This is a genomic window from Chlorogloeopsis sp. ULAP02 (assembly GCF_038404745.2).
In the GTDB taxonomy this organism is placed as follows: Bacteria; Cyanobacteriota; Cyanobacteriia; order Cyanobacteriales; family Nostocaceae; genus Chlorogloeopsis.
In genome coordinates, this window is sequence record NZ_JAYKTT020000016.1 from 1 (window position 1) to 48,191 (window position 48,191).

Below are 48,191 nucleotides of genomic sequence, written 5' to 3' on the forward strand. Positions count from 1 at the left end.
ATAGTGCTGGTTGTTGTTTCTCTAGAAGCTAATTGTTGTTTTTCTGGCAGTTGAGTATATTCAGAAACAATTTGGCGGAATTTCTCCCCTTCAATTGTCTCTTGTTCTACCAACAAGTCAACAAGCCGATCTACCAGCGATCTATTTTCACGGATGATGCGACGAGCTTCTTGGTAGCATTCAACAGCAAGCTCTCGCACTTGTCTGTCAATTTTAGTTGCCATTTCTTCGGAATACTCATTGCGACTCACCCAGTCTCTGCCTAGAAACACATCATTATTTTGAGTTTCTAAAGCCACTAAACCTAACTCAGACATTCCATACATTGTTACCATCTTTCGGGCTAGGTTAGTTACCATTTTTAAATCGTTACTAGCTCCACCTGTAACTTCAGCTTCTCCAAATACCTCAGTTTCTGAGGCTTTTCCTCCTAAAGTCATGGTGATATTGTCTTTGAGCCAAGCACGAGTGTAAAGACCGCTATCAATCATTTCTTCATTTAGAATTTGTTGGGAGAAACCACCAACTCCACCAGAACGAGGAATGATTGTCACTTTATTTAAGGGATCTGCCTGTGGTAAAAGTGTAGCCAACAGAGCATGCCCCACCTCATGATAAGCAATCAAACGCTTTTTCTTACTATCTAACAGTGGATTGAGAGTAAACCCAATTGTGAGGCGATCAATCGCATCATCAATTTCTATCTGGGTAATGGCTTCTTTACGTCTGCGTGCTGTCAGAATTGCCGCTTCGTTGAGCAGGTTAGCTAAATCTGCTCCTGTAAAGCCTGGTGTACGACGAGCAACAACTTCTAGAGAAACTGCTGGATCAATTCTTTTATTTCGGGAATGAACTTTTAAAATTTCCAAACGTCCTTTGCGATCGGGTGCATCAACAATCACTTGCCGATCAAATCGTCCAGGACGTAATAATGCTGTATCCAAAACATCTGGGCGGTTGGTAGCAGCAATAATAATGATGCCTGTGTTGCCTTCAAAACCATCCATCTCAGTCAATAACTGATTGAGGGTTTGCTCCCTCTCATCGTTACCACCACCAATTCCCGCACCCCGTTGTCTTCCTACAGCATCAATTTCATCTATAAATATTAAACAAGGAGCATTTTCTTTTGCTTTCTTAAATAGATCACGCACACGAGAAGCGCCAACACCTACAAACATTTCCACAAATTCTGAACCGGAAATGCTGAAGAAAGGTACACCAGCTTCCCCAGCAATAGCTTTTGCTAAAAGAGTCTTACCTGTTCCGGGAGGCCCTACTAATAATACTCCTTTAGGAATGCGTGCGCCGACAGCAGTAAATTTTTCTGGTTGTTTGAGGAAGGTAACAACTTCTTGTAGTTCTTCTTTAGCTTCTTCAATACCTGCTACATCGCTAAATGTGATTCCGGTTTTTGCCTCCATTTGAAAACGAGCTTTAGATTTACCGAAGTTCATTGCTTGACTGGAAGCATTGGTAGAACGCCTTAGAAATAACAACATCAAAGCAATCAGTGGCAAAATCCACATGAGATTGATCAAAAGACCAACCGCAGCCCTACTATTAGCAGAGGAAACCTCCTCAAACTGAACTTCTCTATTTGCTTTCAGTGTGGAAATTAACTCTGGGTTTTGCTCTAGAAGCTTTACCTGTAGCGGTTGCGCATCAGGCTGTTGTCCTTTTAGATATATCCTCGCGATCTGTTCACTTTCGTCTAGTTCTACTCTTTTAACTTCTCCGCGATCAATTTTTTGAAACAACTCGCCATAAGTAAGGGAGTCACGCTCTGCTTTTTGTGCCAAGGCAGGAGTACCCCCAACAAATCCTGGCAACATCATCAAACCGGCTGCCAGCGCCCCTGTCAAAGCTATGCGCTTTGTTGGTTGCTGTTTCATAGGTGTCTTTTTCTCAAAACTTCTCATAAACAATTACCTTTTGTCGGCTGCCATAAGTTGAGCGCTGGTTTTTATGGCTTTTATCTAGAAAGAGTTGAAATAACTTTTTCTCACTCTAGTGTAACTTCCACAAAATCTCATTCCCAATTTTGCATAAGCGCACTCCTGGATCTTCTTAGCGATACCTTGAAGAGTGACAAAAAATTAATATAATATAAATATACATAGTCATAATGAATCCGACTTGCAAAAATCCTCCTTAGGATAGTGGAAATACCTATTAAAGCTAATTACTAGTTTATTGACGTTGATTTAGTTATGGTCAAAATTGTTGGTATTGGTGGTAGTTTAAGATCTGGCTCCCATAGCCAGATGGCTTTACGTCTAGCAGCGCAACGTACAGAAGCCTTAGGCGCAGAAGTGGAAATTCTCGATTTGCGAGAAATGCAGTTACCGTTTTGTACTGGAGGACAAGAGTATCCAGATTACCCAGATGTGCAACGGTTACAAGATGCTGTTAGTAGCGCCGATGGGTTGATTTTGGCGACACCAGAGTATCACGGTAGCGTGAGTGGCGTCCTTAAAAATGCTTTAGATTTGATGAGTTTCGATCAGTTGTCTGACAAGGTTGTCGGGCTGATTAGCGTCTTGGGCGGACAGTCTAACAGCAACGCCTTAAATGACTTGCGAGTCATTATGCGGTGGGTACACGCTTGGGTAATTCCCGAACAAATTGCTGTTGGGCAAGCATGGAACGCTTTCAATTCAGAAGGCAAGCTGCTAGATGAGAAGCTTTCCCAAAGATTTGACCAATTTGCCCAGAGTTTAGTTGATAATACCCGCAAGTTGCGAGGCGTGAATTAGGGGATAGGGGGACAGGTGACAGGTGACAGGGTACAGGGGACAGGGGAAAAGAGAGGAATTGTACCAGACGCGAGGAACCGAAGCGTCTCTACCCAATCCCCAATACCCAGTACCCAGTACCCCATTCCCACTCCTCTTAATGATGATGGTGATGGTGGTGATGATTGCTTGCTAACTGTGAGTTAACTGTTATGGCTTGTTCTGTTAACAACTCTTCAATGTGAGAATTTGTCCATTGGGCTGCCATAGCTAAAAACTCGGAGCGATCGTTGACGCAAGGCATCTGCACGTAGTTAACGCTCTTATGCTTTTTCTCTAATGCATGAATAATATGGTGTACATCCAATAGAGTCTCGTGGTTTTCTGTCGCAAAACCAATGGGCATAAAAACCACAACTTTTGCACCCAGTTGAATGAGGTTTTTCGCAGCTTGTTCGGCACTTGGTTGTGTCCATTCAATTAGGGGTGTATCGTGGTTCAACCAACCCACAGAAATTAAAGGATAGCGGTTGATTAATTTATCGCGCACCAAGTCGTATAGTGCCTGACTCTCGGTAATCCCAGAGGTGAAACCTTTGGCTCTATGGGGACAACCGTGATTCATCAACACAATACCAATTTCTGCTGGTAGGTAAGTTGTGGCTAAGTCACTGGCAATTTTCTCTTCAACAAGATGAACCATCAAATCGATATAAGCTGGTTCATTGTAAAAAGAAGGAATATAACGTAGCCCTTTTACCCAGTGTTCGTTACCATCAGCCAATTCTGATAAAGCTTTGTTAACTTGCTCGATCGCTATACCACTGGTAAAGATGGAATCAACTACCAGCAATGGGTAAATCAGGAGTTTGTCAAAGCCTTGGTTTTTAATTTCTGCTAGGACTTGTTTAGGAAGGAAGGGAGCGCAAAAGTTAAATGCTTTGAAGACTTGAACGCGATCGCCCCATCTTTGTTGTAAATTCTTTTCAATACCTTCTCGTTGCTTTTCAAATATAGCATTGTGGGGAGAAATAAAATCATTGTGCTGGTGTCCCCATTCATGGCGATCAAATAAAGCCAAAATTCTTGCTAAGGGGGGATAAATCCAAGTAGGTACTGGTGCGAATTTAGCTGTTAGTAGGTTTAATGCCTGTTCGTTATAGTTGGCGAAATCTTCATAGCTTTCGACTTCGCCATAGCCCATCAACAATACGGCTACCCGCTGTTGACTTGGTAAATGCTCGTGGGTATGTTCTAGTTTTTCCGGCGTGGCAACCACAATCTATTCCTCAATGTAATTAGAAGAGGTTGTTTTTCTTACTACTTCATTACTATCCTATCCCCCTGGAGAGGATAAATACACTTAAAAGAACAAAGCTTAAAATTCATGCCTGGGACGGGGAATAAGGACGCGGGGACAAGGGGAGGAATAGATAAGCAACCTACTAACTACTAACCACTGTACAGGCGGGTTTTAACAACAATCTCTCTAGGATGACGAAATATCTAAATCAACCCGCACGGCAGTCGCTACAACCGGGGGAACCCGACGCCAGGTGACGCCAGGTGCTACAACGCGGGAAACCCGCAAGGGCGCACTGGCTCCGCAACGCGCTGCCTCCCCTACTAACCAATGACAAATGACTAACTAGCCTTTTTGCGTCAGATTTAATAGATCAAAATTAAATCTTTAAGCTATTAATAGTATTTAGTGTTAACGAATACCTTTTTGCTGCTTGGCAAGACTAAATTGTTCCGAGTTTTTCTGAACGCAAAGTAATTGTGGAGACTGCTAGCATCAAAAACGGATGAGCATAATTATTTGCCCTGGAATCCACGAACCAAACTTAACCGAGACTTTTGTTGCCAGGTTGAGAGAAAAAAATTATGATACCTCAACTAGCAAAAGTCTGGTAAATATACTAGTTCTGCCAACGGATGGTTATTCGTCTTTATCGGCATTTCATATTTTGCAGTTTTTATTTGATCGCTTGGGAAATCAGCAAAAATCGCCTGTGATGTTCATAAGTTTTAGTGCTGGCGTCGTTGGAGCGATCGCAGCCGCATCCTTGTGGCAAATTTCCGGAGGTGATGTTAAAGCTTTTATTGCTATAGATGGATGGGGAGTTCCATTACTGGGAAATTTCCCTATCCATCGAATGAGTCATGATTATTTCACCCACTGGAGTTCCAAAATACTTGGTTGTGGGCAGAATAATTTTTATGCAGACCCACCTGTCGAGCATTTAGATATGTGGCGATCGCCCCATACTGTGCAAGGTTGGTGGGTAGACTTGTCTATTGGAGAATCGCAGCTACAAAAACGTCTAAGCGCGGTTGAATTTTTGTATATGCTTTTTATGCGTTATGAAGAAAATTAATCCGGAAAGCATAGGGATGAAGCAGGAGTGACAATGTGATGGGGTGATAGGTTAAAAATTAACTTTAAACCTCCCCAAATCTCCCCGCATTCCGCTGTTTCCCCTATTTCCCCAACCTTGATTCTGATGTTTCCAACTGAACCTGCTGCCGTAAATAATGGATTTGGTGTTCTGCTTAAAAACCGTGGCTTTATGCTGCTGTGGATAGGACAGTTATTATCCCAGATGGCCGATAAAGTCTTCTTTGTTTTGATGGTAGCCCTACTAGAAAACTACCCACCTCCTGTCGGTTTAGCACAAAACTCCATGTACTCAACTTTAATGATGGCGTTTACAATACCAGCCATTCTGTTTGGTTCTGCTGGGGGTGTATTTGTTGACCGCTTTCCGAAAAAGATTATCATGGTTGGCTCTGATTTTGTACGCGGTCTGTTAACATTGCTAATTCCCTTTTTGCCACGGGAGTTCCTGGTTCTGTTGCTAATGACTTTTGCGATCTCCACAATCACGCAGTTTTTTGCACCCGCAGAGCAAGCAGCCATTCCGTTGATAGTACGAAAAGAAAATTTAATGGCAGCTAATGCGCTGTTTAGCAGCACAATGATGGGCGCTTTAATAGTTGGGTTTGCGATCGGTGAACCAATATTGAGTTGGTCGAAAGATGTGCTAGGTCCAAATTACGGTCAAGAGCTTGTTGTCACGCTCCTATACTTATCTTCTGCGGGCATGATGCAGTTTATTAACTTTAAAGACAACAGAACTCTTGATAATAGTGAACCCGTCATCCATCCTTGGACAGACTTTAAACAGGGCTTGCGCTATCTCAAAAGCAATCGTTTAGTATTAAATGCCATGCTGCAACTTATAACTTTGTATTGTGTCTTTGCAGCATTAACGGTATTAGCTATTCGATTGGCAGAGGAGTTTGGCTTAAAAGAGAAGCAATTCGGCTTTTTCTTAGCAGCAGCAGGGGTAGGCATGGTGTTAGGAGCAGCAATTTTGGGGCATTGGGCTGATAAAGTGCATCACAAACCTTTACCCTTATTAGGATTTTTAATGATGGCTATAGTTTTGGGAGTATTCACCTTTACCCACAATTTGTTGTTAGCGTTGGGACTTTGTGCCGTATTGGGAATTGGTGCAGCTTTAGTTGGTGTGCCAATGCAAACTTTAATTCAACAGCAAACACCACCTTCAATGCATGGTAAAGTGTTTGGATTTCAAAATCATGCCGTTAACATTGCTCTGTCAGCTCCACTGGTAATTACTGGCCCTGTCACTGATGCTTTGGGTTTGCGAAGTGTGCTTGTCGGAATGAGTGTAATAGTTGCTGTAGTTGGTGTTTGGGCTTGGCAAAATACCCGCAAAGTTTTGGAAGATGTGATTTAGAAGGCAGGAGGCAGACGGCAGAAGGTTTTTTCTCCTACACCCCTGTACCCTTACACCCCCACACCCATTTTCAATTCATAAACCAGTCTTTTATGTCAAGGATAGGGGACAATCTCAATTAATTATGAGAGTTTTAAATTAAAATGAAATTTTAAATACAGAATTTCAGCTTTATCTTAGCTATCACGTGAGGTTTGACTGTGCGATCGCTCTCCCAAATAGGTGCCACACAAATTGAGAATCACACCCAGTCTAATGTCTCCTTGTCGCCAGTCGCAATGCCCAGACGTGCTTCTGGTGGTTTTGCATTGCTTGACAGTCTCAAACGCCACGGCGTTGAATATATTTTTGGTTATCCTGGCGGCGCGATTCTGCCAATTTATGATGAACTTTATTTTGAACAAGCCAGTGGCGGTATCAAGCATATCCTAGTTAGACACGAACAAGGCGCAGCCCATGCCGCAGATGGCTACGCTCGCGCTACAGGCAAGGTAGGAGTGTGCTTTGGTACTTCAGGCCCAGGAGCGACTAATTTAGTCACAGGTATTGCCACTGCCTATATGGACTCGATTCCGATGGTGATTGTCACAGGACAGGTGCCACGGAAAATGATTGGTACAGATGCGTTTCAAGAAACTGATATTTACGGAATTACGCTACCCATCGTCAAGCACTCTTACGTAGTGCGCGATCCCAGAGATATGGGACGAATTGTGGCTGAGGCATTTCATATTGCTAGTACGGGAAGACCTGGCCCTGTTTTGGTTGATGTCCCCAAAGATGTGGCATTTGAAGAATTTGACTATGTGCCAGTAGAACCGGGTTCAGTAAAATTACCTGGATATCGCCCGACTGTAAAAGGAAATCCACGCCAAATTAACGCCGCAATTCAACTGATTCGCGAAAGCCGTCGTCCTTTACTGTACGTGGGTGGAGGTGCGATCGCCTCTGGTGCTTACGAAGAACTTCAAGAACTAGCTGAACTCTTCAATATTCCCGTCACCACTACATTGATGGGTTTGGGTGCCTTTGACGAACATCATCCCTTGTCTTTAAAGATGTTGGGGATGCACGGCACTGCTTATGCCAACTTTGCTGTCACTGACTGCGACTTGCTGATTTGTGTTGGTGCCAGATTTGACGATCGCGTCACTGGCAAGCTCGATGAATTTGCTTCCCGCGCTAAAGTTATCCACATTGACATTGATCCCGCAGAAGTAGGCAAGAACCGCGTTCCCGATGTACCCATCGTTGGAGATGTGAAAAACGTCCTCACTGATATTTTGCGGCGATGTCGAGAATTGGATATCAAGAGTACACCCAACCAAACCCAAGAATGGTTGAGATTAATCAACCGCTGGAAGGAAGAATATCCGCTAGTAGTTCCCCACCATCCAGATAGTATGTCACCGCAAGAGGTGATTGTGGAAGTAGCTCGACAAGCGCCCAATGCCATCTACACCACTGATGTCGGACAACATCAAATGTGGTCAGCGCAATTTCTCAAAACAGGGCCGCGACGCTGGATTTCTAGTGGTGGATTGGGAACGATGGGCTTTGGCTTGCCTGCCGCAATGGGTGCCAAAGTTGCTTTCCCCGAACAAGAAGTTATCTGTATTAGCGGTGATGCCAGCTTCCAGATGTGCTTGCAAGAGCTTGGCACTTTAGCACAGTATGGCATTAATGTCAAGACTGTAATTGTCAATAATGGCTGGCAAGGCATGGTGCGTCAGTGGCAGCAAGCTTTCCACGGTGAGCGTTACTCATGCTCGAATATGGAAGTAGGAATGCCAGATGTTGAGTTACTGTGCAAAGCTTATGGGATCAAGGGCATAGTCATCAACAGCCGTGATGAATTGCCAAATGCGATCGCCGAAATGTTAGCTCATAACGGCCCGGTAATTATCGATGCTCATGTCACCAAAGACGAAAACTGCTACCCAATGGTAGCTCCCGGTAAGAGCAACGCTCAAATGGTTGGCTTGCCCAAGCAAGCACCAAAAACTGATGTAGAACCTGTGTATTGTGGTAACTGCGGTGCAAAAAATGCTCACAATAATAACTTCTGTCCTGAGTGTGGGACTAAGTTGTAAGAGCAAATCATAGCAAGACAAAATTAAATAGGGTGGGCATTACCCACCCTATTTTTTGGTTTATGTCTTCAGGTGCGATCACACCTCAAGCAGGTGAAAATATCTATCAGTCCAAACTATGTATTTCCCGCCATACAATCCGCCACTATTTGTGCAAAACGGAGTGGCAATGACTGTCTATGCTTCTTTGTGGGGATCTATTAACTGGGAAAAGTCTACAAAATTCCCAGAGCCACCTTACAAGGAGCAAATTTTTACAGGTGGGCAAGGTGTACCAATTTTTGGCTGGGTGGCTATACCTAAAAATGCTCACAGCACAATTATTGGCACCTATGGTATTACAGGAGATTTAGAGAACCAATGGTTTCTTCGGCTTCTTGGACGTAAGGCATACGCACAAGGATATGCAGTAGTCTTATTTGATTGGCGCGCTCATGGCAAAACAGCTAAGTTATCACCGACACTAACTAGTGATGGTTTGTACGAGGGAGAAGATTTTGTCCGCATTGCCGCAACTGCTGCAAAAATGGGATGTCCAAGCAAATTTTGGTTTACAGGCTATTCTTTAGGGGGGCAGTTAGCGCTGTGGGGAGTCAAAGCAGCGATGGAACTGACTCACAGCAACCAAATTTTAGACATTACAGTAAGTGATATTGGTGGTGCAGCAGTAATTTGTCCCAACTTAGATTCACGACGCTCTCTTACTTATTTAGTCAGCTACCCAGCAGGTAAATATTTTGAAGCCAGGATTGCCCAGAGTCTGAAAAATTTAGCATGGCAACTTCACCAAGTCCATCCTGGAAGTTTCGATCCAGAAGCGATTGAAAAAGCAAATAGCATCTGGGGTTTTGACCGGGAACTAGTAATTGGAAGATTGGGTTTTTCTTCGCCTGAGGCTTACTATGACGCTAGCAGTGCTTTGCCATTACTAAAAAGTCTTTCCAAACCAACTTTAATTATCTACGCACAAGATGATCCCTTCTTTGCTCCGGCAATCATCCCTGATTTACAAGCAATCTGTGCTAAGAATCCAGCTATAGATTTGTTACTGACTCATCGTGGTGGTCATGTTGGCTATATAAGTAGTAAGCAGTGCCAGCGTCAAGCACAAGACTTAGATGTTTGGTGGGCGTGGAACCGGATTTTACAGTGGCTTGAGCAACAACCAAAACAAATATCAACCTAAGTGACAATTAGTTGACTGCTATGACTTCTTTGCTAATATTTTCAGCGATCGCTTGCTTACTTACCTTGGATTACACAGTTGAGTGTACTACCTATCTTGTATCTATCAAAACAGGAAGAACAGTAAAAAATAAGTGTAATGAGAAAGATTTACATTAACATTACTACAGTAAAGCAAGTAGCGTGATAATACTTATTTTTTTCATTTCAAGGAAGTTTTTACACAATAGCGTGCAATAATGTACAAGTAGAATAAAATAAGAGCTAACACTCAGTTACGAGTACAAAATACTTCCTATCAAAAACCATGTAAGACTTATAAAGCACTTTTTAAAAGTATGCCGCAAGTCTGGAACTATGCTTTATGTATAAGTTAAGTGTTGGTTGAGAGATTGGAACTATACAGTTAACTCTTGCTTTATTACCTGTAAGTACATCATCTCTGCGGACGAACCATACCCAAATTATAGTAGGCAGGCTAGGTCACTAACTGAGGCAAGAAAACTTATTTCTGGGTTGATTGTTATCAACATTCAATTCCTGCAACAGTTATTCACAAAATTTGAGTTGTAGACATTTAAGATACAACATTCAGATTTACAATTTGCCAACTTTCAAAAAAGTTTGGTGAAATGAAAATATTTCGTGTTTCCTCAGTTTTCAACAAAACCAATCCAAACTGTTTGGATGGTACAGATTATTGCTTGCCATCCTATTCCAAAAGGGTTTAACTCAAAGCAAATGTGACTATTAAAAAAGATAGCCATCTGCTTTGCCATGCCGTCTTTGCAGCGTGATGTACAAATACCAAATGGAAGTTAAGTCTAAGTTATTTGTCATTACCGCAGGAGGTCATGGTGATCAAGTTTTCGCCACTAAAATCTTTATTTTTCATAGGAATTAGTCTTTGCTTGGCGCTAGTCTGGGGATTTGTGTTCGGGCAGCCGAGTATGTCGCAGACTCTGTCACAAGCACAAGTCCAGATTGCGGGTGAGGAAATTAGTGGCACCCTAAACCTCACTCAGCGTCAAGATGGTGTGGTAGAAATTCAAGGACAAGTTCGAGGCAATACAGCAAGGCTGGCTCCTGGTTTACATGGTTTCCATATTCATTCTGTGGGAGTGTGTGATTCAAATGCCAGTCCTGCTTTTAGCAGTGCAGGTGGACACTTTGATCCTGGCCCTTTTGGTAATGAACTTCCCGTACAGGATAACCACCCCTATCATATGGGTGACTTGCCGAACTTAGAAGTGAATGCCCTGGGTATTGCAACTTACAGTACCCAGACTAGCCGAGTCACAATCACTGAAGGTCCCCTCACCCTGTTTGATGGAGACGGTAGTGCAGTCATCGTTCATTTATTACCAGATCAACAAAAAGCAGGTGGGACAGCGGCAGAAGCTGGTGGGGGAAGAATAGCCTGTGGAGTAGTGACTCGTAGTCTATAGAACCAGATCTAAAACGATTAGACGCTCAGGGTTTTGAACCGGGCGATCGCAATAATTAAGCAAACCGGACATAGAGAAGCTTTGTAACTCCATAGTCAAACTATGTTCTGTTCCGGTTTAGTAATTTGTTAACTCAAAAATGCGATCAGCAATTCAGAATTTGTGCCACGATACTGATCCCAAGGTGATCGTGAGTTGGTTTAATGAATAAAATTTTCAGATCCCTCAATCCCTGCAAAAGGCGGTTGGGGGATTTAGATTTTAAGCTTCAGTGCGTCAGTTCTAAGCTAGTGAATTCTTGACACCAGAAAATTATTAATTTGCTGAGGCTATCTACTGATATTTATAGCAACTTGATGGATAATTCCTCTTAGTCAAATTCTATTTACACACACAGTAAGTTTAGATAATGCCTAAGAAAATTTCTACTAGTTTGTTAATACTATTTTTAGGATTACAAGCAGGCGTCAATCACCAAATAGCAAAAGCACAAACTCCAACACTTGTAGCTCCAACAACTAATCTAAAAACAATTTGCCCTGCTCAACTAGAAACCGCAGTAGATGCTATTATTAACCGTTCTGAGTTTAGTCGGGCGCGTTGGGGAGTATTAGTACAAAATCTAGGTTCTACCGAAACCCTTTACAGCCGGGATGCTCAGAAATACTTCATTCCAGCTTCTAACACCAAACTGCTAACTACAGCTGCCGCACTAACACAACTGGGTGCAAATTACCGCATTCGTACTTCTGTGTATCGCGATCGTGATGGGTTGCGTGTAGTGGGTAGGGGAGATCCTAGTTTAACCGATGCCCAACTAACAACATTAGCAAAGCAGGTGAAACAAAAGGGCATCAACGAAATTAAGCGGTTGATATTTGATGATAGTTATTTTCAAGGAGATATTGTTAATCCCAGTTGGCAATGGGAAGATTTACAATCAGGTGATGGTACACCAATAAATAGTCTAATTGTAAATCAAAATTCTTTTAGTTTTATTGTGTCACCGCAAACTTCAGGTAAACCTCTAAAACTAATTTGGTTAAACTCCAATCAGGAAAAACAGTGGCAGATAATTAATCAATCAGTGACAGTTGAGAAAAACCAACCAAGTTTTATTGAGGTTACTCGTGATTTACAAGAATCAACACTGCGAATTCAAGGTCAGTTACCAGAAGGTGCTCAATCACAATTTGTAAATTTACCTGTGTTTATGCCAGCAAAGTACTTTTCACAACGTTTTCGTAGTGCCTTGACAGCAGAAAAAATTACTGTTAGACAAACCTCAATTTTAGATAGCAACAGCAAAAATGAGACAGAAGAATTAGCCGTTGTCCAATCTCCTCCATTATCAGAATTAGTAATGACGGCAAATCAAAATAGTAATAATTTCTATACTGAGGCATTGCTGAGAGCATTAGCTATCAAAAAACCACTAACAAAAAATCTAAGCACCGCTGATGCAGGTATAGAAGTTTTGAAAACAACTTTAAATCAATTGGGAGTTGAACCAACTAGTTATATTTTGGCAGATGGTTCGGGTTTATCGCGCAAAAATTTAATTACTCCACAAGCTTTAGTACAAACTTTACAAGGGATGGCAAACTCACCACAAGCAGAAGTTTTTCGTGCTTCTTTACCTGTGGCGGGTGTGAGCGGTACTTTAAAAAATCGCTTGATTGATACGCCAGCAGCAGGAATTGTACAAGCAAAAACAGGAACTCTGGGGGGTGTTGTTACTCTCTCAGGATATGTTAGTGCACCTAACTATAATCCGGTTGTGTTTAGTATGATGGTGAATCAAACTGAACAACCTGCGAGGGTTGTACGGCAAGCGATGGATGAAATTTTAGTGATGTTAGCGCAATTACAGCGTTGTTAAATTATGTAATAACTTAGCCAAAGCCAAGCATACTAAACAAAATCCAGTTAATTAATGTTAGAGATTATTTATAAAGTAAATTTTAACTTTTAGTTAACTGGTATAGCTAATTTAGTGTCACTATGTTCAACTCTACTTATCGTAATTATATTGAATATTGTAAACTCAACTCAGCCGACAAAATCTATTGCAATATCTAAGGTGTGCTAATCAATTAGAGGGTGTTACGGCTAACTCTCGCTCTTTTAAATTAACAAATTTGTTAAGACAGGAAGCCAGGGTATACCAGTCATCGCTTAAAGAGAATAGAAGCGATCGCCTAGATATATAGTTAAATTTATTTAAAAGTTTTTATTTGTTTACAAAACACTTCTCAATTACTAAAAAAAATGATATCGTACAGCCATCATTATCAGAACTAAGCAGCACTTAGTTTAGAAATATGAACTATATTATTCTTCATCTCAACAGTTTTACAAGCTGAACTTATTTTTATGTTTAGTACTAGCTAAATAAATTTTTCTGTATATTTTACTTAGTTCAACAAAAATTATGTTTGATTTTTTTAACTTTAATCTGAGAAAGAAAAAAAGAAAATTTTTGAAAAAATTCTCTGATTTTTTATCACCTTTAGATGTAATCAATCCTACAGATACATCTAGAAAACTTAGAAAATGGTTACAGGAAGAATTTGAAAAAGGTAGTAAACCCGAAGATTACAAACATATTATTGATGGATTAACTAAAGGAATTGAGGAATTTATTGAAAATCATGTTGATTTATACATATATAAACAGCAAACAGAAGCAAAAAGAAAAAGATTTAGAAGATTTTGGTCTTTTATTATTCTATTTTTTTCAGTTGTATCTATAATTATAATTAGTAGTATAAGCATTGGAAATCCGAAGGAACAAATACTTTTTACTTTGGTAGTTGGAGCATTACTAGGGATTTTTCCCATTTCCTATATTGCATATAGTTATTATAAATCTGAAGTACAAAAAGACCGATTAGAAAATGATTTAAGATTATTGGGATTAGTTTCTGAAGAAAATATTAACGAAATTAGTGAACTTTATAACACTGTATACAATCCCTTTCAATTTGGTGTATATATTATTTTATTTGTTACTTTAGCATCTATTATATTTGCAGCATACTACAATAAAGACGAGCTAACTGTTATAAAAAGCATTACAGTTGAAATAATTTTTTATGCATTTCTTGGTTCTTACTTCTTTGGTATACAATTACTAATTAGAAGATATAATACTTTCGATTTACAACCACAAGTTTACAGTGCTGTTATTCTTAGGACTCTACTTTCAGCAGTTATCACTTTTAGCATCGCTTCACTGATTGGAGGAATTGAGAAGAACAATACAAATTTATCACTACCTAATACAGTGGTAATAGTTCAGCAAGAAAACCCCAATCAACCTTCCGAAACAGATTCTTTGCCTTGGCAAATACTAGCTTTTTTAATTGGAATTTTTCCTACTCGTGGTATTCGCTGGATAACCTTTGTTGCTAATCGCGCTTTGAGCGCACCTATTGAACAATACAATGAATATCCGCTCAAAAATATTTTAGGTATCAATACTTGGCATGAGGCTCGACTTTCAGAGTTAGGTATTGATAATGTTCAGAGTTTAGCTACTACAGATATATGTAAGTTACTTTTATCTACTCAGTTTGATACTCAACAAATAGTTAATTGGGTAGACCAAGCAATTTTATGTATGAAATTAGGTTCTAAAGTAGAGCGTTTACGTGAATTAAATATCAACACATTTCATGAATTACAAATTGCTATTTTAGAAGTGAAATCAGATGAAGATTCATATGTTAACTCAAGCAAATCTAATAGTTATGAAGTAAATCAAAAAAATAATGGTTATGAGCAGCAAGATACATTTAAGCGTTTATCATCAGCACTTGCTTTAACATCAGATGATATCAAGCTTTTGAGCGATTATTCTAATTATCCAAATTATACTCATATCAAATCTTATTATAGAGGTGCTCCTGAGATAGCCAGTAAACAAGCTGCTACTGGTAAACAGTTTCTGATGAAATCCTTGAGCAGGCAGATTACTATTAGTGGTATTCTTTTAGCCTCTTATAAGGATGAGGAGACCGGAGGTAATGTATCTATAAGTATTCATGAGCAGAAAGCAATAGAGCAAGAAATTAAAGAATTAAAAATGTTCTTGAAAGAAAATCCTAATAACGCTAAGGAATATATAAATTTAGGAACTCGTTATTATCTGCTTAATCAAGTATCTGAGGCGAAGAGAGTATATCAGCAAGCTATTCTTCTGGATTCTAACTTGGCTGAAGCATATAACAATAGAAGTGTTATCTTTATTGATGAAGGTAATTATGAAGAAGCAATTCGAGATACTAGACAAGCTATTAGAATAAATTCACATTTTGATGTAGCTTATAGCAATCTCGGATTAGCTCAATTACGTCAGAACGATGCTTTTTCAGCTATTGATACTTTGACAAAAGCAATAGATTGCAATTGTCGTCTTGCGGCAGCTTACTATTATCGTGGAGTAGCTTACAACACTGTTTCAATGGGAGAAGAGCATTTTAGATTAGCTGTGGCAGACTTTGAGAGAGCATACTTACTTGGCTATGAAGGTGATGTTTTATGGTCTGCTTGGGGATTGGCCTTAAGTAGTTTGGGAGAATACGAAGAGGCTATGGAAAAGTACGATGAGGCTATTGCTAGATGTGGAATTATTTCTGCTCGGCTTTATGCTCGACGAGCTTATGCTTTTCTACAATTTGGAACATCTTTGTATAACGACGAAAAAAATCCCCAGCCTCAAAAAGGAGCTGTTTACTATCAAAAAGCCTATTTTGATTTTGAGAAAGCCACTGCTAAAGAGGATAATGCTCCGGCATCTGCATTTGCTAATTTTGGATTACTCAAAGCCTTAGAAGGAGATATGAAAGCGAAGGAAGGTAAAAAAGAAGAAGCTAAGAAATATTATGATGAAGCAATTCACAAATATACTAAGGCTATTGAAATATATCACAACACACTTCCTAAACCCAACAATAAGGATGCTGCTCGCGAAAACGGCGAATTATATGAATTCCATAGAAATTTAGCAATGTTTTATCAGAAAGTAGGTGACTATGAAAACGCTAAACTTAATTATTCAGAAGCTATTCGGCTTGGTGACGAAACAGTAGAAACCCACTTCAACTATGGGATATGTTTATTTAAATTCGGAAATTCTCTATTGGACGGTACTATTCATGACTATAATGAAGATTATAGCTAATCAGAAGTTAGATAAAGATAAATTAGTAACTGCTCTGCAAGCATTTAGAAATGCTAAAGGGGAATTTTTAAAGGTAAAAAGATTAGCAAATAATCAAGATTTGGCTTTAGTGAAAAAAGCAGATAAATATATACAATATATTGACCAGTATATAAATTTGATAGACACAGCCTTAAAAAAAGAATAGTTAAAAAATAATAATTAATTAGGTTCGTATCTGTATTTATAATTCATTACCTACAAACTATCTTGCACAAATTTAACTTACAGTTGTTCAAGCAAAGTTTAGATTTAATAGTTATAAAAGTTATTAAATTGAGCTATATAAATTAAAACTCAGTATATCGGAACTGTTAGTTTTTGATTTGTAAGTTTTTGATGAAGTTGTATCTTTATATCCAAGTAGTTTATCTGAATCAAGTAACTAATTCTACGTATATTGACTAAACTGCCTCATTAGAGCGAAAATGTATATGGAAAAGTGTATTTTCCTCAGGCAAGTGTTGCTATTGGGAGAAATACCAAGCAAAAAAAAGGAGAATTATGAGAAAAAATAAAGAGCAGTTAAACTATTCAACTATCAAGCAGAATGATCAATGGAGTGCATCAACTGTTATAGGCGCTTTAAACCTCTCAGACAAACGCTGTGAAAAAAATCACACTATAACTAAGGTTCCCATTACTCGCGGTGTTTACATTGGCGGTGATGTGAGTATTGGTGGAGGTGAGTCTGTAGGTCTTTACTCTTGGGTTGATGAGATTCCGGATTTTGACTAAGGAATTAAGCTACATCTTAGCGTTTAATTCTCACTCAACAGAGCGTGTTGAGCTTTGAGATTTGCAACATTAACGATAGATAAACTAACGTCCAACGAGCATAGTGGCGATCGCTAGCAAAAGGATTAAAAGCTTCTTCCTCTGTTCTGCTTTGGTAGAAACAAGAGGATTTTTCTCAAAAACGACAAAAGATAATCTCGAATAGCGATCGCGTTGGTAACTTAGCAAAGTCTCTAGTCGGGTATTAGGACTAATATTAAAACTTATAAACCACAAACCCCTTAATTTCTCAAGATTTCAAGGGGCTTACTGTAAGTGCCAGGAACCGGATTTGAACCGGTGACACGAGGATTTTCAGTCCTCTGCTCTACCAACTGAGCTATCCCGGCAGACGCTTTTTTTTCTCAACGATTTATTAATGTAGCAAATATTAAATGGAAGTGCAAGAGCTGAAATAAAAAAAATTTTACGCAGTTTTCGCAGTTAACTTGCTCCAACAGAAAACGGCAACAAACACCAGAAACTGCACAAGAACTATACTAGGCCCAGAAGCAAAGTTGAAAAGACCTGAGAAAATCATACCAGCGATACTTGTAGTGCAACCAACAATCACTGACAGTAGCAAAAAGCGGCTGAAGTGGTGACTAATGAGCTTGGCAACAGAAGCCGGAATTACCAGAAATGCATTTACTAGTAAAACGCCGACAGCTTTGATTGCCACGGCTACGGCTAATGATAGCAAGATCACAAAACAGTAGCGATACAACTGGACTGGAATTCCTTGTACTTTTGCCACAGCAGGGTTCAAGGTTAACAAAATTTGTTGGTGTAGAGTCGATAATAGAAATATGCCACTTCCTACAAGTACTAGCACAGTTAAAATCAGGTCTGTTGGGTTTATAGCAAGAATATCGCCGAATAGTACTCCCATTAAGTTTCCACGATATCCTTGAATGAGGCTACTTAAAATTACACCGATCGCTAATGCTCCTGAGAGGACTATACTAAGAACGCTGTCGCTAGCTAAATCAGTTTTATCGATAAAGTAGAGGACAACGACACCAAAAATTAAGCTAAACGGTAGTAGCATCCAGGTGGGATTCAACTGTAACAATACACCCAAGGCTACACCTACTAATGCTGCATGACCTACAGCATGGCTAAAAAAAGATAACTGGCGTAAGGTGACAAAGCTGCCAAGTAAACCACCAAGTATCCCCATCAATACAGCACCAGCGATCGCCCGTTGCATAAAGGGAAATTGTAGCAGTGTCAGCAAATCATTCAAATTTGTGACAGCAAATAAATTCATGTGTCAATATTTACACTCAATTAGTTATATTTAAAGTATAGATATTTGAATATTTTAAGTTTCACTCAGTCATAACTTTGATTAAAGAATAGTTTTGAGAAGTTTTTTAAAAAATGTTCACTCAAAATTCTTTTGCTGACACAATTACTAATCATAATCCTAGAGTGAAAATTATTGAATATCAACAAAAACCTAATCAAGATATTGATGTGCAACCCCTCTCAAAACAGCTTTTGGGCAGCGATAAAGCCCAGCGAATGGCAGAATTTTTTAGTTTTTTAGGAGATGCTAATCGCCTGCGTATACTCTCCCTTTTAGCTGAAAATGAACTGTGTGTTGGTGATTTGGCTACGGTGCTAGAAATGAGTGAATCTGCTGTATCTCATCAACTGCGAAATTTGCGAGTAATGCGTTTAGTGAGTTACCGCAAGCAAGGACGTTATGTCTTCTATCGACTTCATGACAGCCATGTCTTACATCTTTATCAAGCTGTTGCCGAACACCTTGACGAAAAGGATGAAGGTTAAGTCAGTTATCAGTTATCAATTGCTATTTTTGATAACTCTTCCCCCAACCCTAATTTAATGATGATGTTGATAGTGACTGAATCCTGGGCCATATGTTGCTAATAGGTTTTGGGGTGATAAAGCAATGGATGGAACTCCGGTACAAATAATAGTTTGATTGAGGCAAATAACGCGATCGCAAAATTGGCTAACCATATTAATATCATGAGAAACCTGCAATATTGTCCAGTCTTCTTCCTGCTTGAGATCATTTAGCAAGGTGTAAAAATCCGCAGTACCTTGTACATCTACTCCAGCAAAAGCTTCATCCAGCACCAAGAGTTTTCTAGGTATTACTAAGCAGTAAGCCAATAATACTCGCTTTAGCTGTCCGCCACTAAGAGTTCCAATTGCTTGATTTCGCAGATGGTAAGTGTCGGTTCGTCGCAAAGCTGTAGTGATTGCTGCTATTTTTTCTTGTCTATATTCCCTGAAAGAACTGAGAGAGAATTTTCTTTTACCATCTTCCCTAGCTCCTAATCTCCAATCCCCTATCCTCTGTTCTTGAACCCATCCCAAACCGACTAACTCGCTAACAGAAATGGGAAAGCTACGATCAAAGATAAAATGCTGCGGCATATAGCCCAATTTATGTCGTAAATCCCCAAGCCTAGATAATGAGCGGCCAAATAATTCCACCTTGCCAGCGCTGCGCGGAATTAAGTCTAAAATTGCTTGTACTAGTGTACTTTTACCTGCACCATTCGGCCCAACTATAGCTGTGTTTGTTCCTGTTAATAACTCAAAAGAAACATCTCGAACAGCAGGATAGCTACCTTGGTATACAGACAATTTTTCAACTTTTAAAATAGGAATTTCATTAGTCATTAGTTATTAGTCATTTGTCATTAATCATTTGTCCTTAGTACTAATCAAAAAAGACAAATGACAAAATTCATTTAATATCAGTGAACACGATTAATTGTTAAGATGCCAATCTAGATAAAAAACCGAAAATAGTTTTTCTACTTTTTAAGTAGTTGGACATAACTGAACGTAAAATGCTTATTGTCAGATTCCCTTCTGCAATTTGCCCTACGGGTACCATACCCTGACGGGAAGCCGCTAGCTAACGCAATGCCTGACGGCGAACGCGTCTACGCCGGAAAGCACAGTCACTGCGCCCTTGCGGCTGTGCCGACTTGTAGACGCCCGTCAGGGCGGCTACTTACCCTTCGGGAACACCTTCAGTGTACAGAAGCCACTACTCTACGAGAAGCCGGACTACGTCCGTCTACGTGTTTACCCGGAGGGTAGCACGTGGCATCCAAGACGGGGGCTGCCTCACCTCCTACCTTCTACTTACTTGCTACTGACAAGCTGTTTCTAATGTTTGTAAATTATTCTTCATTGCCTGGAAATAATGCTGTGGATCGGTTGGCCCTGTTTCTAAAGAATCTAGAGGGCGCAAGTCTAAATTTAAGTCTTGAGAAAGACTTTTGAGTAATTTATTATCTGTTCCTGCTTCACCAAATAAAGCTTTAACATTATATTTTTTAACGGTATTGACAACTTTTTGTACATCTGTCGGTGCAATTTGATCTTCAGGAATTTCTACTACTGCTACTTGCTTAAGGTTATACCGTCGCGCTAGATATGGATAGGCATCATGAAAAGTGACAAAAGTACAATTGGGGTACTTTTGTAGAGTTTGCTGAAATTCATTATTTAAACTTTCTAATTGCTTGATGTACCCAGCAGCGTTTGCTTCATAAATAGCCTTATTTGCAGGATCTGCCGCTATTAACCCATCTCGAATATTAGTAACTTGTTCTTTTGCCAACACTGGATCTAACCATACATGAGGATTACCTTCAGCATGTTCGTGTTTATGTCCATGATCATGGTTGTGTCCCGTTTCGATCACGGGCGAAATCTCATTCAAAGGTTTAATTCCGGTACTAGCATTAATTTGAGTTAGTTTCGGATTTTGAGCATTTTTAACGATACCTGATAAAAATTCCTCTAAACCTAAACCATTTTTTACTAGTACATTGGCAGTAGCGATCGCTCTTACATTTTCGGGTGTAGCTTGATATTCATGGACTTCCGTACCAGGAGGCACCAATATTTCTACATCTGCCACATCTCCAGCTACCGCCTTGCTAAACCAATACATTGGTAAAAATGTTGCAACCACCTTGACTTTTCCAGACTGAGGTGCAGAGGTAGAAGCAGCATTTTGTGCTGGTGTTGGCTGTTGATTCGTTTGTACTTGATTCTGACTGGTTTGATTGCAGCCAACTCCCAGAGACAAAACGAGCAGAACAATTAGGGATATGAAACCACTTCTGTATTTACCTGTGCAACTTTCTACCTGAGCCTGGCTCACAGTACTTTCTCCTCCGTAAAGCTAGGGAAGTTTGTCAAAAACTCTATTGACAACGATAGCTATTTTAACTCTAATATAAAAATAATTTTCATTCTCATAATTCTCAAAATCTACACTTGTATTCAAATGTCAAATTAATCACGTAGTTTTTAATCATCTCTTGACATTTTTGTTCTGGAATTAGCTACCAGATGATAGTTTCTAGATTCTTTGTTAAAAAAATTGCTAATAATTGACAAATTACTTGACAATTTTTGTTAAGAGAAATTGCTTTTGGGAAGTAGTGTTAGAGAATCTTTAATTTAGGTAGTGTGAGGAATAAAATGCAAAAATTTTGGAAAACTCTGCTGATGACTCCGGCAGTGTTTGGCACAATGCTGTTTTTTGGCTCTGTCGCAGTTGCACAGGAAAAAACCACTATTTCAGAAGTAACTGAATCGCAGTTAGTAGCAAAGCCCGAAAAAAAAGTCCAGAAAAATACAGGACAAATAGTAGCGCAAGTAACTGCCGTTTCCCAATTATCGGACGTACAGCCTACAGACTGGGCATTTATTGCTTTGCAATCACTGGTTGAACGTTACGGATGTATTGCTGGATATCCAAATGGCACATATCGGGGTAATCGGGCAATGACGCGGTATGAGTTTGCGGCAGGTTTGAATGCTTGTCTGGATCGCGTCAACGAACTAATTGCTACTGCCACTGGTGATTTGGTACAAAAAGAAGATTTAGCCACATTACAAAGGTTACAAGAAGAGTTTGCCGCAGAATTAGCTACTTTACGCGGCCGTGTGGATGCTCTGGAAGCACGTAATGCTGAATTGGAAGCCAATCAATTTTCTACTACTACTAAATTAACCGGACAAGTTGTCGCTGCCCTTACCGACGTCTTCGCAGGGGACAATGTTAATGGTGTAGATGCAAAAAGCAATAATACAACTTTTGGAGCGCGGGCGCGTGTAGAATTAAACACCAGCTTCACTGGAAGAGATACTCTATTCACCAGGCTGCAAGCAAACAATATTCTCAGCCCAGATCTTGGCACGCCAGAGGGAAGTTTATTCTTTGCAGGTGAAGATGGCACGACTGATGTTGCAATAGATGCACTCTGGTACAGATTTCCCCTGACTGAAAGTACAGAGGTGATCGCTATTGCCAATGCAGGTGCAGCGGATGATGTTACCAGTACAGTAAACCTCTTTGATGGAGATGGTGCGTTTGGTGCTTTGTCTACCTTCGGTACGCGTAACCCAATCTATTACCAAATGGACGGTGCAGGCTTTGGAGTCACCCAAAATTTTAGTGATGCTTTGGCGCTGAGTTTAGCATATTTAGGGAGTTCGCCCAATGATCCTTCCTCTGATAATGGCTTTTTCAACGGCCCTTATGGTGCGTTGGCACAGTTAACATTTAAACCTAGCGATCGCTTCACCATTGGTTTAACTTACATCAACGCCTACAATCAGGAATTGGGTGCTGGTAGCAGTAGGGCAAACCCAATATCCTTTTTAGATCAAAATTTCGGGACTGTTGATGTACCTTTTTCTAGTAACTCCTACGGTTTACAAGCGTCTTTGGGCATTAGCGAGCAATTTGTTTTAGGTGGTTGGGTTGGCTACACAAACGCTCGGAGTTTATCCACAGCAGGAGGAACTATTGACCGTGGAGAGCTTGATATTTGGAACTGGGCAGTAACTTTAGGTTTTCCAGATCTTGGTAAAAAAGGTAACTTAGCAGGTATCATTGTCGGTATGGAACCTAAGGTTACAGGTTCTAGTCTCGATGAAATCGATACAGATGGGGATACTTCCTATCATGTAGAGGCGTTCTACCAATATCAGATTAGCGATAATATCACTATTACCCCAGGAGTGATCTGGCTAACTGCCCCGGATCACAACAATGATAATGATGATGTTATTATTGGGGCATTAAGAACCACCTTCAGTTTTTAATAAAAAAGACCAGCTAATCACAGCTGGTCTATTAAAAATTTCTTCTTTACGTTGTCTTCTCAATAGAGTACAGCCCAAGCTTCGCGTTCCCAAAGCGCAGCGGGCAATTTTTCTTAACAATCATTGTAACAGCCTACACAGATTTTTAGTTTAGCTTTACCAAAAAAAGAAATAGGTTAAGAAAATTAGCCTCTATCTTGAAGATGAAAGTCGAAATGTCCATTAAACTAACCCAGAACGTAAAGCCACAACCGCTGCTTGAACGCGATCATCTACAGATAATTTATTCATAATCCCCCGGACGTGAGTTTTCACAGTATTAGGACTGAGGTAAAGTCTTTCAGCTATCTGTGGGTTGCTGTAACCTTCTACCATCAGTTTCAACACCTCTAATTCTCGTTCGGAGAGATTTGCTATGTTCCCTTTTGGAGAGGGCGGTTTAAGATTTTCGATCACTTGCCTGGCAATTTGAGGATCGAGATAAGTTGCACCCTCAACGGCGGCAGCGATCGCACTCAAAAGCCTTTCCACACTAGCCCCTTTGATGCAATATGCATCTGCACCACTAGACAAAGCAGCAATAATTTCCGTTTCTGTTTTGTGGGATGTTAGCATCACCACATGAGTTTCTGGTAATGCTGCCTTAATTTGCTGTGTCGCAGCGATGCCATCTAGTCGCGGCAACCCAATATCCATTACCACTAAATCTGGTTTAAGTTTCAATGCTGCTTGCACACCTAAGTAGCCATCTTCAGCTTGTCCAACAATTTCCAATTGGGGATGCGTCATTAGTGACTGTTCCAAACCTAATTGCATCATCGGATCGTCTTCAATTATTAATACTCGCAAAGGCGGAGCTTCTGCTGGCAAATTAAAAGAAGTATCCACAGACATCTTAAAAAATATTAATTTTGAATTAGTTATTAGTCATTTGTCATTAATCCTTAGAAAAGGACAAATGACTTTAATTTATGAAATTAGTTCAATCAATTGTCATTAAAGATAACGCTTAAAATCCAATTCACCACTACCAGTGTAGAGGTGGTTGGGTGGGTGAGTGTGTTTTTATCACATGACTATCGACTGTTGACTATTGACTAATGACTAACTCTATTCTTCCACGCGATATCCCAAGTCTGCTAAATGGATGCGAGATTGACGCCATTTTGGTTGCACTTTCACGAACAGTTCCAAGTAGACTTTGCCTGCAATTAACTTTTGAATTTGTTCGCGCGCTGCGCTACCAATAGCTTTGAGCATTGATCCGCCTTTGCCAATCAAAATTCCTTTTTGGGAATCACGCTCGACGTGGATCGTTGCCATCACACGGGTAATCGTTGGTGTTTCTTGCACCTGATCTATAGATATCGCCACAGAATGGGGAATTTCTTCACGCGTTAACAGTAAAATTTGTTCGCGAATTAATTCACCCATAATAAAACGCTCCGGCTGGTCAGTTACCAAATCAGGAGGATAATAATAAGGCCCAGGTTCTAAATTTTGAATCAGTAATTGTTGTAATTCCGGCAATCCTACACCAGTTTTGGCAGAAAATTTGACTGTTTGCCATTGCTGTGAATCTGCTAACTGGGTATAACTTTCATCTATCTCTAGAAAATTTGGAGGCTGTTCGTCAATTTTGTTCAAGCCCAAAATTACTGGTGTGCTGCTGCGACTAAGCAAATCGGCAACATAGCGATCGCCCGCGCCACAGGTTGTTGTAACATCAACCACAAATAGCACTACATCCACAGATTCAATGGCGATTTTTGCATTTTGTACCAGTACTTCCCCTAACTGATGATGGGGTTTGTGAATTCCTGGGGTGTCCACAAAAATTAGCTGTGCATCTTTGGTGGTTAAAATGCCTCGCAAGCGGTTACGTGTAGTTTGTGCTACTGGTGATGTAATGGCAACTTTTTGTCCTACCAACTGATTCATGAGCGTGGATTTACCGACATTAGGGCGACCAATAATGCCAATAAAACCTGACCTGAATTCAGGAGGAGCCTGAGGAATCATTACTTCTCCTGAAAAAGAGAAGATGTCATTATTGCTACTATTCACCTGGGACTCCATTTACCCTGCGTTTGCTATTAGTATATTTTTTGTAGAGACAAAATTATCATCCACTCACTTAAAAGTTTTAGCAATTGCCTCTGCTTTTATCTAATCTACTAGTGAAGTACCATCACTTCAAGCTATAGAGAAAGTAAAAAAGTGGCATTTTCCCAAATCTGTGATAGTAGCTTTGGGCTATTTTAGTCAGTTAGTGAGAATCGCAACTATATGTATCTTACATCAGTTAAGTTTCTTACTTTTTTCTTTTCTGACTCTTACAGATATAATTTTAAAGTCTAGAAATCTAACTTCCCCAAGAAGTCATATTTCTAAGTTTGTAAAATAAACGTTATTTAAAAAAGAGGTAAGAGAACTATGACAATTAACTACTCACTCCAATTACAAACTCTCCTTCATTCACAGATTGGTTTATAGAAATATCATATACTAATCCATCTTCTTGCGCACAAACATCAATCACCATTGGTAACTTGCCTTCTTTATTAAAACTTAGAATTTGATAAAGACGTTCTCCTGCCTTAACTTCACTTCCCACTTCAACTCTTGATTGAATCATTCCCCCTACAGGAGCATAATATTTTTTGACTTTATTTCTAGTTTTAAAAGTCATTCCATGAGAAGGTGTATTTTCTAAATGAAAATCAGCAATTTTTAATACTCCTTTCTGTAATAAATAGTTTTTTATTCCCCTTAAACCTTTAGCAACGGCATCAGGAATCATCTGCATACCTGTACCTAGTTCTAGTGTCCAAGCTTCTATATCAAATTGAATTTCTCTACCTAATTGTTTAAAAGACTCTTCAAGTGCTAACCAAGGTTTGATAAATGCTTCATCAAACGCATCACCGTCATATTCATCCAGCCAAATCCCCAAATCTAGCAGGAAATATTTAGCGCTGACTTCGCGATCGCGAAAGTAATAGAGGTAATTAAGTCCTTGATTTGTAGAACTGTGTAAATCAATTAAATAGTCGGCATTTAAACACAAAGACTGAAGTTGATAGCGGAATTTCTCAGTATACAGTACGCTACTGGGAGCATTAATCTTTTCTGAGAGTTGAGCAAATTTTTGTTGGATTAAAGCTCGATAATTTTGTTTTACCATTTCTAAATCGAGATGAAGTTGAGATTTAGCAAAGCCAGCTAAATCATCCGCTTCTTTTTCGTAGTCCCAAAAGATGCGGTTCCAGTCTTTGAACTCATAAACACAGTATCTTCCAGGAGAAAAATTATGGGCGCGTTCATTAGTTCCCATTGGATTACAAACAGGAACTAACCAAATCTCTCCTACTAATTCAGCATCATTTACAGTCAACAAAAACTGAATTAACTGATGAATGACTGCGTTACCAGCTATTTCCGCACCATGTAAATTAGATTGAATATAAACCTTTTTACCTGGCTGTGCTCCCATAAATTTGTATACTTGCAAAAACAAGCGATCGCCTGAAGCCATTTGACGGAGAGGAATAGTAGAAATAGTAGGAATCATATTTTGCATATCAAGTCTTGAAACAAATTCTATATATTTTGAGCCAATATTGTAACGGTGGGTAATGAAGGCAGAGGGCAGGAGGAAATTATACTAATTCTCCAAAAGGCGGTTACAGATAGTGACGCAAAGACGCGGAGATTGATGTGTGGCAAAATTTTAGAGAATTGGTATTAGGACAAAGGACAGGGGAGATAAGGAGAAAGAATATGCTGATAATTCTCCGTGTCCTCTTCATCTATTCCCTATGATTAACTTGCCACTGTTAGCAAAACGACTGGAACGCCCCTGTATTGCTGTAATGCGACGCCAACCAAACTTGAATAAAATTGAAAAGGCTATTCACAGGCTACCGCAACCAGAACAACGATTAGAAATATTACGCCAAGCTGGTCGCATTTATGAATATCCACCCTTTTATTTTCAGGTTTGTGGTGCTGAACCACAGGTAAGCGCTCAAGTGCTGCGGCGTCTTACAGACTGCGGTTATGGCTACGTCTTGCTCACCTTATTGCTGCTGCCGTTGTGAAAGCACAGAGCGGAAGACAAGCTTAAAAAATCCACAGCGATCGCCATGATCAACTTTTCCTTTTGGATGCCTTTTGAATCTCTCTAACTATAAGTGGGGTTGTCTGAATGCATCATCCAAAATCACGTCAACGGTACAAGCGTTCAATCAAACGTCTATTCTGGAAACCGCTAAATATATTTAAAGGGTTCCCTTCTGCCTACTGCCTACTGCCTACTGCCTTCTTCTTTATCACAATTTTCATTCCTCGTCCTGTTATAGGTGCAGAACGATTAACTCTGTCATACGGACTTTTACAGCGATCTATCCCGATTGATTCTCTGGAAACTTATGCTCGAACAGGCAAAATAGATGATGAATTGGCAACCTACGCTCGGTACGCACCCGAAGAACAATTAGAGCAACTGCGAGAAGTTTTACTTACTCCTATTCCTTTAAATGCTATACAGGTTTCTCAGTTTCTCTACACACCCATCGGAGAAAGACTATTAGAAATTCTGGCACAAGTTATTCAGGGAGAAACACGCTCCACTGGTTTGTATGGAATTCGCGCTGCACTAATTTTGGCGGCAGTAGACTCACAAAACTTCAATTTGTTGAATATACTACGTAAATTTCCTTCCAGTGAAATTTCGATTAATTTAGCCCGCAGCTTACAGTTTGCTCAGTCAATTCAGAGTTTTGTCAACCAAACTCAACAAGCGATCGCCCTCATCAACAAGCAATTTAACCAACAGACAGCAACTGTTCTCCCCCAAACAAACAATGTTGCCAAAATCAACCTACCACAATCTGGGTTTTTCCGATCGCAAAAGCAAACCATTACACTTTTTGATCGCTCGCGGAATCGTACCTTTCCTGTTGACATTTATCTGCCATCTGGCTCCAATCGTGCGAGAGTAATTGTCATTTCTCACGGGCTGGGTTCTGATCGCACTAGCTTTGCTTACTTAGCTGAACATCTGGCTTCCTATGGTTTCGCTGTTGCTGTTCCCGAACATCCCGGTAGCAATACTCAACAGTTGCAAGCACTATTGTCAGGCAGATCGGCTCAAGTTACTGCGCCCGGAGAGTTTATTGACCGACCTTTAGATGTTAAGTATTTATTAGATGAACTGACTCGCCTATCTCAAATCAATCCTGCTATCAAAGGACGCTTGAATTTGCAAGAGGTAGGCGTAATTGGACAATCCTTTGGAGGCTATACAGCTTTAGCATTGGCAGGCGCACCAATTAACTTTGAGCAACTAGAAAAAAGTTGCCCGGCTTTCCAAGACACATTTAATGTTTCGCTCCTTTTGCAATGCTTGGCTTTAGAATTACCACAATCTCGTCAATACAACCTTGCTGATCCACGCATTAAAGCTGCGATCGCCATTAACCCCGTCAATAGTATCGTTTTTGGACAACAAAGCCTAAGTCAAATCAAAATCCCAGTCATGATTATCAGTAGTAGTGCCGATACTGCTGCTCCAGCTCTTCCTGAACAAATTCAACCTTTTAGTTGGCTTACAACCTCAAATAAATACTTAGCATTGATTAATAATGCTACTCACTTTTCCACCATTGCAGAATCACCAAACACTGCCATACCTGTTCCTAGCCAGGCGATCGGCCCTAATCCTGCCTTAGCGCGTCGCTATGTCGATATTTTGAGTGTCGCTTTTTTCAACTCTTATATTGCTAATCAGCCGAATTACCTTTCGTATCTGAGTCCAGATTATATCAGAACCATAAGTCAGCTACCATTACCGCTTTCATTAGTGCGATCGCTTGACTTTAACACCAGTAGTATTTCCCTAGAAAAGTTTAGTAGTAATAACCAACAGTAGCAAGTAAATTCAATCTTACAAATCCTTCCGGACTAATTACAGGACTTGCACTAGTTTGGCTATTTCAACATAGGGTTTCAAAACCATAAATGTAACAGCTTAATCGCTTCCAATATACTACTCAAACACAGGCGGTCATAGTTCAAAAATTTTAATTTCCCAACCAGGAAATAACTCAGAAATAGTTAACTTATCCTCACCTTTTAGCATTTCCATCTCACCAGTTGGACGATACACACTCACAGTTAATTCATCTGGGTTTATCAATATTCCAACCTGTGCTCCCAATTGCAAAAATAGCTTGATTTTGTCTTCAATTGAACGGATACGAACTGATTGAGTTTTAATTTCTACTACCAAATCTGGAACCAAATTGGCAAAGTCACGTACAGTACGTTTTAATCTTGCTGCTGAGACAAAAGAAACATCTGGCACTCGTAAATCTGTGTTGGGCATAATAAACCCAGCAGTATAATCAAATATGCTTTATCTAATGAATTTACACTTTTGAAGCGCGAAAATGAATTATAGAAGGTTCTGAGTATATTAAAAAATTTCGGTCAAATTTTAATTTCATAAATTATGTCTAGTCGTCCCATTTACCTCGATCACCATGCCACCACACCTGTAGATGAACGGGTGTTGGCAGAAATGTTACCCTACTTCAGCGAACACTTTGGTAATCCTTCCAGTATCGGTCATGTTTACGGTTGGGAAGCAGAAGCCGCTATTAAAAAATCGCGAGAAATTTTAGCTGAAGCTATTAACGCCACACCAGAAGAAATAGTCTTTACTAGTGGTGCAACAGAAGCGAATAACTTAGCTATCAAAGGCGTTGCAGAAGCTTATTTCCAAAAAGGACAACATATTATCACTGTTGCTACCGAACATAACGCAGTTCTCGATCCTTGCAAATATCTGCAAACTCTAGGTTTTGATATTACTATTCTCCCAGTTCAACAAGATGGACTCATAAATTTAAGCGAGTTAGAAAAAGCCTTGCGCTCCGATACTATCTTAGTTTCGGTGATGGCAGCAAATAACGAAATTGGCGTATTGCAGCCATTAGCAGAAATTGGTGCTATCTGTCGGGAGCATGGTGTAATTTTTCACAGTGATGCTGCACAGGCGATCGCCAAAATTCCTTTAGATGTGCAGGCAATGAAAATTGACTTGATGTCACTAACAGCACATAAAGTATATGGCCCTAAGGGGATTGGTGCGCTATACGTCCGTCGCCGCAACCCAAGAGTACAACTAGCTCCTCAGCAGCATGGAGGTGGGCATGAACGGGGAATGCGTTCTGGCACCTTATACACACCGCAAATTGTCGGATTTGGCAAAGCAGTAGAAATCGCTTTACAAGAACAAGCCACAGAAACCCAACGCCTCAGCCAACTGCGACAAAGATTATGGAAAGAGCTTTCTCAGTTAGAGGGAATTCATCTCAATGGACACTCCATCCAGCGCCTGGCGGGAAATTTAAATATTAGTGTTGAGGGAGTAGACGGGGCAGCACTTTTGTTAGGATTGCAACCAGTAATGGCTGTATCTTCTGGTGCTGCTTGCTCCTCGGCTACTACTGCACCATCCCACGTCCTCACAGCACTAGGACATTCAGAAAAGTTAGCTTCTGCGTCAATACGGTTTGGCATTGGACGATTTAATACAGCTGAGGAGATTGAGCAAGTCGCTCAACATACCATTGCTACAATTGGAAGCTTACGGAAGCAGGCAATGATGGTTTAATTTCGTTTTCTTGTAAATGCGCGGATGGGTAGGTGTTGAAAAACCAGTTCACAAAAAAATGGCTGGATTTCTTTTACTGTAAAAAGAAAAGAGCGATCGCGCTTCTCAACCATCCGCGCTCCTTATCAAGACTGGCTTTCAGCGATTTTAACTCTACTCAATCCAAATTTTTCATGGTATGATTGCCTCATCCGCGCAAACGAACCTTGAAAATCTAATATTGACTGGCTTTGGAACTGCCGCGGTTGAAATTTTAATTACTCCCTATTAGGGATTGAAACTATAAAATTTTTCTTGCTAACCTAAATGCCTTGTCTGTTGAAATTTTAATTACTCCCTATTAGGGATTGAAACTTTCTAACGCCATTCCAGGTAACGAATCCAGCATGGGGAGTTGAAATTTTAATTACTCCCTATTAGGGATTGAAACGCATTTAAGCATGAATGGACAAAAATAGAGAATGAGTTGAAATTTTAATTACTCCCTATTAGGGATTGAAACTATCTACACTTTCTCTTAAATCTAAAAGTACATCATGGTTGAAATTTTAATTACTCCCTATTAGGGATTGAAACCATATATTATTCTTTCTTTCACTTCTAATGTGTAACGTTGAAATTTTAATTACTCCCTATTAGGGATTGAAACAGCGCTGGCTCTTTGCCCTCGTTCGCCCGCTTTATGGGTTGAAATTTTAATTACTCCCTATTAGGGATTGAAACGCGATCGCTCTCTTCAACTTGTCAGCTGTCAATGGTTGAAATTTTAATTACTCCCTATTAGGGATTGAAACTTCCATCGACGAGCCAGGTAGCGGACGTAAGGTGGTTGAAATTTTAATTACTCCCTATTAGGGATTGAAACAGCTACTTATTCCGTCCCAGACATTGACCAAGCCAAAGTTGAAATTTTAATTACTCCCTATTAGGGATTGAAACGCGGTGTGGCGGGGTGGGGTGTTTTTGAGTATTGGTTGAAATTTTAATTACTCCCTATTAGGGATTGAAACATCTTTGACATATAATTTGTCAAAATCAGCTTGAAGTTGAAATTTTAATTACTCCCTATTAGGGATTGAAACTTTCCAATATATTCTCAATTCATACTGTATACTACGTTGAAATTTTAATTACTCCCTATTAGGGATTGAAACAGCCTTCTCGATTTTCCTCAGTGACTTGTAAGCTTTGTTGAAATTTTAATTACTCCCTATTAGGGATTGAAACTTAAGCTGGTGGCAAACATTGCACAATGCTGCAGTTGAAATTTTAATTACTCCCTATTAGGGATTGAAACTAAAAATAACGGTTGCCCTCTAACTGTAGTTGCATGTTGAAATTTTAATTACTCCCTATTAGGGATTGAAACGATTTCTTGTAGTTACTCTGACTCAAAGCCAGCAAAGTTGAAATTTTAATTACTCCCTATTAGGGATTGAAACCAAGAAATGTACAGAAGAAAAGAAAAAAGAGAGCAATGTTGAAATTTTAATTACTCCCTGTTAGGGATTGAAACCCACGCAAAGTAGAGGATAACGGGCAAATCACAAAGTTGAAATTTTAATGACTCCCTATTAGGGATTGAAACGCTATTGCATCCATCGGCATTCCAGATATAATTAGTTGAAATTTTAATGACTCCCTATTAGGGATTAAAAACTAATCACATCCAAGCAAAGAATTTTACAAACGCATTTATGCGATCGCTTGAGAAGGATAATGAGTATATCAGCCAGCGAAAAAATTACTTAAGCTTGTGCCAATTTTTCAATTAATAACAGCAGATGTTTCTCCAATTTTTCTAAAGCTTCTTGTGCTGAAGTTTGATCAGTATCGTGGATTAACCAATATTCCACAGCATCTAACCATTTAGGAAAACGCTCTAGAATCAGAGGTTGGTGTTCAAATTCATCTAGGGCAATTATCAAATCCACAGTTTGAAAATCTTCTTCTAGAGCTTGCAAGGGCAAACGTTCGCTTTCTAGTAAAGTTACTCCCCGCTCCTTTAAAGCCTCAATCGTGTATCGGGAAATTGCCCCGATATTGTTCACACCTCTCTCCAGTGCTAAACCGCGTGAAACAGCTTGCCATTTTAATCTGTGCTTGAGAGCCAACCAATTAAACAGATGTTCGGCAAAACGACTGCGGTAATAATTACCCGTACACAGGAACAAGATTTTTTTCATTTTGTATGATGATCCTAGTACGTGATGGCGGCTATAAACATACCGTTTAAAAAAGCCGAAAAGCCTATTTTTTATGTAATTTTTACCTTGTTATTTGAGTGCTGCAAGCACAGTTTCTATAGCTCGCTCTTTTTGTGGATCTGCACCTTGGGCGTATTCTAAGGGAAAGGCTACGTTCATATCTGGTGTGACGCCTTTGCCTTCTAATCTTTCGTTGCCATTGACAAATACATCTGCAACAGCTACGTAAAGTAGGCTACCATCCGGCATAAAAAAAGGACGACCGGCAACTACTGCTCCTGCTGTTTTGGAACCAATTACAGGGCCAATTTTATGCTGCTGAAAACCATAGGCATAAATTTCTTTGCTACTTCTGCTGCCTTCGTTGATCACCATAGCCACTGGCTTTTTCCACTGACTCACATAAGTATATTTCCTGCCCTTACGAGAAATACTGGTAACACTTGGCCCTTCTTTTGCTGTAAAGATATTTAGAGAATCAACATCTCCTCCACCCCATCCGTCTCTAAAATCCAGAACTAATGCATCTGCATCTTTGAGGCGTCCGTAAATCATTTCTTCTTGCAGCTGCTGCTGATCTTCGTTAGCAGCATGTGACCAGATATGAATGTAGCCTATTTTTTTTCCCTGCCGTTGAATAATTTGGGTACTAGCTCGGTGTGCTTCGATAAACATGGTGCTGGCGTCTAACATCTTTGGCACGATCGCTATTTCTTTTTGACTGTTGCGATCGGGCGATCGCTGAATCAACAGCTTGACTTTCTCACCAGCTTTTCCCGCAAATGATTGTATTGGTTGATACGGACGACCATCTACACTAATAATTTGATCGCCTACTTTTAAATCTGCTTTTGCAGCCGGACTACCATCAAGGATAGCGCTAATAAAGGTTTTGTTATTAATATTTTTTGTGAATATACCTATGTCAGTGTATTCAATCTTGCCTTTGGGAAAGTATTTTTTTAACTGTTTTTGTAGCTCTGTACTTCTCGGTACAAAAATGCCTAAAAGCTGATAGTATGCTGGCTCGTCTTGAGTGTAATAGCGGATGTGGGAACTTTGCAATTCAGAAAGCATCTGGTTGATGGCGATCGCAAATTCTTCTTTAGACTTAGTTTGCGCTGCTTGGGGTTGATACTTTTCCCGCATCGCTTTCCAATCGACTCCATTAAAATTTGGATCGTAGAAATTTTCATTAACGGTTTGCCAGACTTGTTCAAAAATTTTAGTCTCAGGTTTTGCTAGTATCTGAGGCAGTGGTGAGGTTAACCAAAAAAGCAGTAACACTGAGCAACTCATCAGCATGGCTACAGTTAGCTTCAGTAACCCAGACAGTCTACGTTTTTTCATTTTCGTCTCCTTGTGCGCCTTTTACTAGGCTAAATATTCAAAGACGCAGTGGCTTGCCACAAGAAGTTGCTGATGAAAATCTTTAGTTATTAGTTCCCGTACAAACTTCTTTTAACCACACTCGATCAATTTCGCCACAAAAAAGTTGTCCGTCTTTAGCGAATACGCTCACGGACAGAAAAACGTCTTTTTCTGGCTCGTCCTCTGAGTCTTCGTGAACCCACTTCCAGTCAACCTTGATACCAACTTCCCATTCCTCATTCGATCTACTGCCAATCTGCCCGTCTTTAACCTCTATTGATTTGCAAACAACCCACGGCACACATTCAGGTTCATAGGGCATGGGATGATCGTATTCATCAGTTGGAACAACTGGATAGGCATAATTTCTATATGTTGCCAAAATGTGATTTTTTGCAGTTTCAATGATTTGAGATTCAGTAAAATTACTCATGCCACCTCTCCTTGTCTTCAAGATGAGGGGATTAGCTGATCCAGTAAAACTGGGATTTCCTTACCCCGCAATTTGATCAGAATCGTAGATTTAGTTACATCATAACTTCCATTCTGCAACACCGTTTCCTGACGAGAGAGGATGCAATTATTACCAATTGTTGCTATACGACAGAGAAGCGATCGCTCTTATATTTTGAGTGCAACCACACGAATTCTGCGATAGTCTGCCCACCATCGCCCATCTCGATATAATGTAGGCTGCAAGCGTTCTTCAACGGCTTGAATCACTTTCGCTTGTTGTTGTGCTGATAGTTGTGTGAAAATTTGACTGGGTAAGAACATTTGCAGCCAATTCGCCATACCTGCATTTCCTGCTTCTAAAGGGGTTGGTCGGTCGAATAAAGTGGCATACGTCACTTTTCTCAGTTAGTTGCCCAGTGCCGCAGCCAAGATCCAGAATGCTTCTCCTGGTTGTGGAGAAAGTAACTTCAGCAAATCTTCCCCAAACTGCCAAACAAATGAATGTTTACCCTCGTAGAAGGTAGTATTCCAATAATTAACTGACATGATAAATTCTCTGCAATAAGTAAATTATTGATTGGCGGTTTTCCAACGCTTACATTTACTCGTTAAACGCTACATCAATCACTGCTTAATTCTCACCATAGAAAATGCAATTATCAATGTCCCATATATTTTTATCTAGTAACTAATATTTTTTGAATATTATTCATTATGGTTTATCTATTTCTCTATGAGGTTCTAAAACCCTATCTTCTATAAGTTGCAAGTTTGGGTTGGGGTAACAAGCCCCTCTCCCAAACTCCCTGTTCCCCGTTCCCTTTTCGGTGACTTAATTTCTCTTACACCTTTTATTTAATAAATGAGTAGGAATTTAAATTACAAAAAATATATAAACATTACAAACTAATTCTATTGATTGCAATCTGTTAGCTTACTCTTCAATAATTACATTTAATAAGACTGTCATTTTTGCTAAGAATTGTAAAAAACTTTCTCGGCTTTCAACACCACATTTGAAAGTGAGGACATAACAAACTATGCAATCCGACCATAAGAACAAGGTTAAATATCCTTGGTGGGCTGGTAACGCACGCCTTACGAATCTATCGGGTACATTTGTTACTGCTCATATTGCTCATGCTGCGCTGATAGCTTTTTGGGCTGGGGCATTTACGCTATTTGAGATTGCTCGGTACTCAAGCGATCAACCAATGTATGAGCAGGGATTAATCTTGCTACCTCACCTAGCTACTTTAGGTTTGGGTGTAGGTTCAGGCGGTGAGGTGATTGATACTTATCCCTATTTTGTGATTGGGATGGTACACCTCATCTCATCGTTTGTATTGGCAGGAGGCGCTCTATTTCATAATTTTAGAGTTGCCCAAAACCTGGAAGAAGATCCTAGAGGTGTAGTTCGTCTATTTCACTTTAGCTGGGATGACTCCAAGAAATTAGGTTTTATCTTAGGAAATCACCTAATTTTTTTAGGGTTAGGTGCATTGCTTTTAGTAGCAAAAGCCATGTATTTTGGTGGGCTTTATGATGCCACAATTCATGAAGTGCGCTTAGTTACCAATCCTACGCTTGATCCAGTGGTGATCGGCGATCGCATAGCTCATTTATTTGAAGTTAACAACCTGGAAGATTTAGTTGGTGGTCATATTTATGTAGGTGTAATCCTAATTTTAGGAGGAATCTGGCATATTCTCCGCAAACCTTTTGCTTGGGTAGAGCGATTTTTCATTTTCTCTGGTAACGGTATTCTTTCTTACTCTTTATTTGGTGTTGCTCTAGCAGGATTTGCCTCAACTTACTTTTGCGGCTTTAATACCTTGGCTTATCCTGTTGAATTTTATGGCCCCACATTGCATCTCAAGTCATCTCTATTACCTTACTACTTCGATCCAGCTCAGTCAGAGCCTACGTCTCGCGTTTGGTTAGCAAATGCCCATTTCTACTTAGCTTTCTTCTTCCTTCAAGGCTCACTTTGGCACTATCAGCTAGCTTCTGGTTTCTTTGAGCCAGTTCTAGAGTCGTGGAAAAATGCTTTTTCAGAAGCTTTTCCCAATCCAAATTTGGCATATCAGAAACATTTCAGCTATCAAGCCCAGCCAGAGTGGGGTAGTCTCTACGAGTTGCCGAAGGTGGGGCAAAAGCCAGCTTTCGCATACCAACAACCATCTAACGACAAAATCTATGATCCTTCTAAGGTTCTAGGAAAGCCAGCATTAGCTGAATTAAAACCAAAGCCAAAGGTTCTCTATGAGTTTAGCTACCCAAAAAATGGGCAGACACCCTTTTATGAAGTTCCTACTGTTGAGGACAAATCACAGCTTGGGTATCCGCAGCCAATGCAGAAACACCTTTACGAATTTTCCTATCAAAAGCCTGCTCAAAAAACCTTGTATGGGGTTAACAAAACAAGGCAATACGAGTAGGAGTCTAGAGAGTTAAATCAACAGGAAAGTTATGTTGGTTAAAGAAATGGAATTGTAGTTAATTTTTGAGAATCTATTTCATGCAGAGATTTATCTGCATGAATTTTTTTTGTGTTAGTACTAACTTATATATAGGAATCCGGTTTTCTTTTTGAAAATATATGTTGTAGGGTGCATTACGAAATCCGTTCTAATGCACCCTACAAATACTAGATCCTGATTTTTACAAGAAGTCTAATGATTAACAACCTAACTGAAAATTAAAAATCAAAAATTTAGAGGTCAAAAGTCTATTTATTAAACATCCAACTTGCATATTTAATGGTTATGCAACTTAAATGAGTAATAAACTTACTTTTAACCTCTTGATCGCTAGAAAGGCACCAATAATTTCTTAACTCAAACCATTACAAATGTGGTCTAAGTGTCTTCCTACTTGTTCACCAGCTTCAGCACCAACTTGGCGAGTAATTACTTCTTTCATTGCCTGAACTGCCTGGATAGTTCGATCAACCGGAACACCCAGAGAATTATAGGTTTCCTTTAAACCATCAAGTACTCGCTCATCCAAGACTGAAGCATCGTCAGCCAGCATGGCATAGCTAGCGTAACGTAGGAATAAAGTTAAATCGCGGAGGCAAGCTGCATAACGACGGGTGGGATACATATTGCCACCAGGGCAGGTGATGTCACCATAAAGTAAGGAATTAGCTACTGCTTGGCTAACAATATTAGCAGCATTTTCACTGATAGTGGCAGCAGCTTTCACACGCAACTCACCTGATTGAAAATATTTTCTTAATTTGTCCAGTTCAACATTATCTAGGTATCTGCCTCGCAAATCAGCAGGGTTAATGAGAGAGGTAATAGTATCTTGCATCTTTTTTCCTTCAAACTAATTAAGGTACTAAGTTCGTAGCCAAAACTGTCAATTATTAAAAATTCTTTTTCTGGTAGGACAGAAGCAATGAAACTAGTACATCGCTCGAATGAGATAATCGAAATAAGGCCCAGCAATAGCAGCTTCTTCTCGATTCATCATGCCTGAAGCAACTTCTTTGAGGCAACGCATGCAAGTACCTATATTACTGACTGGAACACCTAAAGAAGTGTACATTTCTCGCATCCCATCTATGCCAATATCTTCCAAAGGTTTTGTATTTCCAGCCAAAACGGCATAGGTAATTAAACGAAGATACCAGCTTTGATCTCGTTGACACAGTGCTGTCTTGTTAGGATCGCCGCTATTGCTGGGTGTGTTAGGAACTATCTTCCAAAATCTACGGCTGCCTTCTTCCACGATATTTTGCTCGTTCTGAGCTAATATCTGTGCTACTCTAAGCCTTGTTTCTCCTGATTTAAAAAAGTTATCTAATTTGTCTAATTCAGTCCGACTAAGAAAGCGAGCAGCATCATCAGATTGAGCTATTACTTGCGCTACAATGCTCATTTATCGTCCTCCTGAATTACAGGAATAAAAATGCTATTTCCAAATTAATTTTCTTACTTTTTTGTTTTAAAAGTCATGAATAGTTTTCACAAATTAATAATAAAAATAAAAACTTAATCATAAACATTTTCTTGCTTAATCATAAACTAAACTTATTATTTATCTCTAGACTACATAGCATAGAAAAAATAGTAACCATTGGTTATTTGAAATCACAATTTCTGTAAATGTCATATATATTTTTATCTAGCATTTAATATGTTTTGGATATTATTAAATTAGCGCAATGGAACTTCGACACCTACGCTACTTTGTAACGTTAGCTGAGGAATTGCACTTTGGGCGGGCGGCAGAACGCTTGCACATTGCCCAGCCTCCTCTTAGTCAACAAATTCGTCAGTTAGAAACAGAGTTGGGTTTTGAATTGTTTCACCGCACAAAAAGAAATGTGCAATTAACAATTGCAGGGCAGGTGTTTTTAGAAGAAGTTCAGCAAATTCTCAAACAGCTTGAGGGAGCTATTCAAGCAGGAAGACAAACGAGTCGCGGCTTTAGAGGACAGTTGGTAATTGGCTTTGTCAGTTCTGCTGCTTACAATATTCTCCCCGGTATCTTGCGGACTTTTCGTACTTGCATTCCCAATATAAATTTGGAATTGCACGAACTCACAACAGATCAACAATTACAGTGGTTGCAGGATAGCCGAATTGATATAGGATTTCTCCGCCCACCAATTGAGGAGGATTCTTTTTGTTGTGAGATTATATATGATGAGTCATTGGTGGTGGCGCTGCCGGAAAGCCATCGACTAGCAAATCAACCCAATGTGTCATTGCGATCGCTCCAGGGTGAACCTTTTATTTTATTTCCTCGTGCTTTAGCTCCTGGGCTTTACGACTCGATTATTAGTCTATGCCAGCAAGCAGATTTTAGCCCTACCGTTGCTCAAGAAGCAATTCAGATGCAAACAATAGTTAGCCTAGTAGCAGCAGAGATGGGAGCAGCGATCGTACCGGAGTCTCTGCAAAATCTGCAACGACCTGGAGTGGTGTATAAAATTTTGCAAGAACCCACACCAAAGGTGGCACTGGCGATGATTTGGCGACGTGACAATACATCTGCTGCGGTGCAACGGATTTTGGAGGTAGTTAGGCAAGTAGCTGCTACATGAATAACTTCAAGGTTAGGATAGCTTGAACTTAACTATGTTGGTACAGACAGCAGTTTAGTCAGAGCTAACCGTGACTATATGCGATCGCCTATAGGTTAGGTAGGATATGTGAAACTATGCTCAATGATTACTTCTCCTTATGCTCGCCATACCTTCGGAATTTTTAACGAGGAAGGACAAAACTTGTGACTTTCATCAAACATAGAAAAGACACAATACTACAGAGAGCACACAAAAAACCGCGATAATTTGATTATTGCTTCTTACAGTTACAGTAAATGCGATCGCTCTCAGTTCAACTTAGTCTATCCATTTCATAAAAACACACAAATCTTGTGATCGCTTAACTAAAGGCAAGATAAACACTCACTCTTCAAATTACCCAATTGACATGAGTGACGGTACGCGATACATCATGATTCAAGGGTTTGATAAATTTTTTACAATGCAAAGATTGTTTAACTTTATGCTTAATCAGTCTGAGGAGGGATGGACATGGATGGCAGTTTAATTATTTCTAACATCCTAAATCCACCAGTCCTATTTTTTTTCTTGGGAATGACTGCGGTTTTTGTTAAGTCTGATTTAGAAATTCCTGCACCAGTACCCAAGCTCCTCTCGCTTTATCTACTGTTTGCGATCGGGTTTAAGGGAGGGGTGGAGTTAATCAAAAGCGGCATTACCCAAGAAGTAATTCTGACGCTGTTGGCAGCGATGTTGATGGCTTGTTTTGTTCCAATTTACACCTTTTTTATTCTCAAGCTGAAGCTAGATACTTATGATGCGGCAGCGATCGCGGCAACCTATGGCTCTATCAGTGCTGTCACCTTTATTACAGCAAGTGCCTTTTTAACTGAACTGGGTATGGATTTTGATGGTTATATGGTTGCAGCCCTTGCCTTGATGGAATCTCCAGCTATTATTGTTGGTTTGATTTTAGTGAATTTATTCACTGTTGATGGCAAGCGAGAATTTGCTTGGTCGGAAGTATTGCAAGAGGCGTTTTTAAACAGTTCAGTCTTTCTTTTAGTCGGCAGTTTGTTAATTGGCTTTTTAACAGGAGAACATGGGTGGCAGGTTTTGGAACCCTTTACTCAAGGACTTTTTTATGGAGTTCTCACCTTCTTTTTACTAGACATGGGGCTGGTTGCTGCTAGAAGAATTAAAGACTTGCAAAAAACCGGTTTTTTCCTGATTTCATTTGCGATACTGATTCCAATACTCAATGCAGGCATTGGATTACTGCTTGCCAAATTAATTGGTATGTCTCAGGGAGATGCGCTCTTGTTTGCTGTGCTGTGTGCCAGTGCCTCTTACATCGCTGTTCCAGCAGCGATGCGGTTAACTGTTCCTGAAGCAAATCCTAGCTTGTATGTTTCTACTGCTTTGGCAGTCACTTTCCCATTCAACATTATTGTAGGAATTCCGTTATATCTATACGGAATTAACCTATTGTGGAGGTAATCGTATGCATTTAGTCAAAAAGATAGAAATTATTGCTAACTCTTTTGAACTTAGCAAAATTTTAGATGGGTTAGACAAGTCAGGTGTACACGGTCATGCTGTAATTAGGAACGTTGCTGGCAAAGGCTTGCGAGGTATGGCGGAAGATTTGGATATGACGATGCTGGATAATGTTTATATCATCGCATTTTGTATGCCTGAGCAACTCAAGCCTGTTGTAGAAAATATTAGACCCTTGCTCAATAAATTTGGCGGTACTTGTTACATCTCGGATGTGATGGAAATTCGCTCGGTAAAATGTGTCGCGTCGTTATGAACTTAAGGAAGCGTTTCATGGAACGCCGTGATTTCTTGAAGTTAGGAGCCACGGGAGTATTTGGTTTGGCGATCGCATCTAGCGATTTACTGTGGCAGGTTGAGTCAACTCAAGCTGCTGAACTACCTTCAAAAACTCAATCTCTTACTCCCGATGCAGCATTACAAAAGCTGATGGAAGGAAATCAGCGGTTTGTTAGGCATAAACCTTTATATCCCGATCAATCTGCTGCTCGCTTGCAGGAAGTTGCTCAAGCTCAACATCCATTTGTAACTATCCTCAGTTGTGCAGATTCGCGGGTACCAGCAGAAATTATTTTCGATCAGGGTATCGGAGATATCTTTGATGTTCGGATTGCCGGCAATATTGCCACGCCTGAGGCGCTTGGTAGTATTGAATATGCAGTTGCATTACTTGGCACTCCTTTGTTGATGGTGTTGGGGCATGAACGCTGTGGAGCAGTCACAGCTGCCGTACAAAACGAAGCGCTGCTTGGTGATATTGGTACGTTTGTTAAGGCAATTAAGCCTGTTGTCAAAAGAGCCAAGCTTTTGTCGGGTGATGCAGTTGAGAATGCTGTTGTTGCGAATGTGCAGTATCAAATTGAACGGTTAAAGCGATCGCGTCTTCTCACTGAAAGACTACAATCTGAGAAATTGAAAATCGTGGGAGGACGTTACGATTTGGATACAGGAAGCGTAACGATCATTTCTTAATTAGGCAAGGTACAAAATTAGATGAGTCAAATTATCCCTGTTGCATGAAAATTGCATATGAGTTTACAAAAGCATCGTTTTTCTGGAATCCTCTAGTCTTGTATCATCACTCTCTCGTAAAAAATCCAAGTCTTTCACCAGTGGTTTACCCCACTGGTTTTTTTCTTTTTTCTAAGTTTTCTGTAAGGTGGACATTGCCTGTCAAAGCCTATTTGGTAAGCATTTGATATACTTGCTGAGGAATGCTCACCCTACGATTCTAGGAACTAGGAAGAATTTCTTTCCCAGTACCCAATACCTAATCACGAGTACCTAGCTCCTATTCCCCAGTGTTGCATGAAAGTTGTATGTCAATTTACAAGACAATAATTTTCTGTAATTATCATTCTCATATCATCATTCTTTCTCTCGGTCAGTGGTCTACCCCCACTGACTTTTTTTGGATTTCGTTAAGCTCAAACTTTAGTATCTAACTAGGTAAAATTAAGAATACCTAATACCGAGCCACTACCCTAAGTAATGAACTGATAAAATATTTTGCTAACTAAAAACTGCACTAGTACCTGAGTGGTTGAGCAAAACGAATCCAATATTTGCACTAAATGTCAAAACATTACAGACGACTGTAGCGGAGCTTGCTTCAGTATTTTATTCGCTCCATTATTATATAAGCAGCGTCACAGAAAAATTGTATTTATATTTACAAAAAGTTATTTTTATGGTTTTTGATTATATCTCAACACTTTGATAGATGTCCTTAAGTATTTTCAAATCTATACAGGCCAGCAGAATTTATTTCTAAATTGTGTATGCTCAAAAATGAAATAGCCGCTGTTGCATCAAAATTGTACATAACTTTACAAGCTGGTCAATTTCTGGAATTCTAAGTTTTAGTTCATGAGATTGAACAACTGTTTTGCATAGTTTTCCGATTGGCTCTTTGCCAGTGGTGCTCCTTCCCACTGGCTTTTTCTTGATTTTTGACTATCACCAAATTACCTGTAGCTTCTCTTTCACTACCTGCTTGTAAACATCTTCTGTTTGTTTGGCTAATTTCGGCCAGCTAAAGCGCCGTTCTAAATCTTCGTAAGCATTATCAACTAGCCATTGCCGATATTCGGGATTTTTCAAAACTTCCAAAATTCCCCAAGCTAAGGAATCAGGATTATTAGTGTAAGTGACAATTCCAGTTTTTGTATGTTGTACTACTTCTGGAAAACCACCAGTATCAGAAACTACTACAGGAACGCGAGAGGCAAAGCTTTCTAAGGCAACGATACCAAAGGGTTCATAAAGACTAGGAAAGACTGCACAATCAGCAATAGTTTGAAATTTATCCAAGTATTCGTCAGACATAAAGCCAGTAAAATAGCATTTATGCCAAATTCCCAGATCCCAAGCTTGCTTTTTAAGATTGTCAGTGTTGCCGCCACCAATGATGACAAACTTCACGTAACCGCCCATCTCCGACAATACCTTAGGAGCAGCATTAAGTAAGAGAGATACTCCTTTTTCATGTGTCATGCGCCCAACGTAGTAAACAATTTTTTCGCCATCTTCAGCGAATTGACGGCGAAAATCCTGAGCGTGAAAACATTCGTGATGGCGTTTCTTTTCCGGACGGATACCGTTATAAATGACATCAATTTTATCCCACGGACTATGAAGTGCTCGTTCTACCTCTCGGCGCATGTAGTCGGTGCAGACAATAATTCGCCAGGCATTGTAAGCTAATAGTTCTTCTTTACCACTTATATAACGCTGAGTATCTGTATATATACCGTTATAGCGTCCGTGTTCAGTTGCATGGATTGTCGCAATGAGGGGAACTTTGAAACTGTGCTTAAGGGCGATCGCTGCATCTCCTACCACCCAATCATGAGCATGAATAATATCAAATGCGCCTTCTTCCAACATCAACTTGCCGCCATGACTACCCATGCTTTCATTCATATTGGCGATCCAGTGGAAAAAGTCGTTACCACCAGGAACGGGAATGCGATGCACCCGCACACCTTCCACTACTTCGTACAAGGGCGCATGACCAAACTCAGGCGTCATCAGGTGAACTTCATGCCCTAGCTTGACTAATTCTGGGTACAACTCCGACACATGACGGGCAATCCCTCCGACAATACGAGGCGGAAACTCCCAACTCATTACTAGTATTTTCATCTACTGCCATCCCTCAGCCTTGACAAATTTCTAAAAGCTTTAATTTATCTAAAATTTAAAAGTTTGGCTTTGGCAAGAAGTGTTTAACCCTTACTTTTTAGATTTTTTAAGAAAGATAAAAAGTAATTATCATCACACTTTCTTGCCAACTAGCTATAAATTATCAAGCTGCTAACTACTTGTTAAGCTGCAACTGCTGACGAAATTGTAACCAAGCAGCTGTGGCTTGGATGTCCGAATTGGCAGCTTTTTTTAGTAAGATGACGCCATCTTGAAAACCGATAATTCCATATTCTCGGTTATTACTGACCTGGTCAATTAGTTTTGTCAAATCTTGCAATAGACGGCGATCGCTTTTAAAAGCCGCTTGATATTTTTGTAATTGCCACAAATCGGCGATCGCATAATCTACCTGAATTACTTGTTGGACATCATTGCGTAATTCTAAGACAGGCAAGCGCAGAATTTCCCGGCGGCTAGAAAGATGAGGGACAATATAAGTAGTTGCAGAGACGCTAGCATCCTGGGGAATTTGTGCCAATAAGGGACGCATCTGCTCTACGTGTTGCCACTGTCGTGATAAAGACACATATACCCAAGGGTTTACAGAATCTGGAATGAGAAAGTAAAAAGTCCGATTGGGATTGGATGCAAAGCTAAAAAATAGGGAAACACAGATACATCCCACCCAAAAACGGCGAAATGAAGGTGTAAATTTTTGCTGATGCTGTGACCACCAGAGAATTGCTCCGTAAAACAAGCCTGGCACTACGGTTAAAGCGTAGCGAATCGTAATCGCCAGAACAGATTCTCCCTTACCCAGAAAAAGCTTCAAAAGAGGGAAACCAGCTATCATCCAAGAGGCAGGAGCAACGGCAGGTACAAACGCTAACGGTAACCATTGACCGAGTAAATACTTAATAGTTCTATCTATTGGCGTCACTAATTCTACTAATAACCGGACGGGGTTGCTAACCATGCCCCAAATAATTTCTAAGGTAGAAGCTTCTTTGCCTTCGGCGTATTGTCCAAACCTCTCCAACATGAAGCGCTGGGAAATATCTTTGGAGAACAACGGCATGATCAAATTGGTGAGAGCCAACATATAACCAAAACTGAGGATGCAGACTCCGATGCCAGTGCGGGGAAAACGCTTGCTTAAAACCATATAGAATCCCACGCCAAATAAACCTACACCTGCATCTTCCCGCACAGCCAAAATCAAAATTGCCATCAGCCAAAACAACCACCACCTGCGTTTTTCCATTGCTAGCAGCAGGGTAAAAACAAATAGGGGAATTTGACTAATGTCGTGAAAGTTGCTTAAAGTCGGGCCAATCACCGCATTAGCAGCATAAAAACTGGCGGTAATCATGATTGCTAATAATGGTTTGAGATATTGTCGTGCCAGGATATATAAAACTAAACCTGCGGCAGTGATGAGTGTTACTTGCAGAACTGTTAAAGTCGCGGGAGAGGGAAATAAAGCGTAAATTGGCAGCCACAGTAACAATGCTGGTGTGAAGTGTTGACCGAGGCGATGGTAATAAACTGTGGGAATTTCTCCAGCGTGAACGACGTTGGTGGAAAGACTAGAAGAAAGGGAACTTTGAAAAAAGCGCCCGTGGAGATTATTCCAAAAAACTTGGTTAAATATACCTTGGTCGAAGGAAGCGTAAAAACTGTAGTAACGGTGCAGGGTAAATAATAGACACAGGATAAAAAATATTCCTGCTAATCGGAAAACTAGATTACTGGCACTACTTGCTTCTATTTTTAATAGCGGTTTTTTTTGCATATTTGACCACATCACTCACACCAGAGGAGTAAAGCTAAAAAAAATATTGAAGAAATTATTGTAAAACTTTAAACCATTGTGAGAACAAAGATGAATATTTGCTCTCAAATAGGCAAATGGAGGCACATCTATTGGAGAATTGATGCTGTGCACTATTGTTCCTGTCTGCCAAATGCCTACCTTACTTGCGGATATTCAAAATTTGCTTTCGGATTTGATTGCTCGCTACTCATCTAGGGTAGATTATCTGATGATTCGCCTGGAAGAAGCTGAAGGTACGGATATTGTCTTGCGTGGTGACAAAGTAGAAACCCTCAGCGAAGGTATTTCTGTTGGTGGACATATTCGTGCTGCTTATAAAGGTGGTTGGGGATTCAGCAGCTTTAATCGCTTGACGACAATCGAAGACAGAATTAAAGAAGCGATCGCTGCGGCGCGGATGGTTGGTGATGAAGAAACTACACTTGCTCCTATTGAACCAGTACAAGCAGTTTGCCGAGTGCCACTGACAGGTACCGATCCGTGCAAAATTCCCTTGAGCCAAAAAAAAGAATTGTGCGATCGCTACACTGAACTTCTCAAAAGTGTAGATCATGCAATCACCACTACTTCTGTACGTTATGGCGACTGTAGTCAAAGGGTAATTATCGCTACTTCTGAAGGAACTCTAATCGAGCAATCTTGGGTAGATATGGAAATGCGCTTTGCTGCTACTGCCAGAAACGGCGATACTGTGCAAACTGGCAGAGAAACTACAGGCTCGCGTAAAGCTTTTGAAGATTTAATTGGCTTAGATGAACAAGTCAAAAATGCAGCGCAAAGAGCAGTCGCCGCTTTATCTCTACCTTCGGTAAAAGGCAATACCTACACTGTGGTGATCGATCCGATTTTGACTGGTTTATTTGTTCACGAAGCATTCGGACATCTTTCCGAAGCAGATATGGCTTATGAAAACCCAGATTTGTTGGAAGTCATGACTATCGGTCGCAGATTTGGCTGCAAAGAATTACAAATTTTTGATGGTGCTGCTCCTCAAGGACATCGAGGTAGTTATTTTTATGACGATGAAGGTACACCTGCAACAACTACGCAATTAATCCAAGACGGTGTTTTAGTGGGGCGCTTGCACTCCCGCGAAACAGCAGGCAAGTTAGCAGAAGTACCAACTGGTAATGCTAGATGTCTTAATTATCATCATGCTCCCATTGTGCGGATGACTAACACTTGGATAGAGAGGGGTAACACTCCGGTTGCTGATTTATTTAGCGATATCAAAGAAGGAGTTTATGCCCGTAACTGGCTGGGTGGAATGACAAATGGAGAAATGTTCACCTTCAGTGCTGGGGAAGCATGGATGATTAGAAACGGTAAAATTGCCGAGCCAGTGAAGGATGTGACGCTCTCAGGAAATGTTTTTCAAACTTTGGCGGATATAGAAGCGATCGGCGATGATTTTTACTGGGATGAGTCTGGTGGTTGCGGTAAAGGTGGACAAAATGGTTTACCTGTGGGTTGTGGAGGGCCGAGTTTGCGGATACGAGATGTGGTAGTAGGTGGAGAAGTGGGGGAGATGTAGAA

General features: G+C 40.1%; 37 protein-coding genes, 1 tRNA gene, 3 pseudogenes and 1 CRISPR repeat array. Of the genes and pseudogenes, 22 read left to right on the forward strand and 19 right to left on the reverse strand.

Translation table 11 applies throughout. From position 1 onward, the window contains the following. On the reverse strand, window positions 1-1,922 hold a 1,922-nt coding region (ftsH, locus tag U2718_RS08315), incomplete at its 3' end, for an ATP-dependent zinc metalloprotease FtsH (protein WP_411813252.1). Window positions 1,923-2,213: 291 nt separating this feature from the next. On the opposite strand from ftsH, the gene U2718_RS08320 reads away from it, so the two are divergent. After that, window positions 2,214-2,759: an NADPH-dependent FMN reductase gene (locus U2718_RS08320; RefSeq protein WP_341998189.1), complete on the forward strand. Its 546-nt coding sequence runs from the start codon at window positions 2,214-2,216 to the stop codon at window positions 2,757-2,759. A 136-nt stretch (window positions 2,760-2,895) separates the two neighbouring features. Here the strand turns inward: U2718_RS08320 and U2718_RS08325 are convergent, their stop codons facing one another. Beyond that, a complete protein-coding gene (locus U2718_RS08325) occupies window positions 2,896-4,017 on the reverse strand; it encodes a ferrochelatase (RefSeq protein WP_341998187.1) in 1,122 nt (373 codons plus the stop codon). 529 nt (window positions 4,018-4,546) lie between these two features. Between U2718_RS08325 and U2718_RS08330 the strand changes: the two genes are divergently transcribed. From U2718_RS08330 to U2718_RS08370, 9 genes are all read left to right on the forward strand, one after another. Then, window positions 4,547-5,119, forward strand: coding sequence for a hypothetical protein (locus U2718_RS08330; RefSeq protein WP_341998184.1), 573 nt, complete (start codon window positions 4,547-4,549; stop codon window positions 5,117-5,119). A gap of 126 nt (window positions 5,120-5,245) precedes the next feature. Further along, window positions 5,246-6,508, forward strand: a complete 1,263-nt coding sequence (locus U2718_RS08335; RefSeq protein WP_341998182.1) for an MFS transporter — start codon at window positions 5,246-5,248, stop codon at window positions 6,506-6,508. 200 nt (window positions 6,509-6,708) lie between these two features. After that, window positions 6,709-8,601, forward strand: coding sequence for a biosynthetic-type acetolactate synthase large subunit (gene ilvB / locus U2718_RS08340; RefSeq protein WP_341998180.1), 1,893 nt, complete (start codon window positions 6,709-6,711; stop codon window positions 8,599-8,601). 118 nt (window positions 8,602-8,719) lie between these two features. Further along, the gene (locus U2718_RS08345) at window positions 8,720-9,787 is read left to right on the forward strand and encodes a YheT family hydrolase (protein ID WP_341998178.1); all 1,068 of its coding nucleotides are present in this window, start codon (window positions 8,720-8,722) and stop codon (window positions 9,785-9,787) included. An 853-nt stretch (window positions 9,788-10,640) separates the two neighbouring features. After that, window positions 10,641-11,234 (forward strand): superoxide dismutase family protein, encoded by a 594-nt coding sequence (locus U2718_RS08350; RefSeq protein ID WP_341998176.1) that lies wholly within the window; start codon window positions 10,641-10,643, stop codon window positions 11,232-11,234. A gap of 409 nt (window positions 11,235-11,643) precedes the next feature. Beyond that, entirely contained in the window at window positions 11,644-13,116 is a 1,473-nt protein-coding gene (gene dacB / locus U2718_RS08355; protein WP_341998173.1) for a D-alanyl-D-alanine carboxypeptidase/D-alanyl-D-alanine-endopeptidase, read from the forward strand. A gap of 552 nt (window positions 13,117-13,668) precedes the next feature. Beyond that, window positions 13,669-16,422, forward strand: a complete 2,754-nt coding sequence (locus U2718_RS08360; RefSeq protein ID WP_341998171.1) for a tetratricopeptide repeat protein — start codon at window positions 13,669-13,671, stop codon at window positions 16,420-16,422. Next, on the forward strand, window positions 16,397-16,609 hold the full coding sequence (locus U2718_RS08365) for a hypothetical protein (RefSeq protein ID WP_341998169.1): 213 nt from the start codon (window positions 16,397-16,399) through the stop codon (window positions 16,607-16,609). The genes U2718_RS08360 and U2718_RS08365 overlap by 26 nt, the downstream gene beginning before the upstream one ends. Window positions 16,610-16,965: 356 nt before the next feature. Continuing rightward, the gene (locus tag U2718_RS08370) at window positions 16,966-17,199 is read left to right on the forward strand and encodes a hypothetical protein (protein ID WP_341998167.1); all 234 of its coding nucleotides are present in this window, start codon (window positions 16,966-16,968) and stop codon (window positions 17,197-17,199) included. Between the two features lie 84 nt (window positions 17,200-17,283). Here the strand turns inward: U2718_RS08370 and U2718_RS08375 are convergent, their stop codons facing one another. The 3 genes from U2718_RS08375 to U2718_RS08385 all read right to left on the reverse strand — a co-directional run bounded on the left by U2718_RS08375 (window position 17,284) and on the right by U2718_RS08385 (window position 18,511). Next, a complete protein-coding gene (locus tag U2718_RS08375; protein WP_341998165.1) occupies window positions 17,284-17,427 on the reverse strand; it encodes a hypothetical protein in 144 nt (47 codons plus the stop codon). Between the two features lie 88 nt (window positions 17,428-17,515). Further along, window positions 17,516-17,588, reverse strand: a tRNA-Phe gene (locus tag U2718_RS08380). 77 nt (window positions 17,589-17,665) lie between these two features. After that, window positions 17,666-18,511 (reverse strand): metal ABC transporter permease, encoded by an 846-nt coding sequence (locus tag U2718_RS08385; protein WP_341998164.1) that lies wholly within the window; start codon window positions 18,509-18,511, stop codon window positions 17,666-17,668. A 113-nt stretch (window positions 18,512-18,624) separates the two neighbouring features. Between U2718_RS08385 and U2718_RS08390 the strand changes: the two genes are divergently transcribed. Beyond that, window positions 18,625-19,038, forward strand: coding sequence for a metalloregulator ArsR/SmtB family transcription factor (locus U2718_RS08390; RefSeq protein ID WP_341998162.1), 414 nt, complete (start codon window positions 18,625-18,627; stop codon window positions 19,036-19,038). A gap of 54 nt (window positions 19,039-19,092) precedes the next feature. Here the strand turns inward: U2718_RS08390 and U2718_RS08395 are convergent, their stop codons facing one another. Beyond that, window positions 19,093-19,905, reverse strand: coding sequence for a metal ABC transporter ATP-binding protein (locus U2718_RS08395; RefSeq protein ID WP_341998160.1), 813 nt, complete (start codon window positions 19,903-19,905; stop codon window positions 19,093-19,095). 249 nt (window positions 19,906-20,154) lie between these two features. Here U2718_RS08395 and U2718_RS08400 point away from each other — a divergent pair, with 249 nt between their 5' ends. Continuing rightward, the gene (locus tag U2718_RS08400) at window positions 20,155-20,334 is read left to right on the forward strand and encodes a hypothetical protein (protein WP_341998158.1); all 180 of its coding nucleotides are present in this window, start codon (window positions 20,155-20,157) and stop codon (window positions 20,332-20,334) included. A 52-nt stretch (window positions 20,335-20,386) separates the two neighbouring features. Here the strand turns inward: U2718_RS08400 and U2718_RS08405 are convergent, their stop codons facing one another. After that, window positions 20,387-21,409 (reverse strand): metal ABC transporter substrate-binding protein, encoded by a 1,023-nt coding sequence (locus U2718_RS08405; RefSeq protein ID WP_341998156.1) that lies wholly within the window; start codon window positions 21,407-21,409, stop codon window positions 20,387-20,389. 323 nt (window positions 21,410-21,732) lie between these two features. Between U2718_RS08405 and U2718_RS08410 the strand changes: the two genes are divergently transcribed. After that, a complete protein-coding gene (locus U2718_RS08410; RefSeq protein ID WP_341998154.1) occupies window positions 21,733-23,364 on the forward strand; it encodes an iron uptake porin in 1,632 nt (543 codons plus the stop codon). A gap of 222 nt (window positions 23,365-23,586) precedes the next feature. On the opposite strand, the gene U2718_RS08415 is transcribed toward U2718_RS08410, so the two are convergent. The 3 genes from U2718_RS08415 to U2718_RS08425 all read right to left on the reverse strand — a co-directional run bounded on the left by U2718_RS08415 (window position 23,587) and on the right by U2718_RS08425 (window position 26,938). Next, complete coding sequence (locus tag U2718_RS08415; protein WP_341998152.1) at window positions 23,587-24,258, reverse strand: response regulator transcription factor; 672 nt, start codon at window positions 24,256-24,258, stop codon at window positions 23,587-23,589. A gap of 216 nt (window positions 24,259-24,474) precedes the next feature. Beyond that, window positions 24,475-25,386: a GTPase Era gene (era, locus tag U2718_RS08420; RefSeq protein ID WP_341998150.1), complete on the reverse strand. Its 912-nt coding sequence runs from the start codon at window positions 25,384-25,386 to the stop codon at window positions 24,475-24,477. 421 nt (window positions 25,387-25,807) lie between these two features. Continuing rightward, window positions 25,808-26,938 carry a succinylglutamate desuccinylase/aspartoacylase family protein gene (locus U2718_RS08425; protein ID WP_341998195.1) on the reverse strand — a complete coding sequence of 377 codons (1,131 nt, stop codon included), beginning with the start codon at window positions 26,936-26,938 and terminating at the stop codon, window positions 25,808-25,810. A gap of 247 nt (window positions 26,939-27,185) precedes the next feature. Here U2718_RS08425 and U2718_RS08430 point away from each other — a divergent pair, with 247 nt between their 5' ends. Together U2718_RS08430 and U2718_RS08435 are read left to right on the forward strand one after the other, a co-directional pair. Next, a complete protein-coding gene (locus tag U2718_RS08430; protein WP_341998148.1) occupies window positions 27,186-27,467 on the forward strand; it encodes a DUF99 family protein in 282 nt (93 codons plus the stop codon). A gap of 107 nt (window positions 27,468-27,574) precedes the next feature. Continuing rightward, window positions 27,575-29,299 (forward strand): alpha/beta hydrolase, encoded by a 1,725-nt coding sequence (locus U2718_RS08435; RefSeq protein ID WP_341998146.1) that lies wholly within the window; start codon window positions 27,575-27,577, stop codon window positions 29,297-29,299. A gap of 135 nt (window positions 29,300-29,434) precedes the next feature. Here the strand turns inward: U2718_RS08435 and U2718_RS08440 are convergent. Then, window positions 29,435-29,782, reverse strand: a pseudogene (locus tag U2718_RS08440) (Uma2 family endonuclease); the annotation flags it as partial. Window positions 29,783-29,881: 99 nt separating this feature from the next. Here U2718_RS08440 and U2718_RS08445 point away from each other — a divergent pair. Then, window positions 29,882-31,048 (forward strand): IscS subfamily cysteine desulfurase, encoded by a 1,167-nt coding sequence (locus tag U2718_RS08445; protein WP_341998142.1) that lies wholly within the window; start codon window positions 29,882-29,884, stop codon window positions 31,046-31,048. A 244-nt stretch (window positions 31,049-31,292) separates the two neighbouring features. Then, window positions 31,293-32,707: a CRISPR direct-repeat array (repeat unit 37 nt; unit sequence GTTGAAATTTTAATTACTCCCTATTAGGGATTGAAAC). An 89-nt stretch (window positions 32,708-32,796) separates the two neighbouring features. Here U2718_RS08445 and U2718_RS08450 read toward each other — a convergent pair. The 4 genes and pseudogenes from U2718_RS08450 to U2718_RS08465 form a co-directional block, all read right to left on the reverse strand. Further along, window positions 32,797-33,234, reverse strand: a complete 438-nt coding sequence (locus U2718_RS08450) for a low molecular weight phosphatase family protein (protein WP_341998141.1) — start codon at window positions 33,232-33,234, stop codon at window positions 32,797-32,799. Between the two features lie 90 nt (window positions 33,235-33,324). Then, entirely contained in the window at window positions 33,325-34,605 is a 1,281-nt protein-coding gene (locus U2718_RS08455; protein ID WP_341998139.1) for a S41 family peptidase, read from the reverse strand. Between the two features lie 82 nt (window positions 34,606-34,687). Beyond that, a complete protein-coding gene (locus tag U2718_RS08460; protein WP_341998137.1) occupies window positions 34,688-35,059 on the reverse strand; it encodes a hypothetical protein in 372 nt (123 codons plus the stop codon). A gap of 188 nt (window positions 35,060-35,247) precedes the next feature. Further along, a pseudogene (locus U2718_RS08465) lies at window positions 35,248-35,628 on the reverse strand (class I SAM-dependent methyltransferase). 494 nt (window positions 35,629-36,122) lie between these two features. Here U2718_RS08465 and U2718_RS08470 point away from each other — a divergent pair. Next, a pseudogene (locus tag U2718_RS08470) lies at window positions 36,123-37,100 on the forward strand (chlorophyll a/b binding light-harvesting protein); the annotation flags it as partial. 817 nt (window positions 37,101-37,917) lie between these two features. On the opposite strand, the gene U2718_RS08475 reads toward U2718_RS08470, so the two are convergent. Both U2718_RS08475 and apcD read right to left on the reverse strand, forming a co-directional pair. After that, window positions 37,918-38,403 carry an allophycocyanin subunit beta gene (locus tag U2718_RS08475; protein ID WP_341998134.1) on the reverse strand — a complete coding sequence of 162 codons (486 nt, stop codon included), beginning with the start codon at window positions 38,401-38,403 and terminating at the stop codon, window positions 37,918-37,920. Between the two features lie 93 nt (window positions 38,404-38,496). After that, complete coding sequence (gene apcD, locus U2718_RS08480) at window positions 38,497-38,973, reverse strand: allophycocyanin subunit alpha-B (RefSeq protein ID WP_341998133.1); 477 nt, start codon at window positions 38,971-38,973, stop codon at window positions 38,497-38,499. Between the two features lie 286 nt (window positions 38,974-39,259). Here apcD and U2718_RS08485 point away from each other — a divergent pair, with 286 nt between their 5' ends. The 4 genes from U2718_RS08485 to U2718_RS08500 all read left to right on the forward strand — a co-directional run bounded on the left by U2718_RS08485 (window position 39,260) and on the right by U2718_RS08500 (window position 42,640). Continuing rightward, on the forward strand, window positions 39,260-40,144 hold the full coding sequence (locus U2718_RS08485) for a LysR family transcriptional regulator (RefSeq protein WP_341998131.1): 885 nt from the start codon (window positions 39,260-39,262) through the stop codon (window positions 40,142-40,144). 495 nt (window positions 40,145-40,639) lie between these two features. Next, the gene (locus tag U2718_RS08490) at window positions 40,640-41,608 is read left to right on the forward strand and encodes a sodium-dependent bicarbonate transport family permease (protein WP_341998129.1); all 969 of its coding nucleotides are present in this window, start codon (window positions 40,640-40,642) and stop codon (window positions 41,606-41,608) included. A 4-nt stretch (window positions 41,609-41,612) separates the two neighbouring features. Continuing rightward, window positions 41,613-41,924, forward strand: coding sequence for a P-II family nitrogen regulator (locus U2718_RS08495; protein ID WP_289793258.1), 312 nt, complete (start codon window positions 41,613-41,615; stop codon window positions 41,922-41,924). Window positions 41,925-41,941: 17 nt separating this feature from the next. Beyond that, window positions 41,942-42,640 carry a carbonic anhydrase gene (locus U2718_RS08500; RefSeq protein WP_341998126.1) on the forward strand — a complete coding sequence of 233 codons (699 nt, stop codon included), beginning with the start codon at window positions 41,942-41,944 and terminating at the stop codon, window positions 42,638-42,640. Window positions 42,641-43,627: 987 nt separating this feature from the next. Here U2718_RS08500 and U2718_RS08505 read toward each other — a convergent pair. Next, window positions 43,628-44,815 carry a glycosyltransferase family 4 protein gene (locus tag U2718_RS08505; RefSeq protein ID WP_341998124.1) on the reverse strand — a complete coding sequence of 396 codons (1,188 nt, stop codon included), beginning with the start codon at window positions 44,813-44,815 and terminating at the stop codon, window positions 43,628-43,630. A 175-nt stretch (window positions 44,816-44,990) separates the two neighbouring features. Beyond that, the gene (locus U2718_RS08510; protein ID WP_341998122.1) at window positions 44,991-46,613 is read right to left on the reverse strand and encodes a DUF2079 domain-containing protein; all 1,623 of its coding nucleotides are present in this window, start codon (window positions 46,611-46,613) and stop codon (window positions 44,991-44,993) included. Window positions 46,614-46,785: 172 nt separating this feature from the next. On the opposite strand from U2718_RS08510, the gene U2718_RS08515 reads away from it, so the two are divergent. Beyond that, entirely contained in the window at window positions 46,786-48,189 is a 1,404-nt protein-coding gene (locus U2718_RS08515; RefSeq protein ID WP_341998193.1) for a TldD/PmbA family protein, read from the forward strand. The last annotated feature ends 2 nt before the right edge of the window (window positions 48,190-48,191 follow it).

Bases quoted from the DNA above. Each gene is read 5' to 3' on its own strand.
- U2718_RS08320 (WP_341998189.1), top strand. From the start codon at position 2,214: ATGGTCAAAATTGTTGGTATTGGTGGTAGTTTAAGATCTGGCTCCCAT.
- U2718_RS08330 (WP_341998184.1), top strand. From the start codon at position 4,547: ATGAGCATAATTATTTGCCCTGGAATCCACGAACCAAACTTAACCGAG.
- U2718_RS08335 (WP_341998182.1), top strand. From the start codon at position 5,246: ATGTTTCCAACTGAACCTGCTGCCGTAAATAATGGATTTGGTGTTCTG.
- U2718_RS08345 (WP_341998178.1), top strand. From the start codon at position 8,720: ATGTATTTCCCGCCATACAATCCGCCACTATTTGTGCAAAACGGAGTG.
- U2718_RS08350 (WP_341998176.1), top strand. From the start codon at position 10,641: ATGGTGATCAAGTTTTCGCCACTAAAATCTTTATTTTTCATAGGAATT.
- dacB (WP_341998173.1), top strand. From the start codon at position 11,644: ATGCCTAAGAAAATTTCTACTAGTTTGTTAATACTATTTTTAGGATTA.
- U2718_RS08360 (WP_341998171.1), top strand. From the start codon at position 13,669: ATGTTTGATTTTTTTAACTTTAATCTGAGAAAGAAAAAAAGAAAATTT.
- U2718_RS08365 (WP_341998169.1), top strand. From the start codon at position 16,397: ATGACTATAATGAAGATTATAGCTAATCAGAAGTTAGATAAAGATAAA.
- U2718_RS08370 (WP_341998167.1), top strand. From the start codon at position 16,966: ATGAGAAAAAATAAAGAGCAGTTAAACTATTCAACTATCAAGCAGAAT.
- U2718_RS08385 (WP_341998164.1), bottom strand. From the start codon at position 18,511: ATGAATTTATTTGCTGTCACAAATTTGAATGATTTGCTGACACTGCTA.
- U2718_RS08390 (WP_341998162.1), top strand. From the start codon at position 18,625: ATGTTCACTCAAAATTCTTTTGCTGACACAATTACTAATCATAATCCT.
- U2718_RS08395 (WP_341998160.1), bottom strand. From the start codon at position 19,905: ATGACTAATGAAATTCCTATTTTAAAAGTTGAAAAATTGTCTGTATAC.
- U2718_RS08400 (WP_341998158.1), top strand. From the start codon at position 20,155: ATGCCTGACGGCGAACGCGTCTACGCCGGAAAGCACAGTCACTGCGCC.
- U2718_RS08410 (WP_341998154.1), top strand. From the start codon at position 21,733: ATGCAAAAATTTTGGAAAACTCTGCTGATGACTCCGGCAGTGTTTGGC.
- U2718_RS08415 (WP_341998152.1), bottom strand. From the start codon at position 24,258: ATGTCTGTGGATACTTCTTTTAATTTGCCAGCAGAAGCTCCGCCTTTG.
- era (WP_341998150.1), bottom strand. From the start codon at position 25,386: ATGATTCCTCAGGCTCCTCCTGAATTCAGGTCAGGTTTTATTGGCATT.
- U2718_RS08425 (WP_341998195.1), bottom strand. From the start codon at position 26,938: ATGATTCCTACTATTTCTACTATTCCTCTCCGTCAAATGGCTTCAGGC.
- U2718_RS08430 (WP_341998148.1), top strand. From the start codon at position 27,186: ATGATTAACTTGCCACTGTTAGCAAAACGACTGGAACGCCCCTGTATT.
- U2718_RS08435 (WP_341998146.1), top strand. From the start codon at position 27,575: ATGCATCATCCAAAATCACGTCAACGGTACAAGCGTTCAATCAAACGT.
- U2718_RS08445 (WP_341998142.1), top strand. From the start codon at position 29,882: ATGTCTAGTCGTCCCATTTACCTCGATCACCATGCCACCACACCTGTA.
- U2718_RS08450 (WP_341998141.1), bottom strand. From the start codon at position 33,234: ATGAAAAAAATCTTGTTCCTGTGTACGGGTAATTATTACCGCAGTCGT.
- U2718_RS08455 (WP_341998139.1), bottom strand. From the start codon at position 34,605: ATGAAAAAACGTAGACTGTCTGGGTTACTGAAGCTAACTGTAGCCATG.
- U2718_RS08460 (WP_341998137.1), bottom strand. From the start codon at position 35,059: ATGAGTAATTTTACTGAATCTCAAATCATTGAAACTGCAAAAAATCAC.
- U2718_RS08475 (WP_341998134.1), bottom strand. From the start codon at position 38,403: ATGCAAGATACTATTACCTCTCTCATTAACCCTGCTGATTTGCGAGGC.
- apcD (WP_341998133.1), bottom strand. From the start codon at position 38,973: ATGAGCATTGTAGCGCAAGTAATAGCTCAATCTGATGATGCTGCTCGC.
- U2718_RS08485 (WP_341998131.1), top strand. From the start codon at position 39,260: ATGGAACTTCGACACCTACGCTACTTTGTAACGTTAGCTGAGGAATTG.
- U2718_RS08490 (WP_341998129.1), top strand. From the start codon at position 40,640: ATGGATGGCAGTTTAATTATTTCTAACATCCTAAATCCACCAGTCCTA.
- U2718_RS08495 (WP_289793258.1), top strand. From the start codon at position 41,613: ATGCATTTAGTCAAAAAGATAGAAATTATTGCTAACTCTTTTGAACTT.
- U2718_RS08500 (WP_341998126.1), top strand. From the start codon at position 41,942: ATGGAACGCCGTGATTTCTTGAAGTTAGGAGCCACGGGAGTATTTGGT.
- U2718_RS08505 (WP_341998124.1), bottom strand. From the start codon at position 44,815: ATGAAAATACTAGTAATGAGTTGGGAGTTTCCGCCTCGTATTGTCGGA.
- U2718_RS08510 (WP_341998122.1), bottom strand. From the start codon at position 46,613: ATGCAAAAAAAACCGCTATTAAAAATAGAAGCAAGTAGTGCCAGTAAT.
- U2718_RS08515 (WP_341998193.1), top strand. From the start codon at position 46,786: ATGCCTACCTTACTTGCGGATATTCAAAATTTGCTTTCGGATTTGATT.